General features: G+C 45.8%; 65 protein-coding genes. 3 read left to right on the forward strand and 62 right to left on the reverse strand.

All coding sequences use genetic code 11. The features are described 5' to 3' along the window. The 40 genes from B5Y67_RS21445 to B5Y67_RS21630 form a co-directional block, all read right to left on the reverse strand. A partial coding sequence (locus tag B5Y67_RS21445; RefSeq protein WP_170932621.1) for an NADH-quinone oxidoreductase subunit J occupies window positions 1-283 on the reverse strand: 283 nt, incomplete at its 3' end. Window positions 284-285: 2 nt separating this feature from the next. Then, window positions 286-690 (reverse strand): NADH-quinone oxidoreductase subunit I, encoded by a 405-nt coding sequence (locus B5Y67_RS21450; RefSeq protein WP_088228445.1) that lies wholly within the window; start codon window positions 688-690, stop codon window positions 286-288. A gap of 4 nt (window positions 691-694) precedes the next feature. Further along, entirely contained in the window at window positions 695-1,738 is a 1,044-nt protein-coding gene (gene nuoH / locus B5Y67_RS21455) for an NADH-quinone oxidoreductase subunit NuoH (protein ID WP_088228446.1), read from the reverse strand. Window positions 1,739-1,762: 24 nt separating this feature from the next. Beyond that, complete coding sequence (locus B5Y67_RS21460) at window positions 1,763-2,866, reverse strand: NADH-quinone oxidoreductase subunit D (protein ID WP_088228447.1); 1,104 nt, start codon at window positions 2,864-2,866, stop codon at window positions 1,763-1,765. A 12-nt stretch (window positions 2,867-2,878) separates the two neighbouring features. Beyond that, on the reverse strand, window positions 2,879-3,370 hold the full coding sequence (locus B5Y67_RS21465; RefSeq protein WP_088228448.1) for an NADH-quinone oxidoreductase subunit C: 492 nt from the start codon (window positions 3,368-3,370) through the stop codon (window positions 2,879-2,881). After that, a complete protein-coding gene (locus B5Y67_RS21470; RefSeq protein ID WP_088228449.1) occupies window positions 3,360-3,881 on the reverse strand; it encodes an NADH-quinone oxidoreductase subunit B in 522 nt (173 codons plus the stop codon). Before B5Y67_RS21470 ends, B5Y67_RS21465 begins: the two co-directional genes overlap by 11 nt. Further along, window positions 3,872-4,228: an NADH-quinone oxidoreductase subunit A gene (gene ndhC / locus B5Y67_RS21475; RefSeq protein ID WP_014828501.1), complete on the reverse strand. Its 357-nt coding sequence runs from the start codon at window positions 4,226-4,228 to the stop codon at window positions 3,872-3,874. Before ndhC ends, B5Y67_RS21470 begins: the two co-directional genes overlap by 10 nt. Window positions 4,229-4,343: 115 nt before the next feature. Continuing rightward, window positions 4,344-5,126 carry a ribonuclease HII gene (locus tag B5Y67_RS21480; RefSeq protein ID WP_170932765.1) on the reverse strand — a complete coding sequence of 261 codons (783 nt, stop codon included), beginning with the start codon at window positions 5,124-5,126 and terminating at the stop codon, window positions 4,344-4,346. Window positions 5,127-5,228: 102 nt separating this feature from the next. Then, complete coding sequence (gene ylqF, locus B5Y67_RS21485) at window positions 5,229-6,053, reverse strand: ribosome biogenesis GTPase YlqF (RefSeq protein ID WP_088228450.1); 825 nt, start codon at window positions 6,051-6,053, stop codon at window positions 5,229-5,231. A gap of 63 nt (window positions 6,054-6,116) precedes the next feature. Beyond that, window positions 6,117-6,629 (reverse strand): signal peptidase I, encoded by a 513-nt coding sequence (gene lepB / locus B5Y67_RS21490; protein WP_088228451.1) that lies wholly within the window; start codon window positions 6,627-6,629, stop codon window positions 6,117-6,119. A 305-nt stretch (window positions 6,630-6,934) separates the two neighbouring features. After that, a complete protein-coding gene (gene rplS / locus B5Y67_RS21495) occupies window positions 6,935-7,282 on the reverse strand; it encodes a 50S ribosomal protein L19 (protein ID WP_047811139.1) in 348 nt (115 codons plus the stop codon). Window positions 7,283-7,435: 153 nt separating this feature from the next. Further along, window positions 7,436-7,993, reverse strand: a complete 558-nt coding sequence (locus B5Y67_RS21500) for an RNA methyltransferase (RefSeq protein WP_088228452.1) — start codon at window positions 7,991-7,993, stop codon at window positions 7,436-7,438. Window positions 7,994-8,064: 71 nt separating this feature from the next. Beyond that, on the reverse strand, window positions 8,065-8,880 hold the full coding sequence (gene trmD / locus B5Y67_RS21505; protein ID WP_088228453.1) for a tRNA (guanosine(37)-N1)-methyltransferase TrmD: 816 nt from the start codon (window positions 8,878-8,880) through the stop codon (window positions 8,065-8,067). A gap of 3 nt (window positions 8,881-8,883) precedes the next feature. After that, window positions 8,884-9,384 (reverse strand): ribosome maturation factor RimM, encoded by a 501-nt coding sequence (gene rimM, locus B5Y67_RS21510; protein WP_088229032.1) that lies wholly within the window; start codon window positions 9,382-9,384, stop codon window positions 8,884-8,886. A gap of 66 nt (window positions 9,385-9,450) precedes the next feature. After that, window positions 9,451-9,681 (reverse strand): KH domain-containing protein, encoded by a 231-nt coding sequence (locus B5Y67_RS21515; protein WP_088228454.1) that lies wholly within the window; start codon window positions 9,679-9,681, stop codon window positions 9,451-9,453. A gap of 24 nt (window positions 9,682-9,705) precedes the next feature. After that, a complete protein-coding gene (gene rpsP, locus B5Y67_RS21520; protein ID WP_088228455.1) occupies window positions 9,706-9,972 on the reverse strand; it encodes a 30S ribosomal protein S16 in 267 nt (88 codons plus the stop codon). 137 nt (window positions 9,973-10,109) lie between these two features. Then, window positions 10,110-11,465: a signal recognition particle protein gene (ffh, locus tag B5Y67_RS21525; RefSeq protein ID WP_088228456.1), complete on the reverse strand. Its 1,356-nt coding sequence runs from the start codon at window positions 11,463-11,465 to the stop codon at window positions 10,110-10,112. 60 nt (window positions 11,466-11,525) lie between these two features. After that, window positions 11,526-11,882 (reverse strand): YlxM family DNA-binding protein, encoded by a 357-nt coding sequence (gene ylxM, locus B5Y67_RS21530; RefSeq protein ID WP_088228457.1) that lies wholly within the window; start codon window positions 11,880-11,882, stop codon window positions 11,526-11,528. Window positions 11,883-11,956: 74 nt separating this feature from the next. Then, window positions 11,957-13,258, reverse strand: a complete 1,302-nt coding sequence (locus B5Y67_RS21535; RefSeq protein WP_088228458.1) for an amidohydrolase — start codon at window positions 13,256-13,258, stop codon at window positions 11,957-11,959. A gap of 32 nt (window positions 13,259-13,290) precedes the next feature. Continuing rightward, the gene (mtnA, locus tag B5Y67_RS21540; protein WP_088228459.1) at window positions 13,291-14,328 is read right to left on the reverse strand and encodes an S-methyl-5-thioribose-1-phosphate isomerase; all 1,038 of its coding nucleotides are present in this window, start codon (window positions 14,326-14,328) and stop codon (window positions 13,291-13,293) included. Between the two features lie 16 nt (window positions 14,329-14,344). Next, complete coding sequence (gene mtnP / locus B5Y67_RS21545; protein WP_170932805.1) at window positions 14,345-15,112, reverse strand: S-methyl-5'-thioadenosine phosphorylase; 768 nt, start codon at window positions 15,110-15,112, stop codon at window positions 14,345-14,347. A 20-nt stretch (window positions 15,113-15,132) separates the two neighbouring features. Further along, on the reverse strand, window positions 15,133-16,059 hold the full coding sequence (ftsY, locus tag B5Y67_RS21550; RefSeq protein WP_088187599.1) for a signal recognition particle-docking protein FtsY: 927 nt from the start codon (window positions 16,057-16,059) through the stop codon (window positions 15,133-15,135). A gap of 281 nt (window positions 16,060-16,340) precedes the next feature. Beyond that, complete coding sequence (locus tag B5Y67_RS21555; protein WP_088228461.1) at window positions 16,341-16,538, reverse strand: hypothetical protein; 198 nt, start codon at window positions 16,536-16,538, stop codon at window positions 16,341-16,343. Continuing rightward, a complete protein-coding gene (locus B5Y67_RS25475; RefSeq protein ID WP_170932766.1) occupies window positions 16,535-16,681 on the reverse strand; it encodes a hypothetical protein in 147 nt (48 codons plus the stop codon). Before B5Y67_RS25475 ends, B5Y67_RS21555 begins: the two co-directional genes overlap by 4 nt. Next, entirely contained in the window at window positions 16,678-16,824 is a 147-nt protein-coding gene (locus tag B5Y67_RS25480) for a hypothetical protein (RefSeq protein ID WP_170932767.1), read from the reverse strand. The genes B5Y67_RS25475 and B5Y67_RS25480 overlap by 4 nt, the downstream gene beginning before the upstream one ends. Continuing rightward, the gene (locus B5Y67_RS25485) at window positions 16,821-16,967 is read right to left on the reverse strand and encodes a hypothetical protein (protein WP_170932767.1); all 147 of its coding nucleotides are present in this window, start codon (window positions 16,965-16,967) and stop codon (window positions 16,821-16,823) included. The genes B5Y67_RS25480 and B5Y67_RS25485 overlap by 4 nt, the downstream gene beginning before the upstream one ends. Window positions 16,968-17,324: 357 nt before the next feature. Beyond that, on the reverse strand, window positions 17,325-20,903 hold the full coding sequence (gene smc, locus B5Y67_RS21565) for a chromosome segregation protein SMC (protein WP_088228463.1): 3,579 nt from the start codon (window positions 20,901-20,903) through the stop codon (window positions 17,325-17,327). Then, window positions 20,893-21,681 carry a ribonuclease III gene (rnc, locus tag B5Y67_RS21570; RefSeq protein ID WP_088228464.1) on the reverse strand — a complete coding sequence of 263 codons (789 nt, stop codon included), beginning with the start codon at window positions 21,679-21,681 and terminating at the stop codon, window positions 20,893-20,895. Before rnc ends, smc begins: the two co-directional genes overlap by 11 nt. Before the next feature lie 22 nt (window positions 21,682-21,703). Then, window positions 21,704-22,945 carry a beta-ketoacyl-ACP synthase II gene (fabF, locus tag B5Y67_RS21575; protein ID WP_088228465.1) on the reverse strand — a complete coding sequence of 414 codons (1,242 nt, stop codon included), beginning with the start codon at window positions 22,943-22,945 and terminating at the stop codon, window positions 21,704-21,706. Between the two features lie 12 nt (window positions 22,946-22,957). Then, entirely contained in the window at window positions 22,958-23,902 is a 945-nt protein-coding gene (locus tag B5Y67_RS21580) for a nitronate monooxygenase (protein WP_088228466.1), read from the reverse strand. 152 nt (window positions 23,903-24,054) lie between these two features. Next, window positions 24,055-24,282, reverse strand: coding sequence for an acyl carrier protein (gene acpP / locus B5Y67_RS21585; RefSeq protein WP_014828523.1), 228 nt, complete (start codon window positions 24,280-24,282; stop codon window positions 24,055-24,057). A 40-nt stretch (window positions 24,283-24,322) separates the two neighbouring features. Then, complete coding sequence (gene fabG / locus B5Y67_RS21590) at window positions 24,323-25,066, reverse strand: 3-oxoacyl-[acyl-carrier-protein] reductase (protein ID WP_088228467.1); 744 nt, start codon at window positions 25,064-25,066, stop codon at window positions 24,323-24,325. A 1-nt stretch (window position 25,067) separates the two neighbouring features. After that, window positions 25,068-26,003: an ACP S-malonyltransferase gene (gene fabD, locus B5Y67_RS21595; protein WP_088228468.1), complete on the reverse strand. Its 936-nt coding sequence runs from the start codon at window positions 26,001-26,003 to the stop codon at window positions 25,068-25,070. A gap of 3 nt (window positions 26,004-26,006) precedes the next feature. Further along, entirely contained in the window at window positions 26,007-26,963 is a 957-nt protein-coding gene (fabK, locus tag B5Y67_RS21600; protein WP_088228469.1) for an enoyl-[acyl-carrier-protein] reductase FabK, read from the reverse strand. Beyond that, complete coding sequence (locus B5Y67_RS21605; RefSeq protein ID WP_088228470.1) at window positions 26,956-27,960, reverse strand: beta-ketoacyl-ACP synthase III; 1,005 nt, start codon at window positions 27,958-27,960, stop codon at window positions 26,956-26,958. The genes fabK and B5Y67_RS21605 overlap by 8 nt, the downstream gene beginning before the upstream one ends. 35 nt (window positions 27,961-27,995) lie before the next feature. Continuing rightward, window positions 27,996-28,979, reverse strand: coding sequence for a phosphate acyltransferase PlsX (gene plsX / locus B5Y67_RS21610; protein ID WP_088228471.1), 984 nt, complete (start codon window positions 28,977-28,979; stop codon window positions 27,996-27,998). Beyond that, window positions 28,980-29,564: a transcription factor FapR gene (gene fapR, locus B5Y67_RS21615; protein ID WP_088229033.1), complete on the reverse strand. Its 585-nt coding sequence runs from the start codon at window positions 29,562-29,564 to the stop codon at window positions 28,980-28,982. A 288-nt stretch (window positions 29,565-29,852) separates the two neighbouring features. Beyond that, a complete protein-coding gene (gene rpmF / locus B5Y67_RS21620) occupies window positions 29,853-30,032 on the reverse strand; it encodes a 50S ribosomal protein L32 (protein WP_014828530.1) in 180 nt (59 codons plus the stop codon). Between the two features lie 32 nt (window positions 30,033-30,064). Next, the gene (locus B5Y67_RS21625) at window positions 30,065-30,574 is read right to left on the reverse strand and encodes a DUF177 domain-containing protein (protein ID WP_088228472.1); all 510 of its coding nucleotides are present in this window, start codon (window positions 30,572-30,574) and stop codon (window positions 30,065-30,067) included. 73 nt (window positions 30,575-30,647) lie between these two features. Continuing rightward, the gene (locus B5Y67_RS21630; protein ID WP_088229034.1) at window positions 30,648-31,844 is read right to left on the reverse strand and encodes an acetate kinase; all 1,197 of its coding nucleotides are present in this window, start codon (window positions 31,842-31,844) and stop codon (window positions 30,648-30,650) included. A 295-nt stretch (window positions 31,845-32,139) separates the two neighbouring features. Between B5Y67_RS21630 and ylbJ the strand changes: the two genes are divergently transcribed. Continuing rightward, window positions 32,140-33,303: a sporulation integral membrane protein YlbJ gene (gene ylbJ, locus B5Y67_RS21635; RefSeq protein ID WP_242976082.1), complete on the forward strand. Its 1,164-nt coding sequence runs from the start codon at window positions 32,140-32,142 to the stop codon at window positions 33,301-33,303. 43 nt (window positions 33,304-33,346) lie between these two features. On the opposite strand, the gene B5Y67_RS21640 is transcribed toward ylbJ, so the two are convergent. Next, window positions 33,347-33,847, reverse strand: coding sequence for an ATPase (locus tag B5Y67_RS21640; protein WP_170932768.1), 501 nt, complete (start codon window positions 33,845-33,847; stop codon window positions 33,347-33,349). Window positions 33,848-33,864: 17 nt separating this feature from the next. Then, the gene (gene rsmD / locus B5Y67_RS21645) at window positions 33,865-34,422 is read right to left on the reverse strand and encodes a 16S rRNA (guanine(966)-N(2))-methyltransferase RsmD (RefSeq protein ID WP_088228474.1); all 558 of its coding nucleotides are present in this window, start codon (window positions 34,420-34,422) and stop codon (window positions 33,865-33,867) included. A 312-nt stretch (window positions 34,423-34,734) separates the two neighbouring features. On the opposite strand from rsmD, the gene gpr reads away from it, so the two are divergent. After that, complete coding sequence (gpr, locus tag B5Y67_RS21650; RefSeq protein ID WP_088228475.1) at window positions 34,735-35,721, forward strand: GPR endopeptidase; 987 nt, start codon at window positions 34,735-34,737, stop codon at window positions 35,719-35,721. 126 nt (window positions 35,722-35,847) lie between these two features. On the opposite strand, the gene B5Y67_RS21655 is transcribed toward gpr, so the two are convergent. The 6 genes from B5Y67_RS21655 to B5Y67_RS21680 form a co-directional block, all read right to left on the reverse strand. Beyond that, window positions 35,848-35,973, reverse strand: coding sequence for a small, acid-soluble spore protein, alpha/beta type (locus tag B5Y67_RS21655; RefSeq protein ID WP_140417726.1), 126 nt, complete (start codon window positions 35,971-35,973; stop codon window positions 35,848-35,850). Between the two features lie 143 nt (window positions 35,974-36,116). Next, window positions 36,117-38,573, reverse strand: coding sequence for an ATP-dependent DNA helicase RecG (gene recG, locus B5Y67_RS21660; RefSeq protein WP_088228476.1), 2,457 nt, complete (start codon window positions 38,571-38,573; stop codon window positions 36,117-36,119). Further along, complete coding sequence (gene sdaAA, locus B5Y67_RS21665; protein WP_088228477.1) at window positions 38,570-39,433, reverse strand: L-serine ammonia-lyase, iron-sulfur-dependent, subunit alpha; 864 nt, start codon at window positions 39,431-39,433, stop codon at window positions 38,570-38,572. Before sdaAA ends, recG begins: the two co-directional genes overlap by 4 nt. 12 nt (window positions 39,434-39,445) lie before the next feature. Further along, on the reverse strand, window positions 39,446-40,114 hold the full coding sequence (gene sdaAB / locus B5Y67_RS21670; protein WP_088228478.1) for an L-serine ammonia-lyase, iron-sulfur-dependent subunit beta: 669 nt from the start codon (window positions 40,112-40,114) through the stop codon (window positions 39,446-39,448). Between the two features lie 118 nt (window positions 40,115-40,232). After that, window positions 40,233-41,870, reverse strand: coding sequence for a DAK2 domain-containing protein (locus tag B5Y67_RS21675; RefSeq protein WP_088229036.1), 1,638 nt, complete (start codon window positions 41,868-41,870; stop codon window positions 40,233-40,235). Window positions 41,871-41,949: 79 nt separating this feature from the next. Then, a complete protein-coding gene (locus tag B5Y67_RS21680; RefSeq protein WP_088228479.1) occupies window positions 41,950-42,306 on the reverse strand; it encodes an Asp23/Gls24 family envelope stress response protein in 357 nt (118 codons plus the stop codon). Window positions 42,307-42,532: 226 nt separating this feature from the next. Here B5Y67_RS21680 and rpmB point away from each other — a divergent pair, with 226 nt between their 5' ends. After that, window positions 42,533-42,724: a 50S ribosomal protein L28 gene (gene rpmB, locus B5Y67_RS21685; protein ID WP_088228480.1), complete on the forward strand. Its 192-nt coding sequence runs from the start codon at window positions 42,533-42,535 to the stop codon at window positions 42,722-42,724. Window positions 42,725-42,846: 122 nt separating this feature from the next. On the opposite strand, the gene hslO is transcribed toward rpmB, so the two are convergent. The 14 genes from hslO to fmt all read right to left on the reverse strand — a co-directional run bounded on the left by hslO (window position 42,847) and on the right by fmt (window position 57,547). Then, window positions 42,847-43,728, reverse strand: a complete 882-nt coding sequence (hslO, locus tag B5Y67_RS21690) for an Hsp33 family molecular chaperone HslO (RefSeq protein ID WP_088228481.1) — start codon at window positions 43,726-43,728, stop codon at window positions 42,847-42,849. 516 nt (window positions 43,729-44,244) lie between these two features. Further along, window positions 44,245-44,922, reverse strand: coding sequence for a thiamine diphosphokinase (locus B5Y67_RS21695; RefSeq protein ID WP_088228482.1), 678 nt, complete (start codon window positions 44,920-44,922; stop codon window positions 44,245-44,247). Between the two features lies 1 nt (window position 44,923). Further along, complete coding sequence (gene rpe, locus B5Y67_RS21700; protein ID WP_088228483.1) at window positions 44,924-45,592, reverse strand: ribulose-phosphate 3-epimerase; 669 nt, start codon at window positions 45,590-45,592, stop codon at window positions 44,924-44,926. A 1-nt stretch (window position 45,593) separates the two neighbouring features. Further along, a complete protein-coding gene (rsgA, locus tag B5Y67_RS21705) occupies window positions 45,594-46,487 on the reverse strand; it encodes a ribosome small subunit-dependent GTPase A (RefSeq protein ID WP_088228484.1) in 894 nt (297 codons plus the stop codon). 37 nt (window positions 46,488-46,524) lie between these two features. Then, the gene (gene pknB / locus B5Y67_RS21710; protein ID WP_088228485.1) at window positions 46,525-48,318 is read right to left on the reverse strand and encodes a Stk1 family PASTA domain-containing Ser/Thr kinase; all 1,794 of its coding nucleotides are present in this window, start codon (window positions 48,316-48,318) and stop codon (window positions 46,525-46,527) included. A gap of 9 nt (window positions 48,319-48,327) precedes the next feature. Next, entirely contained in the window at window positions 48,328-49,731 is a 1,404-nt protein-coding gene (locus tag B5Y67_RS21715; protein WP_088228486.1) for a penicillin-binding protein 2, read from the reverse strand. After that, a complete protein-coding gene (locus B5Y67_RS21720) occupies window positions 49,731-51,014 on the reverse strand; it encodes an FtsW/RodA/SpoVE family cell cycle protein (protein WP_088228487.1) in 1,284 nt (427 codons plus the stop codon). Before B5Y67_RS21720 ends, B5Y67_RS21715 begins: the two co-directional genes overlap by 1 nt. Before the next feature lie 4 nt (window positions 51,015-51,018). Further along, entirely contained in the window at window positions 51,019-51,738 is a 720-nt protein-coding gene (locus tag B5Y67_RS21725) for a Stp1/IreP family PP2C-type Ser/Thr phosphatase (protein ID WP_088228488.1), read from the reverse strand. Further along, window positions 51,719-52,168, reverse strand: a complete 450-nt coding sequence (locus B5Y67_RS21730; protein ID WP_088228489.1) for an FHA domain-containing protein — start codon at window positions 52,166-52,168, stop codon at window positions 51,719-51,721. The genes B5Y67_RS21725 and B5Y67_RS21730 overlap by 20 nt, the downstream gene beginning before the upstream one ends. A gap of 50 nt (window positions 52,169-52,218) precedes the next feature. Next, a complete protein-coding gene (locus tag B5Y67_RS21735) occupies window positions 52,219-53,019 on the reverse strand; it encodes an FhaA domain-containing protein (protein WP_088228490.1) in 801 nt (266 codons plus the stop codon). Continuing rightward, the gene (gene rlmN, locus B5Y67_RS21740) at window positions 52,997-54,079 is read right to left on the reverse strand and encodes a 23S rRNA (adenine(2503)-C(2))-methyltransferase RlmN (protein ID WP_088228491.1); all 1,083 of its coding nucleotides are present in this window, start codon (window positions 54,077-54,079) and stop codon (window positions 52,997-52,999) included. The genes B5Y67_RS21735 and rlmN overlap by 23 nt, the downstream gene beginning before the upstream one ends. A gap of 154 nt (window positions 54,080-54,233) precedes the next feature. Continuing rightward, the gene (rsmB, locus tag B5Y67_RS21745) at window positions 54,234-55,589 is read right to left on the reverse strand and encodes a 16S rRNA (cytosine(967)-C(5))-methyltransferase RsmB (protein ID WP_088228492.1); all 1,356 of its coding nucleotides are present in this window, start codon (window positions 55,587-55,589) and stop codon (window positions 54,234-54,236) included. Continuing rightward, a complete protein-coding gene (locus B5Y67_RS21750) occupies window positions 55,582-56,268 on the reverse strand; it encodes a zinc metallopeptidase (RefSeq protein WP_088228493.1) in 687 nt (228 codons plus the stop codon). The genes rsmB and B5Y67_RS21750 overlap by 8 nt, the downstream gene beginning before the upstream one ends. Window positions 56,269-56,587: 319 nt before the next feature. Then, on the reverse strand, window positions 56,588-57,547 hold the full coding sequence (fmt, locus tag B5Y67_RS21755) for a methionyl-tRNA formyltransferase (protein WP_088228494.1): 960 nt from the start codon (window positions 57,545-57,547) through the stop codon (window positions 56,588-56,590). Window positions 57,548-57,671: the final 124 nt, after the last annotated feature.

The following is a 57,671-nucleotide window of genomic DNA, read 5'->3' on the forward strand; positions in this document are numbered from 1 at the left end:
ACGCTCCCCATCCCCATTTGCGATTCTCCGGATTACTGTCACTGACCTCTCCGCGCAAAGTCAGCATCACTGCGAAAACGACCATAATCGATACGGCACCGGTATAGACGAGCAATTGAACAGCTGCAAGGAAATCCGCGTTCATAAGAACATAAAGTACGGCTACTCCCGAAAAGGAAAGCGCCAGATAGAACGCACTGTGGACAATGTTCCTGGAGGTGACAACCCCCCAGGCTGCAGCTATTGCCAAGATAGCAAAGATAAAGAAAACGATAGTGCCCACGCTTAGCCCTCCTTCCCTTTCCGCTCAGCCCGTGCAATCATATCCCATTTCATGTCATCAGCCTCATATACTGCATTTTCATACTCCTGGGTGACTGTCAAAGCCTTAGTCGGGCAAGCTTCCGTGCACAAACCACAAAACAGGCAGCGACCAAGATCCATATGATAGCTTTTAAGAACTCGTTTTTTGCTTTCTTCATCTTTTTCGCTGGTTAATTTAATCACGCCGTTCGGACAAGCCATAGCGCACATATTGCAGGAAATGCATTTTTCCCGCTGCAAACCCATCGAACTCCGCACTTTAGTTGGAAGCACAGGCTTCTGGTCGGGATAAAACTCTGTGATATTGGGACCGACCATGCGTTTGAACGTGATGCCTAATCCTTGAAACAGACCTTTACCAAACACTGCGTCAACCTCCCATCACGAGCCGGTAAATGTAAATTCCCAGACCCGTTAAGAAAATGTTCAAAATCGAAAGCGGCAGCAATACCTTCCATGCTAAATGCATCAGATGATCCACCCGGATTCTGGGGAACGTCCAACGAACCCACATCATAAAGAAGATGATTATCCCGACTTTCATCCAAAACCAAATCCAGCCCGGCAGGAAAGGGCCTTGCCAACCGCCTAGAAATACCGTTGCCGCAAGAGCTGAGACCGCCGTCATATTGCCATACTCTCCTAAGAAGAATAAGCCCCAGCGAAGACCGGTGTACTCGGTGAAGGGTCCGGCAACAACCTCCTGATCTGCTTCAACCAGGTCAAAAGGAGCACGATTGACTTCAGCAATTCCCGCAATAATATAAATAACAAAGGCCAAAGGCTGTAGAGCTATAAAGGGAATTGTATGCTGATCTTGAACGATAACACCAAGATTAAAGGACTGAGTAATCATAACTACTCCCAAAAGGGAGAATAACAGGGGAATTTCGTAACTGATCATTTGAGCAACTGCCCGCATACCGCCCAACAAGGAGTATTTATTGTTGGACCCCCAACCAGCCATTAAAAAGGCCAGGGTAGAAATAGCCGAAACCGCCAAGAAATAGAAGATTCCCAAATCAAGATTAATGGGAGCCATCTGATTTCCATAGGGAATGACGGCCAAGGTCATCATCGGCAGCGAAAAGACAATCATTGGTGCAATTTTGAAGAGAATTCTATCGGCACCGGCCGGAGTTACATCTTCTTTTCCCATTAATTTCAAAGCATCTGCAATAGTCTGAAACCATCCCCGCGGACCGAGACGATTGGGCCCTGTTCGTTGTGAAGTCCAACCCGCGATTTTACGTTCAAGTAAAATTAGAATTAAAGCGGCCAGGACAATGATGATAACCACGATGATAAAATTAATGACATCCATGGTTAAATTAGCCCAAACTGAGTGGGGATCCGCAAAAAGACTGCGGATGAAATCCGCGATAATCAAAAACAGATTATTTAAAGCCTGCATCTTATTCTCCCCTCATTGGATTTTCTACTTGTCCACTTCACCCAAGACTGCATCCAAGGTTGCAAAGATGGCGACAACATCTTGAATTTTCCATCCCTTAGCAACAATCGGAAGCATTTGCAAATTAACAAATGTCCCTGGGCGAATACGGACTCGTGACGGTTTCGTCGATCCATCACTGACGATATAGAATCCCAATTCCCCTTTTGGGTTCTCCACGCGGTGATAAACTTCGCCAACCGGAGGCTTAATGACTTTCGGTACTTTGGCCATAATCGGCCCTTCCGGGATATCTCGTACAGCTTGCTTAATAATCTTAATGCTTTCCTTAATTTCATCCATCCGAATCATCGTTCTGTCATAACTGTCACAGCCGTAGCGAACGGGAATATCAAAGTCAAAGCGGTCATAAATACTGTACGGTTCTGCCCGGCGCAGGTCATACTGAACTCCGGATCCGCGCAAGACCGGACCAGTAATTGACAGACTTTGTGCCAGCTCTTTGCTTAAAATCCCAACGTTCTTCAAACGACCCTGAGCAATTTCATTGCCTAAAAAGACCCCATAGTATTCCTCGAGCATCTCCGGTGTATCATCTAAAAATGACTTCAAGGCAGGCCAAAATTCAGCCGGAGGTTCTGCGCTCATGCCGCCAATACGCATAATGTTAACTGTTAATCGGCTTCCAGCCGTCATTTCATACATATCCAGGATACGTTCACGATCCCGGAAAGCATAGGACCAGGCTGTCCACCCAGCAATATCCAAAGCGGTACTGGCAATCATAACCTGATGACTGGCAATTCGAGAGAGCTCACCGAAAATAACCCGGAGGTATTCTGCACGCTCAGGAATCTCAACACCCATCAACTTTTCAACAGTCTGAACGTAGGCCCAGTTATTATGCGGAGAAGCTAAGTAATCCAGGCGATCCGTATAAGGAATAAACTGCGTATAAGTTCGGCTTTCTGCTAGTTTCTCTATTCCTCGATGTAAATATCCAATTTTGGGATCAATTTCTGTAACTGTTTCTCCCTCTAAATGAACCACCATCCGAAATAAGCCGTGCATACTCGGGTGCTGGGGGCCCATGTTAAGAATAAGGTCTTCCGTTTTATCAATACTCATGGCTTTTCCCCCCTATTCCCCTTCTTTACGCTGCCGGACAAGGTTTCGAAGCTCAATGGGCTCTGTCACATAGTCCTTGCGTAATGGATAACCTTCAAAATCATCCCACATATAGATCCTTTTCAGGTTAGGATGACCTTTAAACTGAATTCCAAACATATCAAAAGCTTCACGCTCTAAAAAATCTGCGCCTTGCCAAATCCGCGTTGCTGAATCAATGACTGGGTTTTCTCTGTCAACACTTGCTTTGACTCGCAAACGCTGCGGGCCGTTCCAACTTGTCAACTGGTAGACGACCTCGAAATGGTCCCCCAGATCTAATCCTGCCAAATCGTGGAGAAAATCACATGGAACATCGGCGAAGCTTTTCGCCGCAGTTAGGGTTTCGATAATGTAAGGCGCCTGAATTTTAAGAATAATTGCTCCCAAGATCTCTTCTACTTCGCCGTTAACCTTGCCAGCGAGCTCTTCCACTCGTTGTTTTAATAGTTCTTTATTTTCCATGTCTCATTAACCTCACCTTAGCGGGATTTGAAACTTTGAACTGAAGTTGCAAAAGCCCATAGATTAAAGATTCTGGACGTGGAGGACACCCAGGAATATAGACATCAACCGGAACAATTTTATCAACGCCTGCCAGCATAGAATAAGAATCCACAAAAGGTCCTCCGGCGTTGGCACAGCTTCCCATGGCAATGACCCATTTCGGTTCAGGCATTTGGTCATAAATACGTCTTAGAAGCGGTGCCATTTTGCGAGTACAGGTTCCTGCCACAATCATGACATCAGCCTGCCGCGGTGACGCTCGGAACACTTCATAGCCGAAGCGCGAAATATCGTAGCGAGGTCCGCCGGTAGCCATCATCTCAATGGCACAGCATGCTAAGCCAAGGGTAACAGGCCAAAAAGAGTGCCCCCGTGCCCAGTTAAGAAGCTTATCAATATTAGTTACTAAAATGTTCTTTTCCAGCAGCGTTTCATCTTCACGCAGCTGTCTTTCCAATCTTACATCCACTCTAAAGCACCTTCTTTCCAAGCATACCAGAAGCCAACCAAAAGAATGACGATAAAGATGAACATTTCCACGAAGGCGAATGTCCCTAGTTTTTGGAATGTGAGCGCCCAAGGATATAAGAAGACAGTTTCCACATCAAACGCCGTAAATACAAGAGCATACATAAAGTAATTACTCTTAAATCCGAGCCAGGTCCGTCCAATAGTTTCGTTCCCGCACTCATACGTTGTCAGCTTTTCCTTATGTGGCTTATTGGGCGCCAACAACTTGGGCATTAGCATCATAATGATCGAGACAGCGATGGCACCAACAAGAAACACTCCGACAGCAGCAAAATTGTTGTCCAACTTCCTTACCTCCTTCCTGAAAAAAAATTTTTTATAAGCCGGGTTAATCCGCAGCCTCATAGAAAGAAAACAGTTATTATCCCGGCATAAAGCGGCGCCATGGACCTCGGCAGAATTAAAGAGCGGACAGCCCTTCTTTTACCGGGGCAAAACTCTTTCGATGAAGAGGACATGGCCCTAAACGCCGCAAAACTTTCATATGTTCACTCGTTCCATAACCCTTATTTTTAGAAAAGGTATATTCAGGATAAAGCGCATCAAGTTCGACCATTAGCCGATCACGAGTCACTTTTGCTAGGATTGAAGCCGCAGCGATCGAGGCGCTTAACTGATCTCCTCTTACAAGAGGAAGCTGCAGCAAATTGACCGCCGGCAAGGTAAGGGCATCAATCAATAAGTAATGGGGACGAACCGTTAAACCTTCGACAGCTCTTTTCATTGCCAATTTTGTTGCTTGTAGTATATTTAGCACATCAATCTCGGCGGGTTCAGCACTGCCAATGGCATAGTCTATGGCTTGAGTTTGAATTTGAGAAAATAGTTTTTCCCGTTTACTTTCTGTTAAAGCCTTTGAGTCATTGAGACCGGGCAGCATAAACCGTGTCGGCAGAATACAGGCTGCAGCAACGACAGGTCCGGCAAGAGGGCCCCGGCCGGCCTCATCAATACCTGCTATCAGCAAAAAACCCTTCTGCCATAATTTCTTTTCCTCAATAAGTAATCCCTGAACACGCGCATCTTCCTGCACTTGGGCCTGCTGATGCTTAATTAGACGTTCTGCGAGCCGCCGAACCCCTTGCCGTGGGTCATTTTGGCAAGCAGCAAGCATTCGAGGAGAAGGATCATTATATAATTCAATTTCAACTTCTTTGATATTCATCTGGGATAACGGTACCACCTATTTTCCCTCTTTCTGAGTTCGACATCACAGGTCTATATCCTTTAATTAAGAGGCTCTAATAAGAGGCTCTAATTCTTCCAAATAACGGAAATGATTCATTCAAGATCTATCCATGGTAATTTGGCCTAGCTGCCCTGTTCTCAGTTCACGCAAGAATATTTGAGCTGCTTTTAATGTATCCACCCGCCCGCCTCGAATCAAACAACCCCGTTTAATACCTATAGTCTCTAGGGTAATGTCCGAGTCAGAACTCTGATAGCGGCTTAAAGACTGTGGTGAATGTAATCTGAACCAATCGATCATCCAAAGGGCCAATTCTTCCAAATCAAAAACTTCGTCTTTGATTGCCCCTAAAACGGCAAGTTTACGTCCAATTTCGGGATCTTCAAACTTGGGCCATAACATACCCGGCGTATCTAAGAGTTCGACTCGATCATGAATCCGAACCCATTGGTTTCCCCGGGTCACACCGGGCTTATTGCCAACTTTGACTTGGGCTCCTCCAGTCAGCTGATTAATTAAAGACGATTTGCCGATATTAGGTATTCCCACGATCATAACCTTGATCATTTGCGGGCGAACACCTTTTTCCGCAAGCTTCGCCTGTTTTTGCTGTACCATACTTTCTAAGGCCGGTACAATCTGTTTAACACCTTTTCCCGTAACAGCGCTCAATGCATAGGCCGGACTGATAGTTCTCAACTTTTCGAGCCATTTTGCCGTCCAGGCAGGATCTGCCAAATCGGCTTTATTGAGCAACAATAACTTTGGTTTTTTGCCAAGGATCTCATACAATAAAGGATTGCGGCTGCTAGCCGGTATTCTGGCATCGGCAAGTTCTATGACAACATCAACCCATCTTAGCTGATCGGTTAAAAGACGCCTCGCTTTGGCCATATGCCCCGGAAACCACTGTATACTCATTAAAAACCATCCTTAATAGTTTGAAACAACCTTTAATAAATTAAAGAAATTTAATAAAGCAAATTAGAGAAATTTAACCCGTTGAAAAGGGTAATAAACAAACCAGGCTTTTCCTAAAAGATAGCTTTTAGGAAGAAGTCCCCATTCTCGGGAATCCTCGCTTTGACGGCGATTATCACCTAAAACAAACACTTTATCCTTAGGTACAACCTGCGGGCCATAAGGCGGATAATCGCCCGGTTTAACATAGGGCTCTTGAATTGCTTGGCCATTGACGAATACTTTATTATCGCGAAGTTCAACTTTTTCTCCTTCAACAGCAATAACACGTTTAACAAACGTCCGTTTTGTATCTTTGGGAAAAGCGAAGACAATAATATCTCCGCGGGTAGGAGCCCAAAGTCGATAGGCTAATCGGTTGACAAGAATACGATCTCCCGGAGCAATCCCCGGTTCCATGGAAGGAGAGGGTATTAAATAGGGCTGTAACACACCCCAACGCAGCAACCCTCCACTTAATAAAATGACACCAAATAAAATGACGATCCACTTTCTTTTTGATTTTGATTGTTCCATTCCATAGCTCCCCTCTTGAACTACTTCATAGTATGAACAAGATTTTGTGGAGCATACGTTAAAAATCAATAATCTCCGAAGTTATCACTAATTCAAGTCAGATAACTCAAAATAGTTCTACGGATCGCATTAAAGAAGACTCGGCTTGCGCCGAGCCTCGCGAGGGCGGAAGCCGTCAGTTTTACTGCACCATCGTCACGAATGACTGAGTGCCCCTAAACAGATTGCCTATTAAGAAGACCACCTGAGAATCTTTTTCCATGCATGTAAAAAAAGGGCTAGATCGCTCCAGCCCATTTTTAACCTTAGATCGAACGCCGGTCGCGAATTCGTGCCGCCTTTCCGGACAGAGATCGTAAATAATAGAGTTTAGCCCGACGAACAATACCCCGGCGAATTACCTCAATCTTATCTAAGCGAGGGGAATGCAAGGGAAATGTACGTTCAACTCCTACGCCGGCAAAAACACGCCGAACTGTAAAAGTTTCCCTGATACCGCCACCTTTCATGGCAATAACAAGTCCTTCAAACACCTGAATACGCTCACGAGTGCCCTCAACAATACGTACATGCACACGTACTGTGTCACCCGGACGGAAGTGAGGAAGATCCTTTTTCATTTGCTCTTCTTCAATCATGCGAATATAATCCATTATAAAATTACCCCCCTTCCTTGCCTAGATGTTCATACACTGGTTTGACAGCGAGCGGACCATCCTTTTTAGACCAATTTATATTAACATAACCTGATTAGTTATGCAACTTCCATTATAAAATATAATTATTCGTTCTTTTCTCAATAATTATCAGTGTCCCCTTAAACGGTCCAGAATAATGGCAACAGCCGACCTTACAGATAAATGATTATAGTCTGTGGGGCCATAAACTGGTTCAAGGATTTGATCCATAGTTTCCATGTCTTCTTTTAACAGTCCCCAGCCCGTACCAAATAAAAGCAAAATAGGCGTTTCCGAAGTTTCAATATCCTTGCGCAATTGGGCGTAAGAAACTGTATTCGCATATTTTCGAGCATCGGTAGCCACTCTCAAGGGAGCCACGCCTTGTTCAGCTGTGATCTCAGCATAAACTTCGGCTAAATCCGCAGCGATTTTCACCCTGGAAAAGGCCTCTTGGCGATCCGGATTATATTCTGCGCCGTATCCATCTTGCCAAAAACCCATAATTCGTTTAGCCAACTGACGCTGAGCTTCAGCAGGATGCACAACATAATAGCGTTTAATCCCATAAGTCGTTGAACTGCGAGCAATATCATGTAAATCTAAATTTGTGATTGAGGTTGCGACCGTTTCCATGTTTTTATTGTAGACCGGTGCATGGATTAAAGCTAGATAGATATCCGCCACGATATTTCCTCCTGATCTCTGAATGAACTTTGTATTTTTGAATAGACCTTTTGCCTTTATAGTCATGTGGATTACTCAAGGAATTTTAATCGTCGCCGGCGTTTTTTCGGCGGAGGACAGAGGGATTCCCACTTTTCACGCCATACGGCCATTTCTGGATGTTCAAGAAGAAGTTCTTCTAAAATGGAATAATCGGCAGGTTCGAAACTTAAATGTTTAAACAAATCCGGACGCCGCAAAAAGGTTCGTCGCAGGGATTCCTTTCTGCGCCAGCGTTTAATATTAGCATGATGCCCGGAAAGCAGGACTTCAGGGACCACTCTCCCCTCAAAATCAGCAGGCCTGGTATATTGGGGGTATTCCAAAAGCAGTGTACTATGGGATTCCTCCTCAGCAGAAGTTTCCTCCCCTAATACGCCGGGAACTAACCGGGCTACAGCGTCCATCATAACCATTGCCGCCAGTTCGCCCCCCGTCAGAACGTAATCACCCAGCGAAGCCTCTTCATCTGCCAACTCCCGAATCCGTTCATCAAAACCTTCATAGTGCCCGCAAATAAACACTAACTCTTCATACTCAGACCAGCGTTGAGCAGTATCCTGGCGAAAAACCTGTCCCTGCGGAGACATTAGGATCGTCCGCCGCCGACCATTCGCCTGAGACAAATCCCGCACGGCTGCAAAGATAGGCTCCGGCTTTAAAACCATCCCAACCCCGCCGCCATAAGGAATATCATCGACATTTTTATGTTTGCTGACCGCATACTTGCGAAAATCTATGAACTCAAATTCCAAATACCCAGCTGCCTGAGCACGTTTGAGAATGCTTTCATGAACAGGCGCAAACATCTCTGGAAACAGGGTCAAGACAATCATTTTAATAGGCATCTGCTAGTCCTCCAACAACCCTGGGGGAAGAACAACATCCATCCGTCGGCCTTTGACATCCACATGTTTGACAACGCTTTTAAGGGCAGGGACACAAATTTCTCCGCGGGCCCCTTTGACAATATAAACATCATTAGCACCCGTTTCCAAAACCTGAGTCAGAACTCCCAAAAAGGTCTCCTCATCATAAACCTTCATCCCCTCAAGCTCAAAATAATACCAACCATCCTGAAGAGGAGGAACTTCCGAACGATCAATCCGGACTTCCCAGCCACGAAACGCTTCCGCCTGCTCAACACTCTCAATGCCTTCAACCGAGAGCAAGACATGATCCGGCTGTACACGGGCAGAAATAACTTTAAAGCGTTGATTTGTCTTGCCCTTACCAAGGATAACTTCCCGCAGCTGAGAAAACCGCTCCGGATCACTGGTAATCGGGTAGACCTTTAACATCCCGCTCACTCCATGAGGACGCAAAACTTCACCAATCAGCACTTCTTCCATTTTCCAAGCCCTTTCTTTCAATTTAGTTCCTAAAACATTAAGAAGGGCCCTAAGCCCTTCTTAACATCATTGATCAATGTCCATATGAACTCGGCGACCATCTTTAACGGCAGCGGCTTTGACCAGCGTACGAATAGCGTTCGCGATCTTTCCTTGTTTTCCGATAACCTTCCCCATGTCTTCAGGAGCGACAGTAAGCTGCAAATGCACGTTCTTATCTGTCTCAGACTGAGCAACAAGAACCTGGTCGGGATGATCGACCAAGGCTTTCGCGAGGATTTCAACAAGTTCCTTCACAGGAACCACCCCCCACACACTACTCTAGTTCTTGGACTCGTGGAATTTTGTTAAGATACCCGCTTGACTTAACAAAGACTTAGCAGTATTTGAAGGCTGAGCTCCCGTAGAAAGCCATTTTAAAGCCTTTTCCTCGTCGATGTTTATAACAACAGGGCTCTTTGTCGGATCATAATAACCGATTTGCTCAATAAAGCGTCCATCACGCGGAGCTGAAGACTCGGCAATTACCATACGATAGAAAGGATTCTTCTTCGCGCCAATACGGCACAAACGAATTTTCGTAGCCATCTTTTCACCTCCTTTACAGAATACCCAAATTTATAGGACCGTAGTCCTCGACTCAACAAACTCTGCCAACTCTTCGCAGCAGACGGGGCACATTTATGTGCTGTCCACCCGCGCTATCTCCCGTCGTTCCCCGTCCCTCAGAAGCCCTTAAACACAGCTTTCTTACCCTTCTTGCCCTTTTTGCCCATTCCGAACATACCCATACCGCCGGAACCCGTCAATTGCTTCATCATTTTTTGCATCTGTTCAAATTGCTTTAAGAGACGTCCAACTTCCTGAACGCTTGTTCCACTCCCTTTAGCTATTCTCTTTTTTCGAGAATCTTTAATAAGGGCAGGCTTCCTGCGCTCTTCCAAGGTCATTGAGCGTATAATTGCTTCGATGTGAGCGGTGTCTTTCTCATCAATTTTGACATCTTTTAACTGTTTTCCGACTCCGGGAATCATTTCCAAAAGAGACGACAACGGTCCCATCTTCTTCATCTGCTGCATTTGATCGAGAAAATCATCAAGAGTAAATTCTTGTTTGCGCAGCTTTTGTTCCATCTCTTTGGCTTTTTTCTCATCAAAAGACTCCTGAGCTTTCTCAATGAGAGTCAGGACATCCCCCATCCCCAAAATCCGAGATGCCATGCGGTCCGGATGGAAAGGTTCTATGGCATCCATTTTCTCACCGGTACCGGCAAACTTAATTGTGCAGCCGGTAACTGCTTTAATGGATAGTGCTGCCCCGCCTCGTGTGTCTCCGTCAAGTTTTGTCAGAATGACACCGTCAAGACCGATTTCCTTGTGAAAGGACTCTGCCACATTCACTGCATCCTGTCCAGTCATAGCATCTACCACCAACAGGATCTCGTGAGGTTTAACAGCAGTTCTAATCGCCCGGAGTTCATTCATCAATTCTTCATTGATGTGTAAGCGGCCCGCTGTATCGATAATCACAACATCATGACCATTTTGATTAGCATGGTTTATACTGGCAACCGCAATATCAGCTGGAGGTTCCTGCCCCATAGAAAACACGGGCACCTTCATTTGTTCTCCCAAGACCTGCAATTGCTTAATGGCTGCAGGGCGATAAATATCACAAGCCACCAGCAAAGGATGTTTTCCCTGCTTCTTAAGCATGTTGGCAAGTTTGGCGGCATGGGTTGTTTTCCCGGCACCTTGCAGTCCCAACAGCAAAATCACAGTAGGCGGCTTTGGAGCGATCAGGATTTTTCCTGTTGCTCCCCCCATCAGGTCAATCATTTCCTCATGGACAATTTTGATCACTTGTTGCGCCGGAGAAAGGGATTCCAAAACGTCTTGCCCAATACAGCGTTCCTTAACTTTAGCGACGAAGTCTTTAACTACTTTAAAGTTAACATCCGCCTCGAGCAAAGCAATACGCACTTCTCTCATGGCCTCGGTAACATCAGCTTCTTTTAAGATGCCTTTTCCCTTAAGTCGCTTAAATGTTTCTTGGAGTTTATCGCTTAGTCCTTGAAACATATCTTTGGGACACCTCCTGTGTCGTCGCCTCGTAAACCTTAGTTCTGGAGCAACTTACTCTCAAATATCAAATATATCCTCTATCTTAACGCCAATTTGGCAGTGACGTTCCCAAGCCTCAGGGCTGGAAAAATCCCGCTTACCTAGCCCCTGCATCAACGTCCGTACTTCCGCGAGCTTCTCCCGTTCCTTCCAAAATCTTTGGACAAGCCCTAGCTTATGTTCGTATTCTTCAAGTATTTTCTCTGTTCGCTTGAGCAAGTCATGAATCGCTTGGCGACTGATATGTTCCAACCCAGCTATTTCCGCAAGTGAAAGATCCTGTTGGTAATGCAGATCCCAAACGTTTCGCTGCTTTTCTGTGAGCAGCGGTCCATAAAAATCTGCGAAAAGAGCCATTAAGGCAAGTTTCTCCATATCGATCCCCCTGTAAAGCAATTTTACTTTACATTCGAATATTAGACTAAACCCGACGATTTGTCAAGAAGCTATTACCCATTCAAAGCACTTGCAATCCTCTTTGCCCGGATTTCCGCTTCCTGGCATACCTTGTGGACATCAAGCGTAAGGATTTTCCGTTCCTCCATCAGTATCTTGCCATCGACCATCATTGTGCGTACGTCTCCGGCATGGGCCACATAGGCTAAATGGGCAGGAATAGAAAACCGGGGATAAAAATGGGGCTGATCCAGATCAACTGTAATAAGATCTGCCTTAAACCCTGGAGCCAACATTCCTACGTCTTCAAAACCTAAACTTTGAGCGCCGTTAACTGTAGCCATCTCAAGCACTTCATAAGCAGGGAGGGCTGTGGAATTCACCCGAAGTTTTTGCTGAAAAGCCGCCGAACGCATCTCCCCAAAAAGATCGAGATTATTATTACTGGAGGCTCCATCTGTACCTAAACTTACAACAATTCCCCGAGCACGAAGTTCTGTAACGGGGGCAGTTCCGCTGTTCAATTTCATGTTGCTTTCCGGATTATGGGCTACACAAACCTTATTGCGTGCTAAAATCTCCATATCGTTCCTGGTCAGATGGACACAGTGAGCTGCCACTACATGACCGCCAAACAAACCTAACCCCTCTAACCATTCCACAGGAGTCTTCCCATATTGTTCATGAATCATTTTAATTTCATCGAGAGTTTCTGCCACATGAATATGAATTCCCACCCCTAAGTCATCCGCATGGGCTTTAACTTGCTGAAGGTAGTCTCCGGAACAAGTATACGGAGCATGAGGACCAAACATAACCTTAAGCCGTCCTTGACCGGCGCCTTGATAACGCCGAACGAGATCAATACCTTCTTGCAGAGCGCGCTCTCCATTCGGGCCATTCCCTATAAGTCCACGGGAAAGAACCGCACGAGTACCTGCCTGCAGGACAGCCTCGGCAACCTGATCCATTGAGGCGTACATATCAAGCATCGTGGTTGTTCCGGAGCGGATCATTTCGCAAAGTGCTAAAGTTGTTCCCCAATAAATATCATCCTCGGTCATCTTATCCTCAAAAGGCCAAACCTTTTCATTTAACCAAGGCATAAGAGGAAGATCATCGGCATAGCTCCTTAGCAAGGTCATCGCTGCATGGGTATGAGTATTAATTAAACCCGGCATGACAACATCATTAGGCAAATTAAGAACTCGATCCGGGGCAAAGTTCTGAGGTGCAGAACCTTCTTCCCCAACCGATATAATCCGATCGCCATCAATGCCAATCTCTCCGCGGGAATAAAAGACTTCGGGGCCGGTCATAGGCAAAACCATAGCCCGAATTAGTAGTTTTGACAAGCTCTATCACTCCCTATATTATGCCTATCACCTTAAGAACGCACCATTAATTTAAGAAGGTTGACTGAATATGGTGCCGTGACAATTCCTTTCTCCGTGATAATTCCCGTAATATATTTCGCCGGAGTAACATCAAAAGCCGGATTGTAAACGTTAACGTCTTCAGGAGCCATTGGCACTCCGAAACACTCTCTCATTTCTTTAGCCGGTCTTTCTTCGATAGGAATCTCTTGCCCCGTGGCAACTTTTAAATCAATGGTTGAAGTTGGAGCCGCTACATAAAAGGGAACTTCATGGGCCTGAGCCAAAACCGCTAAGGAATACGTTCCTATTTTATTGGCTGTATCTCCATTGGCAGCGATACGATCTGCCCCCACTATAACTAAGTCAATTTTGCCTTGCTGCATTAGTGCGCCCGCCATATTATCAGCAATTAATGTCACAGGAATTTTGTCATTCATTAGCTCCAGAGCAGTTAGTCTTGCACCCTGTAACAAAGGCCTTGTTTCATCAGCATATACATGAATTGATTTACCGGCAGAATAAGCAGTACGAATAACACTTAACGCCGTTCCATATTCTACAGTAGCTAAAGCTCCGGCATTGCAGTGTGTGAGGATATTACCTTTCTCTGGAACAACCTCATTCCCAAGTTCTCCAATCAATCGATTCATACGCCGATCGTCTTCAGCAATACGGTCAGCTTCCTCGATAAGTACCTTCCTCACTCCATCCAAGTCCTCAATTTCCCAGCAATCACGCAAACGATCTTCCATTCGGCGCAAGGCCCAAAACAAATTAACTGCTGTTGGACGCGTCTGAGCTAAACGTTCCTGGACCGTTTCCATAAAGTCTGTCAAACCTTCTCTGGGACCGTTATATTCGAGGGCACCGAGCACATAGCCATAGGCCACTGCAGCTCCTATAGCAGGAGCTCCGCGAACTTCCATCTTTTCAATAGCCTCGGCAACTTCCTCATAGGATTTAGCATCTCGGTAGGCCGTTTCTCTAGGTAGCTTGGTCTGATCTAATATTCTCAAGACATTTCCCAGCCATTCGATTGATTTCATCATCCCACCGCCCTTTCTAAAACTTACCAGCTTCTTGATTCGCTGAAGGACACCAACAACTCTGTTCAGGAGACAAAACCTCAAAGGTTCCCTGGAGGAGTTCAGCGGCCTTCAAACCTAAGTTCTTTAAACTCTCCGTTACTTCAGCATGACTTAAGCGATGATCCGCTATCCCAGCGGCTTCATTTGTTACCATTCCGACAGAAGCATAACACATTCCGAGTTCCCGCGCCAAAACGACTTCCGGGACACTTGTCATACCAACCACATCCGCTCCGAACTGCTGAAACATCCGTATTTCCGCGGGCGTCTCAAATCTCGGCCCTTCTGTACAAACATAACATGCCCCATCCTTAACTACAATCCCTATTTTTACGGACACATCCAAAACAGCCTTCTTCAGAGAAGGGCAATAAGGTTCAGTCATATCCACATGGAGGACTCCCTGATCTCCGCCTTCAAAAAATGTTTGGGGACGGCTCTTCGTAAAATCTAAAAACTGACTTAAGAGAACCAGTTCACCCAAGCGGTAATTTCGGGACAGAGAACCGACCGCAGCTGTCGCCAAAATCTTGCGCACTCCCAAAGAATGCAGAGCCCAAATATTGGCTCTATAATTAACCAAGTGAGGAGGGGTAGCATGTCCACCGCCATGACGGCTTAGAAATACGATTTCACGGCCCGCAATCTTCCCAACCATTGGACGAACTGTCCCATAAGGAGTCTCCACCGTAAACAAACATTGATCCGTTAGGGCAAAATTTTCAAGACCTGTACCGCCAATTAAGGCAAACTGACGCAGAATTATCCCTCCTCAGAATTGCCGAAAAGAGCCTCGGCAAAGTCTTTAGGAACAAAGGGACGCAAATCTTCCATACCTTCACCGATCCCAATCCATTTCACGGGAATTCGCGTTTCCCCCTGAATTCCCAGGACGACGCCCCCTTTTGCCGTTCCATCAAGTTTTGTCAGCACAATTCCCGTAACCCCGGCAACCTCCTGGAATAACTTTGCCTGCTGCAAGGCATTTTGACCAGTCGTCGCATCTAAAACCAGCAGAACTTCCTGGGGCGCACCAGGAATTTCCCGCTCAATCACCCGCTTAACCTTCCGCAACTCTTCCATTAAATTCACTTTATTATGAAGACGTCCTGCGGTATCCACAAGGACAACATCTAAATCGCGTGACTTTGCTGCCTGCACCGCATCATAAGCAACAGCAGCCGGATCAGCACCTTCACGCTGTTTAATCACCTCAACTCCCGAACGTTCTCCCCAAACCTCCAATTGATCAATAGCCGCTGCCCGAAACGTATCCCCGGCAGCCAGAACAACACGTTTCCCATCCTTTTTAAAACGATTAGCAAGCTTCCCGATCGTCGTCGTCTTACCAACCCCATTAACTCCAACAACCAGAATAATACTCGGTCCCCTCGCCGCAAAAGCAATCGTTTCCTCCTCACCTAACAATTCCACAATCAGCTCTTGAAGAACCTTAGTCAACTCTTGAGGATCAGAAATCTTCCGCTGTTTTACCTCTTTGCGCAAACGTTCAACCAGCTCCATGGAGGTATTAACTCCAACATCTGAACGAATCAATACCTCTTCCAATTCCTCAAATAACTCTTCATCAATTTTTTTATAACCGGTAAAAATTTGCTCAACTTTTTCCACGAAATTTTGACGTGTTTTCGTTAGACCAGCCTTCAGCTGCGAAAAAAAACCTGCCATACTATACGATGCCACCCTCCCATATCGTGATTCGAAATCACAATTCACAGACCGAAATCAGACATAGATGGTATCACTCATTTTGTATGTCGTTTTCGCTCAAATCATGCCAAAAACAAAATACTGATGAATTGTTTACCATATATACCATATCTTTATGTAGCCAAAATAGCAAGTCAAAAAGGGGTCGGTTTTATTGTTGCTAAACCAATCCCTATAATATAACTCAAAAAACTCCATTATATTCAGTCAGGAGAACTCTCTCTACTTACCTTGTCCTCTCACTGTCCCCTGGTCCGTTCCAAAACAGACGGCGCACATTTATGTGCCGTCACCCCAAATTCCGTCTCCCGTTTTCGTTTCCTAAGACGACTCCAGGCAAGGACGGATTCCTTAACTCCTTCTTTATTTGAACCAAACAAAAGAGAGCTATCTCCCGATCCACCCAGAACAGACGATGCACATTTATGTGCCGTCACCCCAAATTCCTCTCCCGTTTTCGTTTCCTAAGACGACTCCAGGCAAGGACGGATTCCTTAACTCCTTCTTTATTTGAACCAAACAAAAGAGAGCTATCTCCCGATCCACCCAGAACAGACGGTGCACATTTATGTGCCGTCACCCCAAATTCCTCTCCCGTTTTCGTTTCCTAAGACGACTCCAGGCAAGGATGGATTCCTTAACTCCTTCTTTATTTGAACCAAACAAAAGAGAGCTATCTCCCGATCCACCCAGAACAGACGGTGCACATTTATGTGCCGTCACCCCAAATTCCTCTCCCGTTTTCGTTTCCTAAGACGACTCCAGGCAAGGATGGATTCCTTAACTCCTTCTTTATTTGAACCAAACAAAAGAGAGCTATCTCCCGATCCACCCAGAACAGACGGTGCACATTTATGTGCCGTCACCCCAAATTCCTCTCCCGTTTTCGTTTCCTAAGACGACCCGTGGACAAGGACGGATTCGTTAAATCTTTCATCATTTGACCCAAACAAAAGAATTATATCCCCGATTCGCCCAAAATTCCGTCTCCACCGTTTCTCCCGTCCCCCGACCCAAGTCCGAGACGCAGCATGATACGGGAGTGAGGTCTTTACGTGAGCAGATTAGCAAACTCCGTGAAAGCGACCCCAGACACGGGGCGGTGCACAGGGATGTGCACCGCCGCCATAGCGCCATGGACGGCGCTTATGGCGGGAACCCCGCTCCCCAAAGAAAAAGCTTGAGCGGTAGTTTGCTCTGCGAACGTATGACCGAGCGACGTATCATGCAAGTCTCTCATTCAACCGTACCGAAAGCAGCTTAGATACCCCGCTCTCCTCCATGGTAATCCCATACAATATGTCCGCCGATTCCATAGTCCCTTTTCTATGCGAAATAACCACAAATTGCGTAGAATCAGATAAGCGATGAAGATACTGGGCAAACCTCTGTACATTAGCATCGTCGAGAGAAGCTTCAATTTCATCCAAAATACAAAAAGGGCTGGGTTTTACACGCAAGAGGGCGAAAAGGAGAGCTATTGCTGTTAAGGCCCGTTCACCCCCGGAAAGCAGCGAAAGCAGCTGGGGTTTTTTCCCGGGTGGCTGAGCGATAATCTCCACACCTGTTTCTAATAATTGATCAGGTTCAACTAAAGATAGTTCGGCATTGCCGCCAATAAAAAGCTCCTTAAAGACTTCTTGAAAGGCCGAGTTTACAGCATTAAAACTTTCTAAAAAGCGTACACTCATCGTTTCATCAAGCTCATCAATCAATTGACGCAGCGTCTGATCAGCCTCAATTAAATCCCTTTGCTGAGCCAACATAAATTCCTTTCGTTCACGCAGCTTAGGATATTCTTCAATAGCCGCTTGATTAATCGGGCCAAGTTCCTCAATGCGGCGTTTTAATTCTTGAACTCTTTTGCCGATAGCTGTCCTCTCTTCTTGGGTAAGATAAGTCACAGCTTCTTCCCATTGAAGTGAAAACTCCTCTTCAAGCCGGGTTAGTCCTGACTGGCACTCTGTTTCCCAACGAACAATCCGAAGATCATTGGCATGTAAACGTTGTTCATTTGTGTGGACTTTTTGACTCTGAGCATGCATTTCCTGTTCAAGTGCCTGGGCTTGAGCGAATAGGTCTTCCTTATCCTGTCTTAGCTGCATCAGAGAGTATTGCAAAGACTCCTGAGCCTTGCCATGGCTTTCCAGACTCTCGTTTAATTCCAGTTGTTCTTTGTCAACCGTCTCAAGGTTATGCTGGAAGGTCAGGAAGTTATGTTTTTTCTGCTTAAGACTTTGTTCACTTTCTCTGAAGACTTCTTTTTCCTGCCCGATTTGCTCTGAGCACTGCGCCAGTTCTTGCTCCCACTTGGCTAAGCTTACCTTTTCCTGGGTCAGCTGCTCCCTGCCTTGATTGAGTTCGTCGGCAGCTGTTTGAGCTTCTTGTTCTCGTTGATTAAATTCTTCGCGTATCCTGCGGGAATTATTTTCTGCGTTTTCAAATTGCTTCGTACTATTTTGCAAATTCAAGGTAATTTCGTCAATCTCCAGCAAGATTCCCTTTTTACGCTGATCTAACCCACGCAAATCGTTACTGATGCGCCGAATCTGGCTTAAGGAATTGTCATTGGCTGTTTTAAGGATGACCTGGCGTTCTTTTTCCTGGCGCTGCTTCTGAATTAAGGTTTCCAGATTCTCTTGAAGCTCCCTTTCTTGACTTTCCAGCTTCTGAGATTCCTGTTCTTTTTCCTTATAGTTTTTCTCTAATTGGCTTAATTCAGAACCCAGTGTTTCTATCTCACGCGAACGCCCCAGCAGATTTCCGCCTTTGCGATGAATGCTGCCGCCGGTTAAGGAACCACCCGGGTGTACTTGGTCTCCTTCTAAAGTAACAATCCGCAGCTTGTACCCGGAAATTCGCGCGATCCGTGTTGCAGCATCCATATCTGTAACAACCAGGATACGACCCAACAAAAATTCAACAGCTTTTTGGTATTTGGGGTCATACCCTACCAAATCTACGGCAATTCCAATAAATCCGGGGTCATTTCCCACAGCTTTGGCGACACTCATCCTGTTGCCTTGAATTACATCCAAGGGCAAGAAGGTAACTCTTCCTAACTGATGGGCTTTTAAATATCCTATCGCGGTTTTAGCAGCTTGTTCATTTTCAGCGACAACATTTTGCAAGCCCGCTCCGAGGGCTGTTTCTATGGCAACTTCATGGTTCGCCTGTACAGATATCAAATCGGCCACAGTACCGCAGAGTCCAGATCCTTCGCGAATTCCTTTTTTCTTCGCAAGCATCACCTCTCGGACTCCGCGTTGATATCCCTCCAAAGAATCTTCCAAGCTTTGCAAGGCGTGTAACCGGGCGCGAGTTTGATCCATTCTTGTACGATGCCGCTGCAATTCACTCGTTTTATCTTGGCGCAATCCCTTTAGTTTTTCCCACTCCGACTGAAGTTGGACTTTTCCCCGCTGAAAAGCTTCTGCTTGCTCCTGCAAACGGAGAAGTTCCTGCTCTTGTGCTTCCGCTTCCTCCGTCATGGTATGAAGTTCATGTTCCTTATTAGCTTGCTCACGCTGTATTTGCAGAAGCTGCTGCTCCAGTGAGGCCAGGGAATGTCTCATACCCGTAAGAGCATTCGAACAATTCGCTTGCTCTGTCATCGCTTCAAAGAGATCGGCTTTTAAACGGTCGATATCTTCCCGTAGTTCATGATCCCGGGCATTTGCTAATTTAGACTCTTGCTCAACAACCTTTTGCCGGGATTCCTCTACCGTTAAGCTTAGAACTGCTTGTTTTGCCGTCAAGGTTTGCTGACGCTGCTCTAATTGCCGAAGTTTATCTTCACCTTCATTAATCTCCTGGGTTAAACGTTCAATTTGCTCTTTAAAATTATTTGATCGTTCCAAACGCAAGCTTTGCTCATGTTTTACAGCATTATAGGCCTGTTCAGCCTGGAATGCTTCTGCCTGTTTGGCCTGAATTTCTTCCTCAATCGCTTTAAGCTTAATCTTTTGCTCCAGATCTTGACTTTCTATTTGGCTCAAAAGAGTCTGAGCTTCTACTAAGCCTTGTTTCATGGTTTCAGAATCCTGCGTTGCCGCCGCCAGCTTCTGTTTGACATCGGCAACATCTAAAACGACAGCTTGAATTTCCAAGGATTTTTGTTCAGCCATAAGTGCCAGGCTTTCTTCGGCCACTTGGGCTTGGGCAGCCAGAGGAGTCAGTTGTCCCTCAATCTCTTGGATTATATCCTCAAGACGTTGGAGATTAGTGGTTGTAGCATCAAGGCGTTTTAAGGCTTCGCGCTTCCGATAACGGTATTTAGTAATCCCAGCCGTTTCTTCAATCAATGATCGACGTTCTTCCGACTTAAGATTCAAAATTTCCTCAACCCGCCCCTGCCCAATGATCGAAAATCCTTCCTTACCTGCTCCGGTATCCATAAATAACTCTTGAATATCCTTCAGGCGGCATGACGCTTTGTTAATTAAATATTGTCCTTCGCCATCGCGATAAACTCGACGGGTTACAGTAACTTCGCGAAAGTCCAAAGGAAACATTCCAGTTTCATTATCAAAAATCAGAGAGACTTCAGCCATGCCTACGGGTTTGCGCTTAGTGCTTCCGGCAAAAATTACGTCTTCCATTTTGGAGCCTCTCAGACTCTTGGCACTCTGCTCCCCCAGGACCCAACGCACGGCATCCGCAACATTACTTTTACCGCTGCCATTGGGCCCTACGATAACACTAAGACCATGGCCCAACTCTAACTTAATGCGATCAGCAAACGATTTAAATCCTTGAATGTGAATTTCCTTCAAGAATACCGGGAAATTCTCAGGACTCATCGTTTGCTTTCCCCCAGTTCTCTAAGACCTGCTGGGCAGCATGCTGTTCTGCTTCCTTCTTCGTCCGGCCGATTCCTTTACCCATCAGCTTTCCTTGCAGGAAAACCCCTGCCGTAAAGGATTTATTATGATCAGGACCTTCTTCAACCAAAATTTGATAGCTCACTTCAATTTCCTGACGCTGGGCCTTTTCTTGCAGCATTGTTTTATAGTCACCATAATTTCCTTGAGCAACGCCTTCAATGGCGGGTTTAAGCATTTCTAAAATTACTCGCCTTGCCTCTTGGAAACCATATTGCAAATAAATCGCGCCGATAACAGCCTCCCAGGCATCGGCTAAGATTGAAGGCCTTTCTCGCCCGCCTGAGACTTGTTCTCCTTTACCAAGCAAGAGTTCCTGACCCAAACTTATCTCATGGGCCTTGCGGGCCAATGTTGTTTCATTGACAACAGCGGCCCTCATTTTTGTGAGTTCTCCTTCCGGACGTTCAGGATAATTAAGGTACAGATACTCGGCAACGACAAAATCTAAAATCGCATCTCCTAAAAACTCCAGTCGCTGGTTATTTTCTCTGCCAGACTGGGGATTTTCAAAGACATACGAAGGATGAGTCAAAGCAGTAATAAAGAGTCGATTGGGAGGAACATCCAATCCCAATCGTTTTGCCAGATTAAGCCCCAAGTCTTTTTTGCTGGAAACAAATCCATAACGTTTCCGCCCCGATTTCCCATCTGTCTTTGCGGAGACAGGCATCGAGCTGTGGTTCTTTTGTCCCATTTCTCAAGATCTCCTTACCCCGTTATTCGGTAAATTCCTTCAAGACAATGGTGGCATTATGTCCCCCAAACCCTAAAGAATTGGACATTGATACCTTTACCTCCTGATGGCGTGCTTGATTAGGAACATAATCCAAATCACATTCCGGGTCTGGCTCTCCATAATTCGCCGTTGGCGGAATTATACCACGATCGATCGTTAGAGTGCTTATAATGGCTTCAATCGCTCCGGCAGCGCCCATTAAATGCCCTGTCATGGACTTTGTCGAACTAATCGCTAATTTTGAAGCGGCATCTCCGAAAACCGTTTTAATTGCCGCCGTTTCAGTTGAATCATTGGGCCCGGTTCCGGTTCCATGGGCGTTAATATAATCTACCTCGTTAACGTTCAGGCCTGCATCATCGATCGCCATTTGCATTGCCCGAGCCGCGCCGGCACCGCCGGGAACAGGAGTCGTAATATGATAGGCATCAGAAGTGCTGCCATAACCTGCAAGTTCAGCATAAATCCGAGCGCCGCGAGCCTTGGCATGTTCTAAGGATTCTAAAACCAAAACCCCCGCTCCCTCACCCATTACAAAACCACTGCGCCGCTTATCAAAAGGACGACAGGCCTGCTCAGGATTTTCTTTCTCTGTTGACATTGCTTTCATGGAACAAAATCCGGCATAGGCCAGAGCCGTTAAGGGAGCTTCAGTCCCTCCACATAAGATAACATCAGCATCTCCGCGCTGAATTAAGCGCAGGGCCTCTCCCACCGCATTTGTTGATGAGGCACAAGCCGTCACAATCGTCATGCTGGAACCTTTCAAGCCAAATTCAATCGACAAATGACCAGCGGCCATATTGCCAATTAACATGGGAACAAAGAAGGGACTGATGCGGTTACTGCCCCGGTTCATCAGCACCTCTTTCTGTTCTTCAAAGGTAATGACTCCGCCGATCCCGCATCCCATCACAGCGCCAGCCCGTTCTTTATTAACGTTCTCAAAATCAAGACCGGAATCTTGTACGGCAAGTTTGGCAGCTGCAATAGCAAATTGGGCAAAGCGGTCCATATGACGGCTTTCCTTCTTATCGATCCACTCCGTAGGTTCAAAATTTTTAACTTCTCCCGCAACCTTCGTCGATAAGTTCGAAGTATCAAAACGAGTTAATAACCCGATTCCTGACTTGCCTGCAATCAAGTTATTCCAAAATTCCTCAAGTTGATTGCCAACGGGAGAGATGACACCCATCCCTGTGATTACCGCACGATGTTTCAAATCTCTTCCTCCTTAAGCCTTTTCTATTCCTTCTTTTATATTTTCAAAAATTTCATGAACTGATTTGACTTCATTAATTTTATGAACCTTGGCACCGGAAAAAATCAAGCCGTCATGAACATCACCCTCTTGAGCCTTTATCAGGCGGCGCATGATACAAAAGTTCCCCTCGCAATGTTTAAGGCACATGGCGCATCCCTTAGACTTGACATCGTCATGAGCCTCCAAGGCCTTTGTAAAAGGGTTTCTTATTCCTCTTCCCGGCAAACCCACTGGACTATGAATAATAACAATGTCCTCTTCCTTCGCCTTGATCATCTCGTTTTTCCATTCTTCAGCAGCGCTGCTCTCGTTACTGAGCGCGAAACGGGTTCCCATCTGTACACCATCTGCACCGGATTTCAGCATTGCTGCCACACCTTGGCCGTCAGTAACTCCTCCGGCACCTATTACCGGGATATTTACCGCCGCAATAACTTCCGGCAGGATGTCATGGATCGAACGATCTGTACCGAGATGACCGCCCGCTTCTGTCCCTTCCACGATAACAGCAGCGGCGCCCAGCTTTTCGGATAACTTAGCAAGTTTAGCTGTCGAAACAATCGGTACTACGGGGATACCCTTTTCCTTCCCCCAGGAAAACATATCTCTTGAGAATCCTGCTCCAGAGACCAGAAGGTCTATTTTTTCTTCAAAAGCAGCGTGCACCAACTGGGCAAATTCTCGAACCGCAAACATAATATTAACTCCAATAATCCCCTTTGTGCGCCGACGAGCTTCACGAATTTCTGCAATCAATTCTTCTACAGACAAGCCACTGCCCGCTATCAGGCCAATTCCGCCTTCTTCAGCCACTGCGGCTGCCAGGGGAGACATTGATATACGAACGGCCATCCCTCCCTGGATAATCGGAATTTTAGCTACTAAATCTGCAATATGAAGTTCGGGTATTTTCACTAATGTTTCCTCCCGTCAGAGTTATACCCCATACTTAATAATTGTTATAAAATCTAATTTATTTATTTAAACTTTCTCAGAAGTGTTGACACTTCTAAAAAAAGCAAACTCTTTAAGAGAAAGCCCCGCAACTGTGTACGGGACTTTTGTGATTATTTGTTTTCCTTGATGTAATTGACTGCATCCCCGACTGTCCGGATTTTTTCAGCTTCTTCATCCGGGATATCCATATCGAAGGCCTCTTCCAGAGCCATAATCAATTCAACGATATCCAAAGAATCTGCATTCAACTCTTCAAAGGAGGTCTCCTGGGTAACCGTTGCTTCGTCGACCCCAAGCTGCTCGACGACGATGGCTTTAACTTGTTCGAAAACTCCCATGGTGTTTCTTCACCTCCTCTCACTGACAAACGTCTCTCATTTACATTTCCATACCACCGTCAACACATAAGACTTGCCCTGTTATGTAAGCCGATTCCGGCGAGGTTAAGAATCGGACAACTTTGGCAACATCTTCTGGCTTACCTATGCGGCCTAAAGGAATGGTCTGCAGAATCTCATTTTGCACCCCTTCAGGTAATGTTTCCGTCATATCCGTACAAATATACCCCGGCGCAACTACATTGACTCGTATTCCCCGAGAAGCAAACTCTTTGGCCGTTGCCTTAGACAAGCCGATGATTCCGGCCTTTGCAGCCGCATAATTGGCTTGACCGGCATTGCCGGATAAACCAACTACCGAAGAAATATTCACGATGACTCCCGACCGCTGTTTAAGCATTCCTCTGCTAACGGCCTTCGTACATAGAAAGACACCTTTGAGATTCGTTGCCAGGACCGCATCCCAATCCGCTTCTTTCATACGAAGCATTAAACCATCCCGGGTAATCCCTGCATTATTAACAAGAATATCAATTTTCCCAAAACGTTCAAGCGACGTTTGAACTAAGCGATCCACTTCAGCGGCTTGGCTGACATCCGCCTGAACAGCGATGCTTTCTCCTCCTGCCTGACGGATTAAGGAAACAGTCTCCTCCGCCTTTTCAGAACGGCCCGCATAATTAACAACAACCTTGACACCCGCTGCAGCCAATTCAAGGGCGATGGCGCGTCCAATTCCCCGACCGCCCCCAGTAACGATAGCCACGCTTTCATTCAGCACCATTTTAACGACTCTCCTTCAAATATGCAAGTGACTTTTCCAAGCTCTCCTTATCCTCAACGCGGAGAAGGTTAACTCCCGGGGCGATTTTCTTGATCAGCCCGGTTAAAACCTTGCCGGGACCACACTCAATAAATGTATCGACACCTGAATCGACAAGATAGCGCACAGACTGTTCCCATCTCACAGGTCCGCTGACCTGGTCAACCAGGGATTGCACAGTACGCTCCGCAGAAACCACCTCTCCGGCATCGATGTTAGCAATAATCGGACAGCTTGGAGTGGTCCAATGAACCTGTTCTAAAACTGAAAGAAGTTCTTCTCCTGCCTTCTTCATCAAACTCGAGTGAAAAGGTCCGCTCACGGCAAGAGGTACAGCTCTTTTAGCTCCCAGTTCCTTGGCAATCTCCATGGCCCGGGTTAAAGCCGTCAGCTCTCCGGAAATCACCACTTGCCCCGGACAATTAAAATTCGCCGGAGCAACAACACCCAGCTCCGCTCCTCGTTGACAAGCTTCTTCCACCTTTTCTGCCGCCAGCCCCAAAATAGCTGCCATCCCGCCTCCTGCGGGAACCGCCTTCTGCATCAGCTCTCCCCGCCGTCTCACAACGTTTAGAGCCTCTGCCAAAGTTAGACTGCCTGCGGCCACATGAGCTGAATATTCACCCAGGCTATGTCCTGCCACATAATCAGGCTTAACACCAGCCTCTTGAAGCTGAAGCCAAGCAGCAATACTCACAAGAAGAATTGCCGGCTGAGTGTTTGCCGTTTGCTGAAGCTCTTCTTCAGGGCCCTTTTCCAAAAGCTCTAAGAAAGATGTTCCCAGGACCTCCCGGGCTATTTCATAAGCCCCTTTCCCGCTTACAGTTGGAAACAATTCTTGCCCCATTCCAACATATTGAGAGCCCTGGCCCGGAAAGACTACTGCTAGTTTATTCAAGCCTCAGTCTCCCTTCTTTCCAAGCAATGTTGTTAGGCGCGAATATTCTTTTTCTGCTGATTGCATGATATCTTGAACAATCATGGCAGCTGGTTCAATTTGTTTTACTGCTCCTGCAATCTGCCCTGCCATGATTGAACCATTTTCAACGTCCCCTTCAACCATAGCCAGGCGGAGTTTTCCCTGACCAAGCCTTTCGAGCTCAGCCCCTGCCATGCCCTCTTTCTCATACTGTTCAAATTCTCGTGTAAACCGATTGTCTAAGCAGCGAACCGGGTGTCCGGTTGACCTCCCGGTAACAACCGTCGAACGATCCTTAGCTTTTATAATTTTTTCTTTCACAAGAGGAGAGATCGTACACTCTTGAGCACACATAAAGCGAGTCCCCATTTGCACCCCTTCTGCGCCGAGAGCCATGGCCGCGACGAGTCCCCTGCCGTCTAAAACCCCGCCTGCTGCTATGACAGGTATATCTACCGCATCCACAATTTGCGGAATCAAAGGAAAGGTTCCGATTTCTCCAATATGTCCTCCGGACTCCATACCTTCTGCAATAAGTGCGTCAACTCCGACCTTTTCCAAGCGTTTAGCTAAGGCTACCGAAGCAACGACTGGAATCACCTTCGTGCCAACTTCTTTGAGATCAGGAACATATTTTCCCGGATTGCCAGCTCCAGTCGTGATGACGGGAACACGCTCTTCGAGAATTACCTGCATGACTTCATCTACAAACGGGGACATTAACATAACATTAACGCCAAAAGGCTTCGTCGTAATTCTCTTGACTTTGCCAATTTCCACGCGCAGCCAATCCGCTGGAGCCTGACCTGAGCCAATGATCCCTAGACCGCCTGCCTCCGAAACTGCAGCCGCTAACTCCCCCGTCGCAACCCAAGCCATTCCCCCTTGAAAAATAGGGTATTCTATACCTATTAACTCACAGATTCTTGTTTTAATCATGCTTTTTTCCTACTTTCATCCATTTAAGGACACAGGCCCCCCAAGTCAATCCAGCTCCAAACCCAACCATGACAACCACATCCCCTTCATGGAGACGACCCTCTTTTACCGCTTCGTCAAGGGCCACGGGAATGGAAGCTGCCGACATATTACCATACTTGTCCAGATTGATAACCACTTTTTTCGGCGATATACCTAAACGTTTGATAGATGCATCAACAATTCGAATATTTGCTTGATGGGGTACAAGCAAATCCACATCTTCTTTGCATAAACCTGCTTTTTCTAAAACATTAACTGAAACATCACCCATAATCCGTACGGCAAATTTATAAACTTCCTTGCCTTCCATCTGAATCGTGTGTAAATTTTTCTCAACGGTTTCCTGACTGGCCGGATGCATTGACCCACCGGCAGTTTGGGCTAACAGCTTACCTCCTGAACCATCGGAGCCTAATTCAAAACTCAGAAAACCATAGCCTTCCTCCACAGGCTGTAATACAGCTGCCCCTGCGCCGTCGCCAAAAAGAACGCAGGTACCGCGATCTGTCCAATTAATAATTTTACTTAACGTTTCTCCGCCAATGACAAGAACGGTTCTATACATCCCTGCAGCAATGAACTGACTTGCCGTCGCTACTCCGTAAATAAAGCCTGTACATCCTGCCTGCACATCAAAAGCCGCAGCATTTTTAGCACCTAAGCGATCAGCGACTAAACATGAAGTCGAAGGAAAAGCATAGTCTCCCGTAATGGTTGCCACAATCACAAGGTCAACCTCTTCCGGGCTTATCTTGGCATCTTCTAACGCTTTTAACCCTGCTTGATAGCATAACTCTGACACCGGCGTATCTTTAGCCGCAATATGCCTTTCCCGGATCCCCGTTCGTGTGACGATCCATTCATCATTTGTCTCTACAAGTTTCTCCATATCAGCATTCGTTAAAACCTTTTCCGGAACAAAGGACCCTGTCCCTACAATTCCAACACTTCTCATAGCCGCAGTCCTCTCTATTAATTATTTGAAACACGTTACTTTGGCAAGTTACTTTTTATTTGTTCCAGGAGCTGTACCTGCACACATTCCCGGGCTACACGAACTGCATTAAAAATCGCCTTGTTTTTCGAGCTTCCATGACAGATAATGCTGATTCCATTGACCCCCAACAGAGGAGCACCGCCATATTCAGCATAATCCATCATTTGGGCGATCTCCTTTAAGCCCGGCTTAACCGCTAAAGCTCCTAACTTACGCAGCGCGGTAGAGGTGATTTTTTCCTTAATCTGCTCGAACAAAGCCCCAGCCAATCCTTCTGCCGTTTTCAAAAGCACATTGCCTACAAAACCTTCACAAACAACCACATCGGCCCGGCCGAAAGGCACATCCCGACCCTCAATATTGCCTGAGAAATTTAGGGGAGCATTTTTTAGGAGTTCATAAGCTTTTTGGGTCAAATCATTCCCTTTGCCTTCCTCACTGCCGATATTTAACAGCCCGACCCGCGGATTAGCAATTCCTAAGATTTTCTCGGCATAGATACTTCCCATAAGTCCATACTGACAAAGTTGTTCAGGAGAAGCGTCCAGGTTAGCTCCCACATCGAGAACTAATTTACCCCCCTGTGCCGTTGGCAGCACTGTCGCAATAGCAGGACGTTCAATACCCTTGATGCGCCCTAAGCCCAGCAAAGAAGCTGCCATTTGTGCTCCTGTACTGCCGGCACTAATAAGCGCATCAGCATCACCTTGCTTTACTAAGCGAGTAGCTACGACAATCGACGAATCTTTCTTCTTGCGCACAGCGTTTGCCGGATGTTCATCCATTTCTATAACTTCAGAAGCTTCAACTAACGAAAGGTTATCCGGACATGAACCGGGCAGGAAAGGTTGAATCCGTTCTTTTTGTCCAACCAGCAGAAGATGTAATTCAGAGTTTGCTTCTGCTGCCCTCACGGCCCCTTTCACGATCTCTTCGGGAGCATAGTCTCCTCCCATAGCATCTACGGCAATTTTCATCTACTCCATCTCCGTTTCACGTACTTCCCCTCGCTCCCTGGCAAACAGGACCCAATGTCCGCGAAGTACAGCCTCTGTATTAGCTTGCAAAAGGACATCCACCCAATATTTGTCCCCTTTTCGCTTAGTAACCTTGCCTTCTGCCACAACAACTTCCCCTAACCGAACCGGCCGAATGAACTTAAGCTCTACGCTGCCGGTTAAAGCCATCGGAGCATCCACTAAGGCAATCGCTAAGGAATTAGCCTGGGCAAAAAGATAATGTCCGCGTGCAACTCTTGCTTTCGCCAAAACCATGGTTTCCTCGATTACCATGGTAGAACGTGCCCTTTCCCCGATAACTAATTCCTGAAGCTCCCCAATGACTTCTTGGTCATCTAAGGATTTTAAAGTTGAATATGCTTCCTGGGCAACAACCCTGGTCCGTTCTCTCAACTCAGGAATTCCAAGGACTCCGCGATCTAAACGAATAGTTGATACACTCACTCTAAAGCGCTGAGCAAGTTCTTCATCCGTAAAAAAAGGATGTTTGCTTAATTCTGCTTCAAGAATTTTGCGACGTTCATCCTTACCATATCGAACCACCACTATCACCAAATCTTACTCTATATTTCCTATCGCCTTAACCTGTGAACTCGAAGGGCCCACCCCCACTTATAGAAGTGGGGGGCTTAAAAACTGGATCAATCCATTGAACTAAGGATAATCTTTTCGATACTCGAAGTTCGCGTACCTCACTTCGCAACTTCGCAATTGTGACCTGGTCACAATTATAAACCATATCTGTCTTCATTACAAGAAATTACCCTGTCGAAAAATACGCAGAAAAAAACAAAGAACTCTAAAATAGAATTCTTTGTTTGCTGCTAAACCTTAAGCTTCCTTTGAAATTACAACCTTCGAATTATAATACCCACAGTTTGGGCAAATATAATGCGGCAATTTCGGTTTATGGCATTGGGGGCATTCAATGTGGTTTGGTGCAGTGATTTTCCACATAGCCCGGCGTTTACGTACTCTTGATTTTGATTGGCGATGTTGCGGAACACCCATGATTACACCCCCTTTAGGTACTCGAAAATTGATTAGTCATTTGCTTGCCATTTGGCCAATGCTGCAAATCGAGGATCAACAACGTCCTCTTTACACGAACACGTGGTCTGGTTGAGATTTGCACCACAGGTTAAACATAAACCTCGACAATCCTCTGAACAGATAAACTTCATAGGCAAAGCTAACACAATTTGTTCAAAAATGCGTTGTGTAATATCAACGTCATCCTTTTCTAAAAGAAGTGCGGATTCCAGCAAATCTTCCGTAGCTTGTGAAGGGAAAACCCATTCGTCCTGGTAAGGTAGATTAAGATGATAATTAAAAGGTTCCAAACACCGTCCACACATTACTTTTAATTCCGACTCAATTGTTCCCTTAACCAGCACCGCTTTATTTGTGTTGACTACCTGAAGTTGTACGTGTACAGGCGCTGAAAACGAGAATGTTTCTGTTCCTAATTCAAACGGGGAAAAATCTTCCGTTAAATCAAAATAGATACTTTCTCCAGATCTGTGACGAACCTGGGCAACATTCACTTTCACTTTAATTCACCCCAATACACATACTACATTATAGTTGGCACATTTTTCTTTGTCAAGGAAAACTCTTCACATCCTATTTTGCTGTCAATTCTTGAGCCTCGAGAGCAATCATCAGTTCTTCATTGGTTGGAATCACAAGAACTCGGCACCGGGCATTCGGTTTAGAAACGTCGACTTCTTCACCCCGAACTTTATTTTTCTCTAAATCAAGTTCGATTCCAAAGAACTCCATGTTAGCGCAAATTGACGCACGTGTGCTCGCCGAATTTTCTCCAACTCCTGCTGTAAAGATAATGGCATCAACACCGCCTAATTCTGCGGCATAGGCTCCAATAAACTCCCGAACATCATGAGCGAAAATATCTAATGCCAACTGAGCACGGAAATTTCCCTGTGCTGCTGCAACTTCAATATCTCTGAAGTCACTGCTTACGCCTGAAACTCCTAAGGCACCACATTTGGTATTCAGGAATTCATTCATTTGGTCAACATTAAAATTTTCCTTGTTCATAATATAGGTTACAATCGCCGGGTCCAAAGCCCCCGAACGGGTACCCATGAGCAGTCCATCTAAAGGAGTAAAGCCCATAGACGTTTCGACAGACTTTCCGCCCTTGATGGCGGAGATAGAAGCACCATTTCCTAAGTGGCAGCTAATTAGTTTTAAGTCCTTAAGGGGTTTTTGCAGCAGAACGGCAGCCCGTTGACTGACATATTTATGGGAAGTTCCATGAAAACCGTATTTGCGGATGCCGTATTTTTGATAAAACTCATAAGGCAATCCATAAATATAACTATCCGGTTTCATTGATTGATGGAAAGCGGTATCAAAAACTGCAACTTGAGGCACGCCGGGCATGATCGATTGACAAGCTTTAATTCCGGCAATATTGGGCGGATTGTGTAAAGGAGCAAGTTCTATACATTCATCGAGCGCTTTCATTACAGCATCATCAATAACTACAGACTTCGAGAATTTTTCTCCTCCATGGACAACCCGATGGCCTACTGCCGTGATTTCACTTAAATCTTTGAGGGCGCCGTATTCAGGAGATACCAATTCTTTAAGCACAAGTTCTATGGCCACGGAATGATTCGGTATGCTCGTTTTCTTGACTTCTTTTTTACCCGAAGCAGTCGTATGTGTAAGAACTGACCCTTGAAGGCCAATCCGCTCCACTAAACCTTTGGCAACCGGGTTATTAGTATTCATGTCAATAGCCTGATACTTCAATGAAGAACTTCCACAGTTTATCACGAGAATTTTCATTTCTAATCCCCTTCGTTTTTTTCCGGTCTCACTTCGATTTCTGTTTAAGATAATCTTAGTCTTTCCGAAAAGTTTTTTATTTTTTCTAATTCCGGCACTCCATATTTTTCCACCAAACGTTTTTTTTTTACTAAGTGAGTGTAGCACAATTTTTCAGGTTATTTCAAGCCCTATCTCCATTATTCTTCTAATTTCAGAAGATTGCGCTAACGTTTGCCACATCATTTCTTCCTCGTCACAACTTCTAGCGCCTGCCATTCTTCCATATAAATTAGCAGAGAAGGTGAAGGAAGGTGTGATTTTTCGCATGTCTGTCGTGATTCGTGTCTTAAGTTTAAGTTTCCTTGCCTTCGGCATGTTTATTTATCCTCAAGAAGTTCTGAATTCTGCCGCTGCAAGCTTAACCTTATGGTGGCGTTTTGTTCTCCCGGCCTTACTTCCATTTTTTATTCTCTCAGAACTTCTCATGTCTTCAGGCTTTGTTCATTTTCTCGGTGTCTTTCTTGAATCATTTATGCGTCCTGTTTTTCGCCTGCCGGGCCAAGCCGCCTTTGTGGTGGCAATGGGATATACCTCAGGATTTCCAATGGGAGCAGTTCTGACTGCCCGGCTCCGTAAAGCCGGGGAAATATCCCGCATAGAAGGAGAACGACTTTTAGCATTTACCAACAATCCCAGTCCGGGATTCATGTTTGGCGCAGTCGCCTCGGGAATGTTAGGCCAACCGACCCTCGGGATTGTCCTAGCCGGTTCAGTGTATCTTGCCAATCTCCTGGTAGGATTTCTCTTTCGCTTTTACCGTAAAACTGCCTCCCCTGCGCAGCCGCTTAAATTTCCTTCCTTCAGACGTGCCTGGCAGGAACTAAAAACAGCTCAGCTCCAAGATAAACGAACCATTGGACAGATTCTCAGTGATTCCATTAAGCAAAGCTTTACAACAGTGCTTATGGTCGGTGGATTTATGGCCTTTTTTTCTGTAATTCTACGTCTCCTGAATATCTGGCATATCACGTTTTTCTTAGCATCTATGAGTCATTATTTTTTAAGGGTAATCCCCATATCAATACATCAAGCCTTTTACAACGGCCTTCTCGAAATGACCATTGGCTGTCAGCAGGGCATCCAAGCAGTTCCGATTCTCAGACAGCAAATAGCCCTCTTAACCTTCCTCATGGGTTGGAGCGGCTTATCCGTCTTCGCTCAAGTAATCGGATTCATCAGCGGCACGGACCTACGGATCACACCTTTTATTGCAGCCAGAATCCTTCATGGCATTTTCGCTTTAGGACTGAGTCAGCTCTTCTTAAACTACACTAAAATACCGGCCCTTGCCCTGCCCCCACAAGCATTAAGTCCCATGTCTCAGGCCTGGAATACATGGCATCTTAGTTTAATCATGTTTTTAGGAGCATCGGGTATTCTATTGTCTCTTGCTGCGAGCCAGCGGCTGCATCGTTAACTATGACTGTAAAAGAGAAAGAGAGAAGGAGGAGCTTATTCCTTTACTCTTCCTTCTCTCTTTCAATGTTGGCCTTTTGTTCTTTGTCTTCTATGGCAAGACTCTTTAATTCTTCATGATTCTTTCTTATCGATTGAAGGGTCTCATACAAACTCTGCTCCACATGTTGAAGCATCTCATCAGCATATTGAACCGATCCTACCTTAACATTATGGGCAAAGGTCTGGGCTTGTCTGACAATATCCTCCCCATAAGTCTGAGCCTGCTTTACAACCTCGTGTTCAACAGCCATTTTGTCAACGTAAGCTTTTCCCCGTTCCATAACTTTTTGAGCTTCGGCCTGTGCTTCATCGAGTATGCGTTGACGCTCTTTTAATACCCATTTAGCATTTTCCAATTCTTCCGGCAAAGCGGCACGCACCCGGTCAAGGAGTTCAAAAATCACTGCATCATCCACAAGTACTTTTCCTGTCATCGGAATCTTAGGCCCATGATCAATAATCTCTTCCACTTCATTAAGTAAACTCAAAATATCATCTTCCACGTAAATCCTCCCCCTCGTTAGACATCCATTCTCTGGATATACCATACTTTTGTATCGCCGTATAAACTGGTTTTTCGAATTTCAAAAGAAAAAAAAGCATCATTCTCATTCAATAGTTCATCTTTTGCTGTTTCCGCAATGATAACACCGTTAGGTGCTAAGTAAGTACTGGAACTTAGAGTTTTTAAAGACTGAAGGACTAATTCTTTATGGTAAGGGGGATCTAAAAAAATCAAGTCATAGGCTTCATCTGAGCAGTTTTCCAAATACTTAAAAGCATCCATATGCAAGACTTTCGTTTTCGGCCCTAAGCCAAGACGACCGATGTTCTCCTGAATAACTTCAAGTGCATTATGGCTTTTTTCTACTAATACTGCCTCGCGAGCTCCTCGGGAAAGAGCTTCCAAGGCTAAATTTCCCGTACCCGAAAATAGGTCTAAAACGCGGGCATCAATTATGCGTTCTCCCAAAACATTAAATATAGCGCCTTTAACTTTATCTGAGGTAGGACGCGTCAGCATCCCTTCGACAGCTTTCAGAATTCGTCCCCGCATTTCACCTGCTATGATTCTCATATACCCTCCAAACTCCATTATAGCAGAGCTTATTAAGCTTTTCAGCCAATAATTTGGCCAATTGGACATTTTACGTTAAGTATAACACAAATACTCTGAACTCTTTCTGAATTTCTTTGAATATCATTTTTGTTTTTGCCCATACTATCTTTGGTATTCAATGATTTTTAAATTGAGCATTGAATACTCTTCCCCCATCCAGCTCTTCCTTTCGTTTTTCCTCTCTGTTCACTGGGAGCTTAACAAAGCCCCAGTGACTTTTTTAAGCAGATATAAATATTCTCATAATAGCAAGAAAAGGAGCCAAGAACAATGAATAAATCTCAACTTTATCGCCAACTTAATGTCCAGGTTGACCTAGCGGTCGAAGCGCATCAGCTCCTTCGAGGGGAGAGCGGAGAAGAAATTCCGGGGGTAATTATGGATGAACAAGCATTGGATCATGCCAAAGTAACTATTATTACCGTCGAAACCGATGAGGGAGTTCAAGCTATAGGTAAACCAAAAGGGCAATACATTACCATTGATGCTCCGGAAATAAGAACTAACGATTATTCTATCCATGATTCCATTACCCAAATATTAGCAGATCAATTAGCTGAATTAATGGGCCTTAGAGAGGATGCCAGCGTCTTAATTATTGGCTTGGGAAACTGGAATGCCACACCGGATGCCCTTGGCCCTCAAGTGATCAGTAAGACTATGGTAACCCGTCACCTCTACCAGCTTTCTCCCGACGATTTAAAAGGTAAAATGCGCAAGGTTAGCGCTATCTCCCCAGGTGTCCTTGGTACTACGGGAATTGAGACCGCCGAAATCATTCGAGGTATCGTTGATCACGTCAAACCGGATTTGGTGATTGCCATTGATGCCTTAGCGGCGGGTTCTCTGGAACGCATCGGCACCAGTATCCAGCTGGCCGATACAGGGATTCACCCTGGTTCCGGCGTCGGAAATCCCCGGGCTGGAATTAACGAAGAAACCGTAGGTTGTAAAGTCATTGCTATTGGCCTTCCGACTGTACTTAACGCTGCTATTATTGCCCACGACGCAGTTGAAGGCATTTTCAAGGAATTTGTAACTACTCCTTCTTTATATAAACTTTATAAAGGGATTAAACCTGAAGTCCTAAGCAAAATTATCGACGATGTTCTATCGCCTTTTCAAGGAAACCTCATGGTCACTCCCAAGGAAATTGATTCCCTGATTCAAACAACTGCCAAAATTATTGCCGGAGCACTTGCCATTAGTATCCATCCAGGAATCGATCGGGAGGATTATGAACGGTATTTGCAATAATCGTAATTTAAATCACAAACTACAGGGCTTGAGGCAGCAATAGCTTAAGCCCTGTTTGCTTTTAGCCTTGGATGGCGAATAAGAAAAAGGCCAGGTTAATAATAACCGGCCTTTTTCAGGGATACGTTATTGTGGTGTATTGGGAAAGCGTTTGTGTTTGCGATTGGCAATCCCAATCTCTTGAGCGACTTCATACTTGAATTTCTCTAATTCCGGTGTGAGTTGGACCATCGGTTTCGTTGACTTAGCCAAAGCTTACACCTCCATAGATTTTTTCAGTAAGGCAGCAGACCTACATCGCTGCTGCTTCGCTTTCAAACTCTTACGCTTTGTTCTGATTCTAGTATTCTCATTCAGAGAAAATCAATACTCGGCAATTCTTACCAAGATTAAGTTTAATGAACACCAATCTTCTCAGGCGGGAACATTCTCTGAACTTCGTGAAAAAGCAACGTGTAGTTTTCAGGATGAAGCAGAGCCTTTTGGACCATCTGATAGGCCTTTTCCACAAGCTGTCCGTCACGTGAAAGGTCCGCAAGATGTAATTGACTAAGTCCATGCTGCCGAGTCCCCAAAAGTTCGCCAGTCCCGCGCAGCCGCATGTCTTCTTCGGCAATTTCAAAGCCATCTTCGGTTTGACAAAGGACATCCAAGCGGCGGCTTTGAGATTGTTCCGACAATAAAAAGCAATAGGATTGTTCACTGCCTCGTCCGACCCGTCCTCTAAGCTGATGTAACTGGGCCAGGCCAAATCTTTCCGCCGATTCGATAACCATAACTGAGGCGTTAGGAACATTGACCCCCACCTCCACCACTGTCGTTGCAACGAGGATATCAATGTTCCCCCTTTGAAACTCGGTCATAATTTCATCTTTTTCCGAACCCTTCATCTTCCCATGCAATAATGCTACGCGACGCTTGGGAAAGCGATCTTGAAGTTCTGAAGCCCTTTGGGTTGCTGAAATAAGGTCAAGAGTTTCCGATTCCTCAACTAACGGACACACGACATAAACTTGTCGCCCTATGGTTACCTGCTCTTCAAGAAATTTTTCTAATTTAGCACGACTTCGTTCTGTCAATTTCCTTGTAATAATTGGTTTTCGGCCTACAGGCATTTCATCAAGAACGGAAAGCTGTAAATCTCCATAGAGAGTTAAGGCCAACGTTCTCGGAATCGGTGTAGCAGTAAGTACTAAGACATGGGGGTTATCCCCTTTATCTTGAAGCATCGTTCTTTGACGGACGCCAAAACGATGTTGTTCATCTGTTATCGCCAACCCAAGTGCTTTAAAAACCACCGTATCTTGAATTAAGGCATGAGTTCCGACAACGACCTCTGCACTGCCATCAGCGATTCCAGCCAAAATGCCCTCTCTTTCACTTTTGCTTTGGCTGCCCAGCAAACAAACAACAGTGATTCCCAAAGGAGCGAACATCTTTTCCAGGGCCTGGTAATGCTGCAGGGCTAAGATTTCCGTTGGGGCCATCATTGCTCCCTGATATCCGGACCCCACCGCCCGCAGCAAGGCCGCCATAGCTACTGCTGTTTTCCCCGAACCAACGTCTCCCTGAACTAAACGAGCCATTCCTTGAGGCTTGGCCATATCTTGAAATATCTCGCGAATCACACGCTGCTGAGCACCGGTTAATTGAAACGGCAAACCTTCGCAAAAGCTTTGGATCAACGTTTCCCCTCCGATAAGCGGTGGACTTCCAAGTCTGACTAACCCTTGACGCAGATTTGCAAAGGCTAATTGTAAAAGGAGAACCTCTTCCCAAACCAAACGATCTCTTGCCTTGGCCAAACTTTCATAGTCTATCGGAAAATGGATTTCACGATGAGCTTTTGCTCGCTCCATCCAACCCTTGGCTTCTTCCTCCGGAATTATCTCAGGAAAGATTGTGTCTGCCTCTTGCAGCACATATTGCATAATTCGACGAATCGCCTTCGAGGATAAGCGTGCAGTCTCAGAATACACCGGCAAAATCGCCGATGAATCAGGAGTTGGTGATGAACGGGAAGACTCAACCATTTTATCCATCTCAATGTCAGTTACTAATATTTCCGGAATTTGTTGCTGCCAGCGCACTTTTCCTGTTACAACTACCCTAGCCCCAACCGGATATTGTTTAAGAATAAACGGCTGATTAAACCAAGTCGCCTGAACTAAGCGCCCTTGTTGCTCAATGCTCAGCTTGACCACCTTTAGCTTGCCTCTGATAACTTGTCCCGCTGCAACGTTTCCCGAAACAGTGGCAACTTCTCCGTCTTTTAATTCAGAAATCATTCGTCTTCGGCGATCTTCATATCTGCGGGGATAGTAGAGCAGTAAATCCAGGATAGTATTAATTCCTAATTTTTCAAGTTGTTTCGCTCTTTCCGGTCCAACTCCTTTTACAAATTGCAAGGCTTTGCCGCTGTCGACCTTCTTTGAGGGCTTAGGCTCTTTTTTAAGACGTTCTTGATTATGTACTTGCTGTTTATCTTCTTTTTCCTGCTCTTTTGGGTTTACTTGGGTCGTTAAACATTCTGCTAACCCTATTTTAGCGGCAGAACCATTAGCCTGGTGATAGCGATTTTCCGCTTCCAGCAACATTTCCTGCCGAAAGCGCCGCAATTCGGAGAAAGCCTCGCGGCGGCGCAATGGACTCCAAGCACCATAATTTTGGGCTAATTCCCTAAGTAAGTCCATATCATACCCCGGGAACAGCTGTTCAAGCCTGGGGAGTATTCCTCCCAAAAAGGAACTGAATCCCCCAAGAACCCCTGTATTCAAGAAACCTTGCTTTTCTTCGGCCCTCAGCGCTCTTTGCAGATTGCTAAGAACAATTTCCACTTGATTTAATTTCATAGAAAATCAGCTCGGATTTTTCGGCCTGTCGGTGTTACAGCCAGGCCACCTTGAGCAGTTTCCTTTAAAGAGCAAGACATTTGATGGCCTATTTCCGCCATCGTATCAATAACCTCATCGATAGGAATGGCACTTTTTACTCCTGCAAGGGCCATCTCGGCTGCAGTAAGTGCAATCATTGCCCCTGTAGCGTTACGTTTCACACATGGCACCTCAACAAGGCCGGCGACAGGATCACACACTAAACCCAGCATAGACTTTAAGGCAATAGCGGCGCCATGAGCCGTTTGCCTTGGCGATCCCCCCGCCAGTTCCACAGCCGCTGCCGCGGACATGGCCGCGGCCGATCCGATCTCCGCCTGACATCCGCCTTCAGCTCCTGACACATTGGCTCTCTCGGTAATAATGATTCCTAATCCTGCTGCTGTAAAAAGAGCGGAGAGCAATTCTTCTTCACCCGAATGAAAAATCTCCTCAAGAGTAAAAAGAACTGCCGGCAAAACACCACAAGAACCAGCTGTAGGCGCAGCAACAATTCTGCCCATAGAGGCATTGACTTCAGCCACGGCCAAGGCTTTGGCTATAGCCCCGCTCATAGGTCCTCCGATCAATGTGGTCCCGCTTTTTCTGCGTTCTTCAACTTTGGCCGCATCGCCTCCCACCAGACCCGAAGCAGAACGTCGTTTACCACTCAGACCAATCTTAACAGATTCTCTCATGACCTTAAGATTTTTCCCCATACGTTCAAAGAGAGCTTCCTCGGATAATTCCAGCTCTTCAATTTGGTTCTGAAGAACAATGCTGCTGATTTTCAAACCCTTCGTCTCAGCCTCAACAACCCAATCTTCATAAGCGCGCATCTGTGCTACCTCCTATTCCAGTGGTTCAATGGCTAAGGCCTGCTTAATGCTCGGAAGTCTCCGAGTTAAATCCAGTACAGCTTCATCTATTTTTTGATCCGTCTCCAATACCATTAAGGCCTGTGCACCCTTCTTCTCACGGGAAACCCGCATTGTGGCAATATTGATCTGAGCCGTTGCCAAAAGTAGAGTCACTTGAGCCACAACTCCAGGCAAATCCTGATGTAGAATGACGAGAGTCGGGTAATCTCCATTAATCCCCACCCTAAAATTATTGATTTGCCGAATTAGAATAGCGCCTCCACCAATGGAGGAACCAATAATTTCAACTCTTTCCTTTGGGCCCGTTAAATCAAATTTCACAGTATTAGGATGGACATCGCCAAGATCGGCCTTTTCAAAGCGAACCTTAAGCCCTCGTTCCTTAGCAATTTCAGGTGCGTCGGGAATTCTTTCATCATCCGGCGCCATCCCTAAAAGACCTGCAATTAAAGCTACATCTGTCCCATGACCCTTTCCCGTTTCGGCAAAAGAACCATGAAGCGTGACAATTCCCTCAAGAGGTTCTTCTCCGAGAATTTTCCTGGCCATAGTACCTAAACGGACGGCACCGGCAGTATGTGAACTTGACGGACCAACCATAATCGGTCCAAGAAGATCAAAGACATTACTTTTGCTCACTGTTCCATCTCCCCCGATAAATCTAAGACACATCGTTTAATAACCTATACATTTAATAACCTATACAAACAGAATTTTGTTTTTATAAAAAAAACCTCCGGAAATTCCGGAGGTTAACCTATTCCACACCAAAAATATAATAGTAGAGTGGTTGTTTACCGGGGTGAGCCTCAACTTCCACATTTGAGTTTTCTTCTTGGAGCCAGGTTTTTAATTGTTCAACCTCTTGCAATTCCGTATCTTCTCCATAGAATATGGTAACCAAATCATGATCTTTCCACTCCATCTTTTCCAAAGTTGCTTTCGCAACTTCAAGGAGACTTTGTCCCGTCTCGACGATGGTGCCCTCAACCAATCCTAGAATGTCACCCGAAGCTATGGTAAACTCTCCAAACTGCGAATCTCTGACTGCATAGGTTACTTCTCCGGAACAAACGTTCTTCAGGGCACGCTCCATATTTTGAAGATTATCCTTCCTTTCACCTTCAGGGTTTAAATTCAAAAGTGCCGAAATTCCTTGAGGTACCGACTTACTGGGAATTACATGGACTTCTCGATCCAAAACGACATCTTTTACTTGACGTGCTGCCAAAATAATATTTCCATTGTTCGGCAGGATAAAAACATTGCGTGCCTTCACTTTGCGAACGGCTGCCGCCAGATCCTCTGTACTGGGATTCATAGTTTGTCCGCCTAAGACCACTTCATCAACACCCAAACTCAAAAAAACATCTGCAATTCCTTGTCCCATAGCTACAGCAATGACACCATATTCTTTCAGGGGGGTTAGTCCGGCTTCAACCTCCGTCGATCCTGAAGATTTTGATTTCATTGCATGAGCCATTGCTTCATTTTGTTCTAACATATTGTGAATTTGGACTTGATGCAGAGAACCCCACTGAATGGCATAATCTAAAATCTTGCCCGGATTTTTTACATGAACATGGATCTTAACTACTTCAGGTGTCCCAACCACAAGCAAACAATCACCGCGGTTGAGTAGATCCTGACGAATTCGATCAACCTGCAAATCCGTTCCTTTAACCAGGAATTCTGTGCAGTAAGGATATTCTAAATTCTCCAGCTGAATAAAGTCTTGATTTCCCTGATTCAGCTCCTTGGCTTGAGAGGTTTCCGAATTGATCTTTTGCTCCTGCGAAATTCCAGCCTTTACGGCTTCACCAGTCAAAGCTTCAATCCATCCTCCCAAAATAATTAAGAAACCCTGACCGCCTGCGTCTACAACACCGGCCTGTTTTAATGCCGGTAACATCTCAGGAGTTCTGGCCAGAGATTCCAGACCCTTTTTTTGAGCCTCTTGCAGCGTATCTAAAAGCGATCCCCCTGCTTTCGCTTTACTAAGTGCAGCTTTAGCTGTTTCTCGAGCAACAGTAAGAATCGTTCCTTCAACGGGCCTCATCACAGCCTTATAAGCCGTATCTACTCCAGATTGCAAAGCCTGTGCCAGTTGGAGAGGATTGGCCGTAACCAGCCCATCCAAACCTTTGGCGATCCCTCGCAAAAGCTGAGATAGAATAACCCCTGAATTTCCTCGCGCCCCCATTAGAGAACCCATTGAAGCAGCACTGGCAACCTCACTAATTGAAACTCCTGCTGCCTTCTCAGCATCCCTGGCGGCCGATTGAATCGTTAAGAACATATTGGTTCCCGTATCTCCGTCAGGCACAGGAAAAACATTCAGGGCATCCACATCCTGTTTTTTTAGTTCTAAGGTCTGGGCACCGGCAACCATCATTTGTTTCCACTCTTGGGCATTAAGAACGCTCTTTGTATTTGAAACTGGTCTCAAAACAGTATCCCCCTACTCTTTTGCGCTACTCTAAAACGCGAACTCCTTGTACGTTCACATTCACTTGGGATACGTTTAATCCCGTAAGTTTCTCTGTGGTATAACGAACGCGTTCCATAACATTAGCAGCCACTTCAGAAATTCGAACACCATACCCTACCACAATATGGAGGTCAATTATAACTTCATTTCCATTGAGGGTAACAACAACCCCTCTGGCCAGGTTCTCACGGCCCAATAAATCAACGAAGCCATCGGTAATTTTGCGCGATGCCATACCAACTAAACCGTAACATTCAACAGCAGTAGCACCGGCAATAGTGGCAATCACTTCTTCCGAAATATCGATTTTCCCTAAGCTATTCATTATTTCCTTACCCATCAAGGACCCTCCCCTTCCAGCTTAGTCCACATGATTTCCATTTTACCAAGTAAATGAAAAATGTTCAAAGAAAAATTTAGTTATTTTACTAAATTCCCCGAAAAATAAGTTTAAAATAGTTTAAGATTCAAGTATTCAGGAAATACAGGGGGAAAACCTTGCCAATCTCTTCGACATTTGATAAAATACATAAGTGTCATTTCGGCTGCAAAGGAGGATTTAGAGCATGGCCAATGTTTGTGCAGTATGCGGCAAAGGGGTTGTCAGCGGATTTCAAGTCAGCCACTCTCATATAAGAACAAAACGTACTTGGAAACCTAACCTGCAGAGCGTTCATGCTATTGTGAACGGTACTCCTGCCAGGATCAAAGTTTGCACCAGATGCTTACGTTCCGGCAAAGTCCAACGCGTTAGCTAATGAATTAAAAGCCCGACTATGTCGGGCTTTTTTCATACTATCAGGCCCTCACGCCACAAACGCAACCAATAGCTTCACCTGTGCTAAGACTCGGCTAAGCCGGGTTTTTTTATTTCCCCGCACTAACTTTCCACTCTGTCTTTAAGAGCCTCTAAATCCACTTTAGAAAACAAATAATGCTCATTACAAAAATGACAAATCACTTCCGCCTTGCCCTCTGAGATTAAACTTTCCAGTTCCTCTGCACCCAGGGAAACCAATGAATCCCCCAGACGTAACTTAGAACAGGTACAAGAAAATCTGACAGAACGACGTTCCAACACCTGATAAGAAAGACTTCCCAGCAAACTGCCAAGGAGTTCATCCATACTGTGACTCTCAGCCACTAATTCACTAATTCCAACCTTTATCTGCCCAAGTATATCTTCAAGGGCTTGAATATCCTCTTCCTGAGCTCCGGGTAAGGGCTGCATCAAAAAACCGCCGGCTCCGGCCACATGATAATCTTTTTCAACAAGTACACCCAGCAGCATAGCTGAAGGAATTTGTTCCGACGTCAACAAATAATGAACCAGATCTTCCGCAATTTCTCCGCTCACCAGAGGAACCGTCCCCGTATAAACCTCACCATTCTGCAGACTCCGGCTCAAAGCCAGCTCTCCAGCTCCCACCGCAGCCGCCACATCAAGCTTGCCATTAGGCTTCAAAGGCAAATCTACCCACGGTTCCCGCACATATCCCCGAACCTCTCCAAGAGCATTCCCCACGCTCACAACGCCTTGCAGGGGCCCATCCCCCAATAAGCGCAGCGTAACACTCTCGTCCCCTTTGAGCGAACTCGCTAAAATAAGCGTCCCCGTCATCGACCGCCCTAAAGCCGCCGCAGCAACAGGAGACAGCTCATGACGTCTCCGAGCCTCTTCCACCGTATCCGTCGTCCTAACCGCGACCCAGCGAGCCCGGCCCTCAAACATCGTACCAATCCAAAGTTCATCATGCTGCATTAATTCTTCGTCCTTTATAACATAATATTGATTATATACCTATAATATCCGAACAGCTTTGCATTTACAAAGCCCAACCTCAACTTATTTCCGCAATTAAATTTAATTTCATCAAACCCACAAACATAACCCAAGCGGCGCCCCCAGCGCCCGTTGACCAGGAGGGTGTGATTTTGCAAAGCGAACCATTCAGCAGAGGCGCGTCCAGCACGCTTAGATTTCGAGGGAGACAGCAGGTCAATAGTTTACAACACCTAATAAGCCAGCATCCCAAGCGGCGCCCTCAGCGCCACGTTGACAGCGCAGCGCCTCAACGCCGTTCCCCTCGTTCCCTCGCTTCAAAGCCCTACTCTCATCCCCCCGTCGACCCTTGACCAGGAGGGTGTGATTTTGCAGAGCGAACCATTCAGCAGAGGCGCGTCCAGCGCGCTTAGATTTCGAGGGGAACAGCGGGGCAATGGTTCACATCAGGTATTACCCGGAGGTTTTGCCCCGCTCCCCTCGGAATCAAGCGTGCTAGCGACGGCGCTGTGGTGAGCGGCGCAAATCACACCCTCCCGCTAAAGCGACCACCAAAACCCATCCCTCATGAACCTCAATCCCCACGCTCTCTCCAAGGCAAACATTGCTCACTCCCCGCGGAACATCCTGCCGCAAAGCACCATGCTCCAGCGGATAATACAATCCCCGCGTACTCACAACAGCCCTCTCAGACAGAGCCAGCAAAGAAAGCTCCTGCCCTTTGAACGTCAAAAATTCCTCCTGCCCTTGGAGAACCCACATCTCATGCTCAGGGTCAACCAAACGTATGCGAATCCCTTGCCGGGCATAACCCAACATCAGGGCCAAATTACCCATAAAATGATCGATACGTTTCCCCGTAGCACCATAGAGCCAAATATCCCGTTCACCCTCCGCTAAGGCTTTTTCCTTTGCCCGCAGAAGAGCCAATTCAAGATCTGTTTCATCTTTTTCACGCGGAAATTGTTCAATAGAGCAACCGGCTTTCCGGCACAAGGTTAACGTCTCCCTGGAAACCGAATCCAAATCTCCGATAAGCTGATGCGGCGTATACCCTGAGTTCAGAGCGTGATTGGCGCCACCGTCTGCGCAGATCAGATAATCAGCCTTTCCCAGCGCTTTCTTACCCCATTCCGGGTCCCAACAGCCATTGGCCAATACCACTATATTCATCCTATTCACTCTGAACCGTACTAGCTGCCCGACGGAGCTTTTCTACGGCAAGCTTCGGATCGGCCTGACCAAATACCGCCGAGCCTGCTACCAAAATATCAGCCCCCGCTCGAGCAGCTAAAGGCGCCGTTTCCAAATTGATCCCGCCATCTACTTCGACCACGCAGGAAGACTGCTTTTGTTCAATGTGACGATGAAGTACCTGAATTTTGGGAATCACACTATTGATAAATTTTTGGCCTCCGAAGCCCGGATTCACCGTCATTAACAATACCATATCTAAATCTTCAAGAATATATTTAAGTCCGTCCAATTGAGTTGCCGGATTAAGGGCAATCCCTGCAGTAAGTCCCAGTTCCTTAATCTGTTGGACTACGCGATGGACATGACGTGACGCCTCCAGGTGAAAGGTAATGTGATCCGCTCCTGCGGCGGCAAAATCTGCGATAAAACGTTCCGGCTCCTCAATCATCAAATGAACATCAAAGCGCATTTTGCTATGAGACCTCAGTGCTTTTACCATCGCAGGTCCAAAGGTGAGATTCGGGACAAAATGCCCATCCATAACATCAATATGTAAAACCTCAGCACCGGCATCCTCAACCAAACGAACCTGTTCCCCCAAACGAGCAAAATCAGCGGATAAAATAGACGGGGCAAGTTGAATCATTTTAATATCTCCTTTCGGCAGCGATCACTTCTTGCAAGAAATCCCGATAATGTTCATAGCGAGTTCTGGAAATCTCTCCATTTTCTTGAGCAGTTTTAATCGAACAATCGGGTTCTTTATCATGCAAACAACTGCTAAAACGGCATTCATGCCGATATTCTTCAAATTCCGGGAAATAGCCTGCCAAATCCTCCCGTTTCATTTTAGGCAGGAAAAGGGAGGAAAAACCTGGTGTATCTGCCACTAACCCTCCTGCGCACACCATCAGCTCAACATGACGGGTCGTATGGCGGCCACGCTGGGACTTCTGACTGATTTCACCGGTTTTCAATTGTTTCCCATCCGATAAAGCGTTAAAAAGGCTTGATTTACCGGCGCCTGAAGGACCGGCCAGGACACTGATCTTCTCCTCTAAACGGTTTCTTAATTCCGGTATACCTGTACCTGTTTTATTCGATACCTCAAAAACCGTATACCCTACTCGGCGGTATATATCCGAAACAAAGGGCTGAGGCTTAGAATCGGGGGATAATGTTTCAGCGTTATATTTGTCCAATTTGGTAAAAACGATAATTGGTTCTATTGCCGAATGGGTCACCTGAATTAATAAGCGGTCTAAAAGGTTCAGATCAGGTTTTGGCGAAGTCATGGCAAAGACAAGAAGTGCCTGATCGACATTTGCAATGGACGGACGGCTAAGAGAATTAAGCCGAGGTTCTGCTCCTTCAATTCTCGCCTTATTATCACTTTCAGGTAAAATTCTCACTCGATCACCAGGCAGAAAGTCTTGATCTTTAATGCGAAAACGACCGCGCAGAGAACATTCCCATACCCGGTCTTCCGCATAGACATAATAAAATCCACCATAACCTTTAAGTAAAACTCCTTCGATCATACAATTTCCTCACTGTTACATTTCGGGACTGATCCAGCTAGGGATTTGGCCTGAGCCGGATGGTTTCTTTAGGGATAACACTGAAAATCTGAGCCATAAACATTGAGACGTCTTTATCAATATTCAGCGCCAGAGGCCCCGGACCATGCGATACGACGATGGTAACCTGACTCCCTTGCTGAACCGTTTCTCCCGGGCTAGGCGAGGTACTGATGACGACATCCGCAGGAATAGTGGTAGAATCTTGAGTTTGTACCAAGGGAACTAAATTATTCTGCTGAAGAATCGTTTTAGCATCTTCAGACGTTTTATTAATCACATTGGGCATGTTAATGCTTACAAAAGGAGAGCCATTGCTAATGGTCAATTTAATAGGCCCGCTCTTCGGCCAAGTCGCCGAAGGCAGAGGGTCCTGCTGGATAACATAATCTTTGGGAACGGTTGAATTTGGCTGGGTTTGAAAGGTAATCTTGCCCGTAAATCCAGCGTTTTGAATCATATTAACGGCATCCGCTTTCGACATTGGCGCACTGGTTACATCCGGAAATGTACCGCTGTCCGGTCCTTTACTCACAACGACTTGAATTTCCCGGCCGACTTTAACCATTGTATCTGCTTTCGGGTTCTGTTCAATGATCAGATCTTTGTCAACTTTATCGCTGAACCCATACGTTACCTCTGGGTTGAGTTTCAATCCTGCTGATTTAAGATAGTCCCCAGCCACCGGCAGAGTCTTACCAGTCACATCAGGAACTTTCGTCGTACCGACCAGGAGGTAATTTCTTAACATTATCCCGCCCACCAAAAGAAGCAATACGACAGCAATTCCTGAGATCCACAGCCAACGTTTTTTCTTGGCTCTAGTTAAAAAACCACTCATATGCTTTTCCGGTTCTTGTTCTTGTTCTGGTTCTTGCTCACGCACACTAATCGGTGCTAAAATCTTGCTCATACCTTGATGAGTCCGGGTTGCTTCCAGATCGTCAACAGGAATTACTTCAGGCCGATTGATTGGACGGCCGGCAAGAAGATGGTTCAAGTCCTCCAAAAGCTCTTTAGCAGAAGCATACCGTTGTTCAGGTGACTTAGCAATAGCCCTCATAATCACGCCCTCGAATTCTTTCTCAACTCGAGGATTAAGCTTACTCGGCAGCGTTGGCTGTTCCTGAAGATGCTTAAGAGCGATAGCAATGGGAGTTTCACCATCATAGGGTACCTGACCAGTAACCAATTCATACAGAATAATCCCCAACGAATAAATATCCGATTGCTCATTGCTCTGCAGGCCTTTAGCCTGTTCCGGTGATAAATAGTGAACGGAACCGATAATGTCCCCTGTATGCGTTACCGTTGCCGATGATACTGCTCGGGCGATACCGAAATCCGTAACTTTAGCGCGTCCATCCTCAGTTACTAAAATATTATGGGGTTTTATATCTCTGTGAATAATATGGTGTTCATGGGCATTTTGAACGGCACTAGAAATTTGGCGGGCAAGGTTAATCGCCTGATCTGTGGTCAAGGGAGCATAATCTCGAATAATTTCTTTGAGATTCCGCCCTTCTACGTATTCCATAACGATATATTCAGTATCCCCTTCTTTGCCCACATCATAAACAGAGACAATATTTGGATGAGACAAACTGGCGACAGCCTGGGCTTCCCTTCGAAAACGGCGAATAAAGTCTTCATCAGTAGCAAATTGTTCGCGAAGAACTTTGATCGTTACGACACGATTAAGCAGCTGATCTTTAGCTTTATAAACAATCGCCATCCCACCGGCACCAATACGCTCTAAAACTTCATAACGTCCTCCGAAGATTTTACTCACTATGTTCACCTACTTTCTGGCTAATGCTTCTTCAATAATTTGGCGCGCAATGGGAGCAGCTGCCCCTCCTCCAGTTCCGCCATGTTCTACAAAAACAGCCACCGCAATGCGTGGAGCCTCCGCAGGCGCAAAAGCGATATACCAAGCATGGGTAGGTTCATTGCCTCCCGGCTCCGCGGAACCGGTCTTTGCCGCAACCTGGACGTCCGGCAAAGCTCCGGGAGAAGCAGTTCCATCAGTCACAGCAGTCACCATGGCACTTGTAATTTTATCTGCTTCATCTTTAGAAAGTGCAGTTAGCCAAGGCTGAGGCTCTTGTTCATATTGTACGGATTGCGAAGGATCAAGAACTCGTTCCACAATGTGGGGAGTCATTATAACCCCATGATTTGCAATACCGGCGGTAATCAGAGCCATTTGAAAGGGGGAAACTAAGACCTCACCCTGTCCAAAGCAGCTTGCAGCAAGAAGATTCGTTGACAGAGTTTCCGGAACCTTAGGAGAATTAGTGATCTGACTCACTGGAACATTTAGTTCAAATGGGATCTTTTGTCCAAAGCCAAATCCTTTAACCGCAGACAGAAAACTTTTATCTCCTGCCTGAACCCCAAAGGTCGCAAAATACGTATTACAGGAATCGGCTAAGGCCATGTTATAGTTAACCCAACCATGAGCCTCTTGGTTTTGTTCCGGAATAACTTGTCCGTTGATAACCGTTGAGCCTTTACAATCATATAGATTCGTGGTGTTTATGCCGCTTCTGAATAGGCTGGCGGAGGTTACTACCTTCATCGTTGACCCCGGAGGATAGAGGGAAAAAGCACGATTATCTAAAGGTTTTTCCTGAGTTTGCTTAATAATATCTTTCCAGTGATCGTCCAAATTTGTCGGGTTGTATCCCGGCTGACTCACTAAGGCAAGTACTTCTCCGGTTTTAGGGTCAATAGCAACAGCCGCGCCCATCTTTCCTTTGAGGGCGTTATAAGCCACACTTTGCAAATGGGAATCTAACGTCAGCACCACATCATCTCCTTGACGCGGCAAAGAAAATAACTGCTGAATCGTTTGGGTAGCTGTAGCATTTTTAACACCCATGAGCCAATTCGCTAAACTTCCTTCAAGCCCTGCTGCGCCAAGCCGAACAGTAGAGTAACCAAGAGTAGGCTCATACATTTCTCCATTGGGATAGACGCGAACCTTCTTCCCGTTGATTGTTTGAGTTTGTGCTATTATTTCGCCGTTACGGTCAAAAATTCCTCCACGGGTCACTCGGCTTTCCAGGAGAATTAAGCGTCGATTCGCGGAATTATTCAAGAGAGTATCGGATTGAACCACTTGCCAATAAACAAGTCCCAGACTTAAAACAAAGAAGCTAAAGGCCATTCCTAATGCTACACGACGTACCCCTCGCATTATGTTGCATACTCCCTTCCTCTTGTCTTATTACGCTTAGCTCCCACCGCAGTAGCATTGGAAATATTCAACAATACACCCAAAAGAATAAAATGAACGAGTATAGAACTTCCTCCATAGCTGACCCAAGGCAGCGGGATACCTGTCAGAGGAAGTAATTTTGTCACCCCGGCAAGAATAATTAAGGTCTCTGTTCCCAGAAGAATTCCAATTCCGGCAGCCAGAATCTGGCCAAAGCGGTCTTTGGCTCTCAAACTAATTGAAAACGCCCTCATGACCACGATAAGAAAAAGAGCCAGAACAGCCATCGCCCCCGCAAACCCCAGTTCCTCCGCTATGACGGAAAAAATAAAGTCAGTACTTGAGGCCGGCACCATAGAAGCCCCAATTCCATTGCCTAGTCCAGTTCCCAGGATCTTCCCTCCACTAATGGCAAACAGGGATTGAGCGATCTGATATCCCATACCCGTTGGATCTTGCCAAGGGTTTAGCCAAACCAACACCCTAACGCGAACGTGTCTAAAAAGTAAATATCCTGCACTTCCCACCAATAGAAAAATAGGCAGAGAAATTCCTAAATACAGCGCACGTTCCGTTACTACGTAAATCATAAGGACAAATAAAGCGTAAAACACCAGCGCCGTTCCGAGGCTTTTTTGCGCCCCTAAAAGTCCAAGGGAAAAAACAGCCATAATTAGAAAGGGGCCTAAAGTTCGCCAATCCGGCAAGGAGAACTTTCCTACTTGGACAGTTCCAACCCGCAGCAACTCTTCATTTTCTTCCAGATATGTTGCCATAAACAAGAGTAAGGCAAGTTTTACGAATTCCTCAGGTTCGACACCAATTCCTCCGATTCTTAGCCAACTCGTTGCGCCACCGGCGGCAAACCCAAAAACTAGTGTTACAAACAGCAAACTGACAGCAAGCAATCCCCATAGATAGCGAAACTTGCCTAAGTGTCGATAATCCCTAACGGCAAATAAAATCGCGTAGAAAATCAGCTGTCCAATATTGGCCCACCAAAACTGGTGCAAAGCTTCATTAGGACTAATGCGTACCAAAAATACCAGTCCTAAGGCCAGAATTGCCTGAACAACCGGAAGGACATAAGGATCTCCTTGGTAATGAAGAATTTCTTCCGCAAAACTTCCCATGAGAATAAGGGCAGTAAATATTAAAGCCTGCCAGAGAAGTTGATCCTTATTGCCTCCCCATTTTAGCAGAACCAGCCCCAACCACATCATTCCTATAATTATAAAGCGAGAAACGAAACGATAAAGCATCTTCTTACTCCATAATACAGCACAAAGCTGTGAAATTATCCGGTGCGCCGCGTTCTAAAATAAGCTGCCGCAATCTCTCCAAGCGTTCTTCCCAAGTACCTGACTCAGAAAATTCAGCCGCTAATTCCTGATCGCTGATCATATTGGAAAAACCATCTGTACACAACAGAAACACGTCCTCGGACCGCAGAGATATAGTCTGACAATCAACTTCAATTTCCTGATCCGCACCGACCGCCCGCATTAAAACGTGACGTTGAGGATGTTTCTCCGCTTCTTCCAAAGAGATTTGGCCTAAACGTACAAGCTCACCCACTAAGGAATGATCTTTCGTCAAAGGTGTCAGCTCTTCTTGCCGCCACAAATATGCCCGGCTGTCTCCCGCATGGGCAATCAAAGCCCTTGTGTCACGAATGAGCAACGCCGTAAGAGTCGTACCCATTCCAGCATTTTGGGGCTCTGTTGTCGACGATTCGTAAACAACCCGATTAGCCTGTGTAAAGGATTCCACAAGCCATCCTTCCAAATCTTGATCACTCAGCCCCTTTAGCTGAGGGGCAAGTTTTTCTAATTCCCCTAAAGCTGTTGATGAAGCAACTTCTCCAGCCCGATGCCCTCCCATTCCGTCGGCCACAGCAAAGATTCCGTGATCATGTAATACTAAAAAGGAATCCTCATTATTTTTCCGGATACACCCTTTTTCACTAAAGCTTAGCACTCTCATTTTGCCACCTCGAGTATTGGAATGTGATACTTCCAATTTTCACATAATCTCCAGCAACTAATTGGACCGGAGAATGAATTTGTTCTCCATTAACCCAAGTACCATTCGTACTTCCCAGGTCTTCGACAAAGGTTTTTCCTTTTTGGCAGCGAAAAGCGGCATGATCGACAGAAGCAAAATGATCCGGTAAAACGATATCATTATGTTTGCCCCGTCCCAGACGCAAGCCCTTCCCATCAACTTTAAAAACTTGGCCTCTGGGAAGAGTGTCCGTACCTGTCAAAACCTCTAGTCGTCCATAGTCCTGATTCGAACGCTGAAACATCCCTTTCAGCTGCAGGTCAGCTAATAGCGCCGTAAAAATCCTAAAGATAAAAAGATAAATCAAGGCGACAAAAACCAGTCGTCCGATCACTGTAACAACTTCCATACAACCCTCCAAATACAATATCAGAGAGCAGCTGTGACAACTCTCTAAAATTACGGCAAGGGTACTTTTTGAATCACGAGAACACTAAGGCCGATCTGGATTCGATCACCCGGAGCCACCGTCTGATGCGTGATTCTTTGACCATTGACAAAGGAACCATTGGTGCTCCCCAAATCATCAAGCCACCAGCCGTTTTCCCCTGAAGTAATCTTTAAATGTCGTCTTGAAACCTCGGGATCCTGGAGCACAAGATCACACTGCCCGTGTCGTCCAATATAGATATCATGATCCGGCAATTTAAAGGATTGTCCCTTATTCGGTCCTTCTATAATTTCGAGAAAGTAATCCGAAATCCTTCCCGCACTGTCCTCTGCACTTAAGTTTGTCATGACACTTTCCCGGAAGATCGTTGTATTTTCACGCCAATTCGATTCTTTGGGAAAGTCCTTTTCTTTTTCCTCTTCATCTCCCCATTCAACGTCAATAGAATCGTCAAAATCGACCTCAACAATCATTTCCCTGGGATTGACAGTGTCATCAGAATGCAGCTCAATCGCTGGTTTCGATAAGAACGTATACCCCTCACGCTTAGCCTCGGCATATAAATACTTGGACAACTCGATCAGAAAAACCTCTCCAAAACTAGCTAAGGGACCCCAATCACTGGAATGAAGGTAAACCCGGTATATATTCGGTACATATACTTGAGAAATACTAATTTGTTTATTCCTAAACATCGCTTTCACCAGTTCTTTAGCCAGTTCAACTGGTTGGAGCCGAGCTCCTCCTTTCTTAAAAGCACCGGTAAAAAGGAACTCAGCCATTCCTTCAAATCGAGTCAATAGGCTCATGGTTACCCTCCCTCCACTGTCGTCGAAGTTGACCACAGGCTGCGTTAATGTCCGACCCCCGTTCTTCACGCAGGGAGACAGAAATTCCGCCAACTTCTAAATGATGAGCAAATTTCTTCAGTTTTTCAAGGTCAGGACGTTTTAAGCCTGTTCCTGCTACCGGATTAACCGGAATCAAATTCACATGCCCTAATTGGTCTTTTAATAAACGGGCTAAAGCTTCTGCTTCACCAAGATTGGCATTGTCATCCGTCAAGGCTACCTCAAAGGTAATTCTTCTGCGCGTAATTTTTGCATATTCCTTGCATGCCTCCATAAGCTGAGCTAAAGGATAGCGGCGATTCATTGGAACTAAACGGCTTCTTGCCGGATCATTAGACGCATGAAGGGAAATGGCCAAACCCACCTGAGGATTGTCCTTCGCCAATTGAATGATTCGAGGCACTACTCCACTTGTCGAAATTGTCATGCGCCGCATGCCAATATTTAGCCCCCGTTCCTGATTCATAAGCATGATTGCTGAAAGCACTTGCTCATAATTTAACAGAGGTTCCCCCATTCCCATAAAGACAACATTCGTAACCTGAAAGTCCGGGTCTTCCTGACGAATAAAATGCGTTATATCCAGAATCTGACCCACTATCTCTCCAATGGTGAGATCTCTGCGGAAACCCTCCATGCCCGTTGCGCAAAAGGCGCAGCCTACTGCGCAGCCAACCTGAGTGGAAACACAAACGGTATGGCGATCCCTTGTCAGCTCACGAGCATACTCCATTAAAACGCATTCGATCATTTCCCCGTCTTGAAGACGAAATAAATATTTTCGGGTACCATCAATGGACCTGCGCTCTTTCACGAGTTCCGGCGGATAAAAACTCAAACGCGATGATAGTAACGCAAGATCTTTCGCACCAATATTTTTGATTTCGTCCCAAGAACGCACCGCTTTTTGTTGTACCCATTGAAATAACTGCGCTGCTCGAAAACGCTTCAAACCAAGCTCTCCGCAAACTGTCTGCAGCGTTTCTTCAGTGCAGCTTCGCAGATCGTACATTTCCATAGTTATTATTATTCACCCAATTCGTTCCAGTTAAACTTCTCTTCAAAGAAAACTTATTTTACTAAAGATATTTAACGTTTGACCATTACTCTTTTATCACTATGTGTCCTGCAAAAGAAATACCACTATTATTTTGTTCACTTCCAGTTTATCTCTAGCTCCTGCGATGAAATTTTGCCAAAAAAAATCCATCGGTGCCATGACGTTGCGGCAAGAGCTGAAGCATCCCCTTAGCGGCTTGTTGAATATCTCTGGTATCCTTAAGTTTAAAGGGTAAGGCATCCACTAAGTTCACTGCCTCAAATTCAGGATGGGCTGAGCGAAATTTCTTGACCAATTCAAAGTTCTCTTCCGGTTCAATCGTACAGGTCGAATAAATTAAGTCTCCGCCAACTTCGACACAAGAAGCAGCACGCTCTAAGATAGCAAACTGTAGTAGTGGCAGATCCCCAAGGTCTTGTTCCGCTTTCCTCCAACGCAGATCAGCTCTCCGCCTGAGAACACCCAAACCGGAACAGGGCGCATCCACTAAAACCCTTTGTTGGGAATCGAGTCTTATTCCCGGCAGATGGCGCGCATCGCCTAACTGAGTTTCTATGCAGGTAATCCCTAACCTTTGGGCCAATTGCTCAATCAGCTCTAACTTATGGGCATGAACATCAAACGCCAGGATAACTCCTTCATTATTCATCATTTGGGCCAGATGCGTTGTTTTGCCGCCGGGAGCACTGCAGGCATCCAGAACGTGTTGACCTGCTTCAGGCGCCACGACATGAGCAATTATTTGGGAACTTTCGTCTTGTACTGTAAACAAACCGGCTTTAAACGTTTCCAACCCTTCAAGAGAACCAAAGTTTTGAATCCGTAAACTTTCAGGCACTCGTTCTCCCAATTCGACGGTAATACCGTCTCGAATCAGCAGATCCGCTAAATCCTGACGTGAAATTTTGAGAGTATTTGTTCTGATCCAGGTAGGAGCAGGTTCATTATTTGCTTGACAAAAAGCTTCCGTTTCTTCCTTGCCCCAGCGTTTTAACCAGCGCTGAATCATCCATTCGGGATGAGAATAACGCACGGAAAGATAACGGACCGCATCCCGTTTCGCATCAGGCCAGGGGATATCCCAGCCTTTTGTCAGCACCTTGCGCAGGACGACATTCACTAATCCTGTAAACTTGGCAAACGATTTAGCCAATTCGACGCTTTCATTAACAGCCACAGCCGGCGGAACCTTTTCAACGAAAAGCAGCTGAAAGGCTCCGATTCTTAAAATGGCCCGAACTTCATGGGGAAGGGCTGACATTGGCTTACTCAAATGAAGACGCAGAGCATAATCCAAAGTTAATCTGTGTTTCAAAACACCGTTAACCAATAACGTTACAAATTGACGTTCCCGGGCATCGGACAATCTGGCAATTGTTTTTTGCATTAAGAGATTGGCATAGGCTCCTTCTACCTCAACACGGGTCAGTATCTGGACTGCCATCCCTCGTGACGTTTCTCTAATCATCCCGTCTGCCTTGGGCAATAATTATGAACCTCGCCAACTGGAGCACAGCCGCTAAGGCCGCAGCGACATAGGTCAAGGCAGCCGCATTTAAAACCTTGCGGGCACCGCGGACTTCCTCACTCCCCAGCAGTCTTCCTTCCTGCAAGAGAACTAAGGCTCTGTGGCTGGCATTAAATTCTACAGGCAAAGTAATTAGTTGAAAGAGTACAGCCAGAGAAAAAACCAGAATTCCTAACTGCAACAGCCAGCCAAAGGTTGGCAGGAACAATCCGATTAGAATTAATATCGGTCCTGCCCCGCTGCCAAAATTAGCTGCCGGTACAAAGGACGATCTGAGCTGCAATGGCACATATCTGGAAGAATGTTGCAGAGCATGACCCGTTTCATGAGCCGCAACCGCCACTGAAGCCAGGGAATTTCCATAATATACATCCTCACTCAAACTAATAACTCGCGAGCGAGGGTCATAATGATCCGAAAGGTTACCGCGAATAGCCTCCACACCTACATCATAAAGTCCCTTGCTGTTTAAGAGTGCTTTCGCTGCCTGTGCTCCGGTAAGTCCCGACTGAGCACGCACTTTAGAGTAATAATTGTAAGCAGAGGATATTTTATATTGTGCATAAAGGGATAGCAGGATTGCCGGAATTAAAAGAACCATCGTACGGTCCCAAAACATAGCTTAACCTCCTTTTTCAAATCCCGCATTTAAATATCATAGAAATAAACGAACTTAGTGAACTCGCTTACGCTAAAGCTGAACATCGGGGCTTCAGATACAATAATGTCCAGTGGACATTATTGCCGAGCCGCCTTTCCCAATAGGAACACTTAGCTGCGAAGGAAGACTCTAGCCCACCTGAAGATAACGAAGGACCCACCCCCACTTATAGAAGTGGAGGTCTTAAAAGCCGGATAAATATTAGGCAGAAAACTTAACTGCGCTCGAAGAAATTGTCTTAACACTTGTTAGCCTCTGACGAAAACGACGAGCTCTTTTAACTGAATTTCTCTCCGGCTTGACCATGTCTCCCGTTCAAAAAGTCACGCGCAGACATAGAACGTTTACCAGCCGGCTGAACCTCGAATATCCCAAGGATCCCCTCTCCGGTTTGGACAAGCAGACCCTCTTCCAGTACTTCGATGATTTGGCCTGGCTTAGGGAGTAAATCCCCAAGTGAATTTCCCGTCTGTTCAGTAATTGGAGATGTAGATACTGAACTGCGCCAAACCTTAAAGTTCTCTTCTCGAAATACTCCAAAGGCCCCCGGCCAAGGATTTAAGCCCCGGATTTTATTATGCAATTCAATGGCCGGCCGTGTCCAATCGAGACGTTCGTGTTCACGGTTTAAAAGAGGAGCATAATTGGATTCTCCCGATTGAGGAATAGAAATTAGGGATTCTTGTTCCAGCTCACGCAGCGTTTCAACCAGCAAATCCCCTCCCAAATCTGCCAATTGATTATGAATTTCTCCCATGGTTGCATCTTGGGAAATCATGATTTCACGCTTAAGTAAGATATCCCCGGTATCCAGTCCTTCATCCATAAGCATCGTCGTTACACCGGTACGCTTTTCGCCATTGATAATCGCCCAATGAATCGGCGCAGCTCCTCGATATGAGGGGAGCAAAGAAGCGTGTACATTTATGCATCCCTGCAAAGGTAAGTTTAAAATTTCCTTGGAGAGCAGCTGCCCATATGCCACAACAATAATACATTCAGGAGCCAACTCGCGCAAACATTGAACACCTTCAGGCGTTTTTATTTTGGCAGGCTGAAAAATCGGCAAGTTTAATTCTTCAGCGGCAGTCTTTACAGGACTGGGTTTTAACTTTTTCCCTCGGCCTGCCGGCCGATCAGGTTGTGTAAAGACGCCTGCAATCTCATATCCATGGCTGGCCAAGGCTCGCAGAGAAGGTACCGCAAAATCCGGCGTTCCCATGAAAACAATACGCATAACTATTCTCCTTTATAGCGAGGTTCGGAGTCGAAACTCAAAACCCATTATTTCCTAAATATAGTTTGGCAAGCCATTATATCGTGAATCCAACAACGTATGGGAAACCACTCCCACTTGTAGA

The sequence above is a fragment of the Desulfosporosinus sp. FKB genome (assembly GCF_002196705.1).
Lineage (GTDB): Bacteria > Bacillota > Desulfitobacteriia > Desulfitobacteriales > Desulfitobacteriaceae > Desulfosporosinus.

Coding starts and splice junctions, on each gene's coding strand:
- nuoH (WP_088228446.1), bottom strand. CDS start 1,738: ATGCAGGCTTTAAATAATCTGTTTTTGATTATCGCGGATTTCATCCGC.
- B5Y67_RS21460 (WP_088228447.1), bottom strand. CDS start 2,866: ATGAGTATTGATAAAACGGAAGACCTTATTCTTAACATGGGCCCCCAG.
- B5Y67_RS21465 (WP_088228448.1), bottom strand. CDS start 3,370: ATGGAAAATAAAGAACTATTAAAACAACGAGTGGAAGAGCTCGCTGGC.
- ylqF (WP_088228450.1), bottom strand. CDS start 6,053: ATGAGTATACAGTGGTTTCCGGGGCATATGGCCAAAGCGAGGCGTCTT.
- lepB (WP_088228451.1), bottom strand. CDS start 6,629: ATGGAACAATCAAAATCAAAAAGAAAGTGGATCGTCATTTTATTTGGT.
- rplS (WP_047811139.1), bottom strand. CDS start 7,282: ATGGATTATATTCGCATGATTGAAGAAGAGCAAATGAAAAAGGATCTT.
- trmD (WP_088228453.1), bottom strand. CDS start 8,880: ATGCCTATTAAAATGATTGTCTTGACCCTGTTTCCAGAGATGTTTGCG.
- rimM (WP_088229032.1), bottom strand. CDS start 9,384: ATGGAAGAAGTGCTGATTGGTGAAGTTTTGCGTCCTCATGGAGTGAGC.
- rpsP (WP_088228455.1), bottom strand. CDS start 9,972: ATGGCTACGAAAATTCGTTTGTGCCGTATTGGCGCGAAGAAGAATCCT.
- ffh (WP_088228456.1), bottom strand. CDS start 11,465: ATGTTTCAAGGACTAAGCGATAAACTCCAAGAAACATTTAAGCGACTT.
- ylxM (WP_088228457.1), bottom strand. CDS start 11,882: ATGGAGAAACTTGCCTTAATGGCTCTTTTCGCAGATTTTTATGGACCG.
- mtnA (WP_088228459.1), bottom strand. CDS start 14,328: ATGAAATCAATCGAATGGCTGGGAAATGTCTTGAGAATATTAGATCAG.
- ftsY (WP_088187599.1), bottom strand. CDS start 16,059: ATGGCAGGTTTTTTTTCGCAGCTGAAGGCTGGTCTAACGAAAACACGT.
- smc (WP_088228463.1), bottom strand. CDS start 20,903: ATGAGTCCTGAGAATTTCCCGGTATTCTTGAAGGAAATTCACATTCAA.
- rnc (WP_088228464.1), bottom strand. CDS start 21,681: ATGGGACAAAAGAACCACAGCTCGATGCCTGTCTCCGCAAAGACAGAT.
- acpP (WP_014828523.1), bottom strand. CDS start 24,282: ATGGGAGTTTTCGAACAAGTTAAAGCCATCGTCGTCGAGCAGCTTGGG.
- fabG (WP_088228467.1), bottom strand. CDS start 25,066: ATGGTGCTGAATGAAAGCGTGGCTATCGTTACTGGGGGCGGTCGGGGA.
- fabK (WP_088228469.1), bottom strand. CDS start 26,963: ATGATTAAAACAAGAATCTGTGAGTTAATAGGTATAGAATACCCTATT.
- B5Y67_RS21605 (WP_088228470.1), bottom strand. CDS start 27,960: ATGAGAAGTGTTGGAATTGTAGGGACAGGGTCCTTTGTTCCGGAAAAG.
- plsX (WP_088228471.1), bottom strand. CDS start 28,979: ATGAAAATTGCCGTAGATGCTATGGGAGGAGACTATGCTCCCGAAGAG.
- rpmF (WP_014828530.1), bottom strand. CDS start 30,032: ATGGGTGTTCCGCAACATCGCCAATCAAAATCAAGAGTACGTAAACGC.
- B5Y67_RS21630 (WP_088229034.1), bottom strand. CDS start 31,844: ATGAAAATTCTCGTGATAAACTGTGGAAGTTCTTCATTGAAGTATCAG.
- rsmD (WP_088228474.1), bottom strand. CDS start 34,422: ATGAGAATCATAGCAGGTGAAATGCGGGGACGAATTCTGAAAGCTGTC.
- gpr (WP_088228475.1), top strand. CDS start 34,735: ATGAATAAATCTCAACTTTATCGCCAACTTAATGTCCAGGTTGACCTA.
- recG (WP_088228476.1), bottom strand. CDS start 38,573: ATGAAATTAAATCAAGTGGAAATTGTTCTTAGCAATCTGCAAAGAGCG.
- sdaAA (WP_088228477.1), bottom strand. CDS start 39,433: ATGCGCGCTTATGAAGATTGGGTTGTTGAGGCTGAGACGAAGGGTTTG.
- B5Y67_RS21675 (WP_088229036.1), bottom strand. CDS start 41,870: ATGATGGTTGCCGGTGCCCAGACCTTAGAACTAAAAAAACAGGATGTG.
- B5Y67_RS21680 (WP_088228479.1), bottom strand. CDS start 42,306: ATGGGTAAGGAAATAATGAATAGCTTAGGGAAAATCGATATTTCGGAA.
- rpmB (WP_088228480.1), top strand. CDS start 42,533: ATGGCCAATGTTTGTGCAGTATGCGGCAAAGGGGTTGTCAGCGGATTT.
- hslO (WP_088228481.1), bottom strand. CDS start 43,728: ATGCAGCATGATGAACTTTGGATTGGTACGATGTTTGAGGGCCGGGCT.
- B5Y67_RS21695 (WP_088228482.1), bottom strand. CDS start 44,922: ATGAATATAGTGGTATTGGCCAATGGCTGTTGGGACCCGGAATGGGGT.
- rpe (WP_088228483.1), bottom strand. CDS start 45,592: ATGATTCAACTTGCCCCGTCTATTTTATCCGCTGATTTTGCTCGTTTG.
- rsgA (WP_088228484.1), bottom strand. CDS start 46,487: ATGATCGAAGGAGTTTTACTTAAAGGTTATGGTGGATTTTATTATGTC.
- B5Y67_RS21715 (WP_088228486.1), bottom strand. CDS start 49,731: ATGCGAGGGGTACGTCGTGTAGCATTAGGAATGGCCTTTAGCTTCTTT.
- B5Y67_RS21720 (WP_088228487.1), bottom strand. CDS start 51,014: ATGCTTTATCGTTTCGTTTCTCGCTTTATAATTATAGGAATGATGTGG.
- B5Y67_RS21725 (WP_088228488.1), bottom strand. CDS start 51,738: ATGAGAGTGCTAAGCTTTAGTGAAAAAGGGTGTATCCGGAAAAATAAT.
- B5Y67_RS21730 (WP_088228489.1), bottom strand. CDS start 52,168: ATGGAAGTTGTTACAGTGATCGGACGACTGGTTTTTGTCGCCTTGATT.
- B5Y67_RS21735 (WP_088228490.1), bottom strand. CDS start 53,019: ATGAGCCTATTGACTCGATTTGAAGGAATGGCTGAGTTCCTTTTTACC.
- rlmN (WP_088228491.1), bottom strand. CDS start 54,079: ATGGAAATGTACGATCTGCGAAGCTGCACTGAAGAAACGCTGCAGACA.
- rsmB (WP_088228492.1), bottom strand. CDS start 55,589: ATGATTAGAGAAACGTCACGAGGGATGGCAGTCCAGATACTGACCCGT.
- B5Y67_RS21750 (WP_088228493.1), bottom strand. CDS start 56,268: ATGTTTTGGGACCGTACGATGGTTCTTTTAATTCCGGCAATCCTGCTA.
- fmt (WP_088228494.1), bottom strand. CDS start 57,547: ATGCGTATTGTTTTCATGGGAACGCCGGATTTTGCGGTACCTTCTCTG.